We start from the raw sequence: 50,519 nt of genomic DNA, 5'->3' as shown, positions 1-50,519 counted from the left end.
AAAATCCAGTCGGCATATTGGCCGAGGGTGGTCCATGTTTTTTGACCGTTGACGATATAATGATCGCCGTCGCGCTCGGCTTTGGTTTTGAGAGAAGCAAGGTCGGACCCAGCACCCGGTTCAGAGTACCCCTGACACCACCAATCTGTGCCGTCTAAAATGCGCGGCAGGTAATGGGATTTTTGCGCGTCGCTGCCAAATTTTAGTAAAACGGGCGCCAGCATATTAACGCCGAATGGCACGGTGCGGGGCGCGCCTGCAAGGGCAAATTCCTCTTCCACAATGTGCTTATCAATCGGGCTCCAACTCGTGCCGCCATATTCCTCAGGCCAACTTGGGGCGAGCCATCCACGCTCATTAAGAACGGCGTGCCATTCTTCATAATCTTCTTTCGTGAGACGCTGCCCCGCTTTGACTTTGTCACTTAACCGCTTGGTGAGTTTCTCTTTTAGAAAACCCTTCACCTCTTCACGGAACGCATCTTCTTTAGCGGAGAATTTTAGATCCATTTTTTATCCTGTGGGTAGTTCGAGCGCAGAGGTTAGAACGGCGGTTATCAAAAGGATGCCTGAAAATAATAAAACTTCAAGTCGAACGGAACGTGTGAAATGATTGAGTGCTTCTGGCTCGTTTTCTTTTAGTGCAGGAATGAACCTGTATTTGTTTAAAGCCGCGAGCCCAAGCAGCAGGATCACAAGCACTACCTTGCCGATTAAGAGCAATCCATATGCTGTGGTGAAAAGGGCGGTAACGCTGCCAACTAAAAATACCGACAAAACCAATCCAGCCACTAAAAGCGCGGGCACGACCAGCATGGCTTGTTTGCCAAAGCTTTCGGCTGTCGCAATTAGTTCATCTACTTTGTTATTTTGGGCTTGCCGATAGAGAGGCCAAAGCGCGCCGAGCCAAAAGCTGACTGCGAAAAGGTGAAGGGCAATCAAGCCTGCTGACACAGGTATATTGCCGTTTGTCGTGTGCCCAATGAGCGTGAATGAGATCACGATGAAAAGAGCGCCGATGCCCGCAACCCACCCGTAGATCACATTTATTGGCATTGGAATGAAAGAGGTGAGTAAAATCGTCAAAAGGCCAAGCAGTAGCACCTTGCTTGAAAGACCTAACGGTCCTTCCAAGATGATATTGATCATGTCTCGATCAACCATGCCTGCAAAGCCTTCATCAGCCAAAAATCCTGCTTGGGCGGCGACATGAAGTGCCAAGAATGAGAGAGCTATGAGCGAGGAAGCGCCAGAAAATAAGCGCGTTGGGCCATGTATGGCTGGGCCGTTGGGTCTGACTGAAATGAGGAATAATACCGTGCCAGCCGCAACAAAGCTGGTGACGTAAAGACCTGCTTTAATGAGTATTATGGCAAGGGTCCAACCGTCTTCCATGCTGTTTAATTTGGTTCAACAATCGAAAATTCGAGGCTGCCTTTTAACGCATGGCCATCTTTGCTGAGCGCACGCCATTCGACAACATAATCACCTGCCGTATTAGGTGCCGGCGAAAAGCGGATCATCTTGGTCGGTTCTTTGGTTGAAAGCGTGAGTTTCACCGGATCGTCTTCGTTGCGGGAGAGGCTTGCTTTAACAACGCGGGTTGGTTTGGAAAATGAGACTTCCAGATGTTTGGGAGCGACACGCAAACGCGCGCCATTTTCAGGGCTGCTGTTCGTCACAACAGAATGACTGAACGACAATGTCGTGGCGGTGAAAAGAAGGCAGATTGAAAGTAAAATAGATTTCATGGTTGGGTTCACTCAGTCATTTCTGGCATATATTGCGGGGCTTCTTCGCGTTCAAACATTCCGTAATCGCGCGATGTGTGGGTGAGGTTGGCATATTGAACGGCATCATTTTCTGTAAGGCTTGCCATCAATGTTTCGCCGTCCTTGAGTGTCGGGCAATCTTGAATATGAAGATAAACGCCTTCATTGTAAACGCTTTTAAAGCTCTCGCCTTCGCCGTCATAGGGCGCATCTTGGCTTATAATAATGGCATGGTAGCGCGGCGGTTTATCACCTTCTTCGCGATAACTGCCGTGGTTCTCAAAGCGTGAGATCGAGCCTTGTTCATCAAGGTTGATGATCGCCGTTCCTATGCGAATGCGGTAGTCAGAAAAATGCTTAGTGCGTCCGGCCATTTGGGTTTGGTGATGCGTGCCATTTGAGCGCCAGCTTGCAATGGCTGCTTCATCGCGCCAACGCGAGTGGGATAGGATAAGACCTTCTCTGCTCAAAGATTGGAACCGATCTAAGAACATTAATCCAGGCTCTGCCAACACCAATGGTTTTAGTTTGGTTGCGTGCGCGAAATAATGATCTTCGTGGCCGGCTCTTGGTTGCATTTCAAAGAGAAGAGTTTGCATGGCTCGCCTTGTAATTTGGGCTCACAGTAGTCGTCAGCCAGACAGGAGTTCTTGTCCTAATAGAATAAGCCCAGAAACGAGCATGAGTGCAATAAGCAGTCGTCTAAATTGATTGTCATTTAACCGTTTAAATACAGCAATACCGATGAGCGAGCCGATTAAAGCGGTCGGAACGACAAACACAAGGTTGGATAAAACGGGCGCTGTGTAAGCGCCTTTGAAGAAGAGCAGAACTGCTGCGACATTTAAAACAACCATGTTGAAAGGTTGGAGTAATGAGCGCTGTTCGGTTTTCGTCCAAGTGCGAAGCGCGCACCACATGGTTGGTATTGCACCAGACAACCCACCAAGCGCCCCCAAAATGCCACCGCTAAATCCGATCAGCGCGTCGAGGATGTAAGTCGGCTTTGAAATGAGAGGGAGATTTTTTCGAAAGGAAAAGAACCCGCCGTATGTAACGAGCAAAACTGCCACGATTAGTTTTAAAGCACGGACATCAATCACATCCAATAAATAGAGCCCGATAGGCATGGCAATGAGTGCTGGCAGCACGAACCGCAGGACGCGACGCCATTCAATGGTTTTCCAAACCAACACCATGCCTTGAATTCCTGAGATGATGGAAATCACCAGCACCATAGCAACGGCCTCCAAGGGAGGAATTGCTTGAAGCCAGAACCCGAGAGTGAGAAGCGCGGTGCCTGTACCTGCAAGACCATTTACAAACCCACCAGCAATTGCACCGGCTAGAAGGAACATCAAAACATCGTTTGTCATTCAGTCATTCCAGCCGTTGGTTGAGGTGAAATAAGGAGTGTTCATCGTGCACGATGTTTAATCTCAATTTGAAGGGGATGCCAAGCAGGAATTGCGGAGGGTCTTCGCAATGTCACCGTGCAAGGTTCTGTGTTAGGGTCGGTTATGCGGTGTTGGTATGTCATAGGTTTGTTTGTCGTTATCTGGTTGAGCGTTTCAACCTTTCAAACAAGCCCGCTTGCGGATGAAACTCTCAAATTGAGTGAATGCTCTTTTGAAAATGCGACACCAGTAACAATCACAAAAATTGATGATCACGGCGTTTTATTCTTGGATGATGCACGTCGCTTAAAACTTGCTGATTTGTTTTTCCCACTTAACAAAGAAACTGGAACACTTTCGTCCCAAACGCTTGCGAAAATGAGACGAATGATTGCGGGACATGAAATCCGCATTTTGGCCAGCGGGCCAGCGGACCGCTATGGCCGAGAGCCGGTGTTTTTATATGCCAAAGATGCGAGCGAGGAGCCTAATCTCGCCCAAGAAGCACTCATCCGTTCACGATCTGCTGCTTATATGCCTAATCCTCAATTGAGAAAAACTTTTGTGTCGAATTGTGAATTTGATCAAATAAAGGTCGATTTGATTGCAATAGCACCAAAAGAACCTACATTCGGGTCAGTAAGACAGGCTGGAATTGTTCCGGTCTTGTCAGCAAATAGTCAGCGATTGTGGGGCTTGGAGGGTGAATTCGTGATTATTCAAGGCACTGTCACTGAAGTCCGTCGCACGAAACGTGGCATTTCAATCAACTTTGGTGATAATTGGAAAAAAGATTTTACTGCCTATCTTTCTCCTTTAGTAAGTAAAACATTCGAGAATAGTGTGAATTTCAATTCCAATTTAGTGGGTCAGCAGGTACAGTTGAGAGGATTTTTAGACTTGTATTATGGCCCGAGTATGCGGATTGACCATCTGACGCAGATGGAGATGCTCAGCGAGTGACGAAGCATTTCTCCCTTGATAGACCACGCGATAAGCGTCGCCGTGGGCTTTTGGCCCGCGGGGTTTTCACGTGCGGGATAGCGCTGTTTCTCGCCTCCTGTTCAGACCTCGGCCTTTTGAGGGGTGGTCCTGATGTAACCAATGGGCCATCATCGACCATTAACGGCACGGCGATTGATACAAGCAAAGCAGCGCCTCCTGTGCCTAAAAGACGCACCAACAGCGCGCTTGTTAAGGCCTCTCAAAAAGAAAATAAACGAATTATCGCAGCCTATGGCGGTGTCTATACGAATCGTCAGGTCGAAAACCAATTGGCGCAGATTGTCTCAAGACTGGTTGCAAAATCAGAGGACCCATCGCAGCGGTTTCAAATTACGATATTGAATTCACCCACAGTCAACGCTTTCGCGCTGCCCGGTGGGTTTTTGTATATCACGCGCGGGCTGATTGCGTTGGCAAATGATGGCTCTGAAGTGGCCGCCGTTTTGGCTCATGAAATGGCGCATGTCACAAGCCAGCACGGACAACAAAGGCTGCAACAAGCGCGTAAAAGCGAAATTGTTGCAAAAGCGGTTCAAGGGGTGATTAGCGATACCTCAACCATTGAATCAATTCGCCAACAGCGACAATTAGCCTTTGCAGCATTTACTCAGCAGCAAGAATTAGATGCCGATCAAGTGGGCGTGAAAAATTCGGCACTTGCAGGATATGATCCCTTTGCGGCTTCCAGATTTTTGGAAACCATGGCGAACTATCAAAGCTACCGGACCACGGCGACGGTTGCGAAATCGAATGATGGTCCGAATTTTCTATCCTCTCACCCATCAACGCCAAGTCGCATTCAAAAGGCGCGGGCTACTGCCAGACAATTTGGTGCGCCTGGATTTGGGTCGAGCGATAAACAAGCCTATCTTCGATCAATTGATAGCATGATTTTTGGCGACGATCCGGCAGAGGGTTTTGTTCGTGACCGGTCATTCTTCCATCCGCAGTTGCTTTTCACCTTCTCTGTCCCAAGTGGCTATGTGATTGAAAATACGAGAGAAGCAGTTCTTGCAACCGCTGGTAACGGCGATGCGGTGCGCTTTGATGGTGTTGACCTTCCGGTAGGGGTGACGCTGCCACAATATTTGACGTCGGGTTGGTTGAACGGTCTTGATCCTAACTCGATCAGGTCGTTCACGGTCAATGGATCAGAGGCTGCCTCTGCAGTAGCTGCGGTCAATAATTGGAGTTTTAAGATCACGGTTATACGGTCGGCCACGTCGACGTATCGGATGATTTTCGCGACGCAATCACCATCGACCTTGTTTGATCGGGCGGTGAGTTCCACGGTTTCGAGTTTTAGAACGTTGTCACGAGGCGAAGCGCGAAGCCTTTCGCCATTACGCATTCGCATTGTGAAAGTAAAAAGTTCAGATAGCGTCAGCAGTCTTGCAGGTTCAATGCGCGGATTGGTGGCAAATCCGCCTGAAGCTTTCATGGTTTTGAACGGCTTGAGGCGTGGACAGAAAGTAGAAGCAGGATCACTGGTGAAAGTGATCTATGATGGAAACTCAGGCTAGGCGTCGTGCTGCGTCCTTACAGATCGCGTTAAACTGACTGTCAAAATGAAAAAACCCAGCTTGGACAACCAAACTGGGTTTTAATGATCTTGTATTCGAAGAGGTATTAAGCAGCAGCTTCTTCTTGCTTGCCGTCTGCATCATTTGCAGTTTCCGCTTCAGCAGCCTTAGCAACGCGGCGTGGGCTTTTTGCAAGGTTCACTTCGATCTTCTGAACGCTTTCGGTCACAGACAGCTTTTCAACGGCTGCGATTTCGCGAGCCATACGATCGAGGGCTTGCTCATAAAGTTGACGCTCTGAATAAGATTGCTCAGGTTGGTCTTCAGCGCGGAAGAGGTCACGAACAACTTCTGAAACAGACACGAGGTCACCAGAGTTAATCTTGGCTTCATATTCCTGCGCACGGCGGCTCCACATCGTGCGTTTAACACGAGCACGGCCTTGAAGTGTTTTAAGAGCCTTCGCAATGATTTCGTCGCTTGAGATTTTACGCATGCCAACTGAATCAGCTTTTGCTGTTGGAACTCGAAGGACCATTTTGTCTTGTTCAAATTCGATGACAAATAGTTCGAGTGTTAGGCCTGCAATTTCTTGTTCTTCGATGCCGACAATTTTACCAACGCCATGTGATGGATAAACAATGAACTCACCTGTTTTGAAACCTTGACGTTGTGTTGTTTTTTTAGTCGTAGCCATTAAAGAATATACTCCTGTTTGCCTAAGGTTTCCCAAGGGCTTCTGCTAATTACGAGCAAAGTGAAAGCTATCCATGCGCCCCATTCATAATTGGGAAGGAGCGTTAAAATTTTAACGAATTGGTGGGATTTATTTCCGCTGTTAAACTTTCAAGACAGGGTGCAACTTTGCTGTTATCCCCGTATGTACCATAAAAATCGTTAAAAATCAAAGATTATGTGCACCGCACACCGGATGTGAGGTGGTATGGTTAAGATTGCTCAAAAATTAACAAGTTATTTACACAAGTTAACCGCGAGAAAAATTACCCATTCAACTTAAGCGCGAATATGAGCTGTATTGTTTACGTTGGAAAGCTAGTTAATCACCAGTTCCAGGCGCTTCTGAAAAGTACTCTTTATACTTCTCTTCTTTGCCATCAAATTCTTCCGCTTCTGGAAGCTGGTCTTTTTTGACCGTAATATTCGGCCATTTCTCGGCGTAATCAGTATTGATTTTCAACCAATCTTCGAGGCCAGGCTCAGTATCCGGTTTAATGGCTTCAGCAGGGCACTCAGGTTCACAAACACCGCAATCAATGCATTCGTCTGGATGGATGACGAGCATATTCTCGCCTTCATAGAAGCAGTCCACAGGGCAAACTTCTACGCAGTCGGTGTATTTGCACTTAATACAATTGTCCGTCACGATGTATGTCACGGTGTTCTCCTGATACCTATTGCTGTTTCAATCATACCCGCCATTTTATGGGGGATTGAAAGCTGTCCCGCCGCGTTTATCGGGTTTTGGTTTGAAACTCAAGGGTGAGATATTCTGCGCATATGAAGAAAAGCAATATATTTTTCTAACATTGTTGCCAACAGGGCAGAACTCTAGCGAAATTCGCCTTTAAAGGCCTCAATTTGGCGTCGTTCCCGCTTATCAGGCCGTCTTTCCGGTGAGGGCGTTTTGTTTGATATTTTAGCTTGCTCAGATTTATCTGGAACGGGCGTTAGGTCTTCATACAGCAAAGCCGCCTCTGGGGCCGGTCCGCGACGAGAACCCAATGCTTCCACTCTCAAAACTTTAATTTGGCTATGCAAAGCGATGGTGAGCACGTCATCTACTTTTAGTCCATGACTTGCAGACGTGACTTTGTTGCGGTTCACGCGGATATGGCCTGCTTGAACGGCTTTTGAAGCTAAAGATCGTGTTTTTAACACCCGCGCATACCATAACCATTTATCAATCCTGATTTTTGGGCTGGCGGGTGTGCTCATAGGCGCTTACTTTTTCAATCCGGCTTTTAAGGCTGCCAATTTTGCAAAAGGAGAATCTGGATCGATCTTCTTTTCTTTTGGCTTGCCCGCATGATCAGGCTTGGATGATTTCGGCGGTCGTTTGCCTTTTCCGCCACCTTTGGCGTCATGTGTACCTTTATTAGAGCGAGGCTTACCCTTGCCGCCTTTATTGGCGTTTTCACGCGGACGGGTGGCATTGCCACGATTAGCTGGTTGTGGCCGCCAAATTTCTAGAATTTTCGGACCCGTTTCTTCCGCATTCTCGCCATCTGCCTCAGCTGCTACTTCGTTACTTGCTTGGGTTGCTTTAATCTCAGGGACTTCTGAAATTTCTGCAGGCAGTTCGCTTGGCGCTTCTTCGCTAACGGCTTCGGTCGCTGGTGCTTCTTCAGCAGGCAATTCGCGACGTTCGACACGGTAGCCGAGTGATTTTAAGACAGTCGCAAAATTATCGCCGGAACAACCAAGCAATGAAGTCATGGCAACCGTGACCGTAAAGCCAAACTCATTAAGAGCACCTTCTGGCGCTGTTGGCTCATTTTCTGTTGGTTTCCAAGAAATAAGCGGACGAATGATATCCGCCAGTCTTTCAAGAATATCAACGCGAACAGCGCGGCCACCCGATACTTTAAAACCTGCAACACGGTAAAGGTCGGCAGGAATTTCTGGATTGCTTTCAAACGATGTGCGACCAGCAGCAGACATAGATGGTACTTCGCTAATGCCGGGATTGTCTGTTTGATCTTCTTTCAAACCCCATAGCATTGCCACCAAGGAGGCGGGCGCTGGTTTCAGCAAAACAGGGATGAAGATGTGATACGCACCGAAGCGAACACCCAATTTTCTTAAAGAACCACGGGCTGTTTGATCGAGGTTTTGAATATCATTAGCAATTTCTCGCCGGTCAATCACACCAAAATTTTCAGCCAATTGAAACGCGATGCCGCGCGCTAGACCTTCTAGGCCCTCAGCTTTTCTAAGATCAGCAAGGGGCTGCAATACGGTCGCGACTTGATTATCAAGCCATAGACGGAGACGGTTCGTAACTTTTTCTTGCGCTGGGCCGGTTAGTTGGTCATCAGCAAGCACAATGAAGTTAGGTGCAAGGAAGTCATCGCTCGCGGTAACACGGGCAATAACGGCGCCAAGCCAGCGAATAGTGAAGTCTGAAGAGAGAACGAAGGCTTCATTGGGCGCTTTTGCAATCCGCTCCGCGCGTTTTTCTATTTCGCCCGCCAATGCTTTTTGAGCGGCAGCACGCACGGTTTTGGCTTCAGAGCCAGAACTGGCAGATGGGTCTGGCGAAAATCTTAGGCCTTCAAGTTTGCCAATGTTTTCCCCTTCAACGATTGCATCACCATCAGGGGTTATTTCAGCTTCGAGCATTGTGCTTTCTCTCAATTTCTTCATCAAAACGCTGGTGCGTCTATCTACAAAACGTTGTGTCAACTTATCATGTAACGCATCAGAAAGGCGATCTTCTACCTGACGTGTTTCATCGCGCCAATGAGTAGAGTTTTGCAGCCAATCATGTCTATTTGCAAGATAAGTCCACGTACGTATATGTGCGATACGGTTAGATAATGTGTCGATGTCCCCGTCAAGTCGATCAGCATGTGCAATTTGACTTGCAAACCAATCTTCTTTGATTGTTCCATGTTTTTGTAACTGTCCAAAGACTGTTAGCACTAAATCGGCGTGTTCGGCAGGGGCAATTTTGCGATAATCTGGCAAACAGCACACATCCCACAATCTCTCCACATCATCAGCGTTGGCTATTAGGTCGCGCGTTTCGTTGTCGCGCATGGCTGCTTCAAGGGTTGTGATGTCATCGCCAACTGGCGCTTTTACAAGGCGCGGGGAGGTGGGGGCGGCATCAAAACTATCGCGTAGAGCGCGCATTGAAGAAAAATCAAGCTTGCTGGTGCGCCATTGAAATACTTTCAACGGTTCAAAGACGTGGCTTTCTAGCTGTTCTGCAAGGGCTTCATCTAAAGGCTCAACGCGTGATGTGACACCAAAGGTGCCGTTTTGCGTGTGTCGTCCGGCACGGCCAACGATTTGGCCAAGTTCTGCAGGAGTAAGATTTCGAAATTGAAAGCCGTCAAACTTTTGCATGGCAGCAAGGGCCACGTGGTTGACGTCAAGGTTTAGGCCCATGCCGATAGCGTCTGTTGCAACCAGATAATCGACGTCGCCATTTTGAAAAAGCTCAACTTGTGCATTGCGGGTGCGCGGGCTGAGACTGCCAAGAACCACCGCAGCACCGCCACTTTGGCGTCTAATAAGCTCGGCGATTGCATAAACATCTTGGCTGGAAAAGGCGACAATGGCTGAGCGTCTGGGCAGACGCGAAATTTTCTTTGCGCCGACATACGAGAGTTCAGACATGCGTGGGCGGGTGATAACATTGAGACCTGGAATGAGTTCTTCAAGCACAGGCCGTGCCGTTGATGCCCCAAGCAGCAGGGTCTCGTTGGATCCGCGCATATTTAAGATGCGGTTGGTGAAGATATGGCCGCGTTCGAGAGTTTGGGCCAATTGCACTTCATCAATCGCCACAAAGTTCACTGTCAAATCAAGCGGCATTGCCTCGACGGTGCAAATCCAAAAGCGAGGCATGTCAGGCACAATTTTCTCTTCGCCCGTGACTAGCGCCACATTGTGCTCGCCAACTTTAGCGACGACCTTGGTATAGACCTCACGCGCAAGCAGACGCAGCGGCAGACCCATAATGCCAGTTTCGTGAGAGACCATGCGCTCGATTGCGTGATGGGTTTTGCCCGTATTGGTCGGTCCAAGCACAGCCGTCACACCGCGCGCAGAAGCAACACGGACAGTTTCGCCGTGTCCAGTGGTGATTGTTAGGCGGGGCTGATTGATATCGTACATAAGTAAAATGACGGAGGAACGCGGGTAGTTTCAAATTGATACATACCGCCTGTTAAGCGCAAGCTAAAACTTTGGGCAGACGTGATTTTATTCGGTTAAAAATGGCCAATTGTTAAGGAACGGAACGAGGCAGGAACAAACCGTGCCCGAATCAGTGATTCAAGGAAGTTCACATCTTGTTCTTCTCAATATGTTGTGAATCATTTCTCCATGTAAGCTATATATTGAATCTAAGTGACTCAAATATATAGGTTTTTTAAAGTGGAGCGTTAACCAATTTATTCAAGGTGTTTCACAGCGAAGCAATTCTCTTTTTAAAGTCTTAATCGACGCTCTTGTGGTCATTGGTTTCTTTTAACGAACAGTCCAACCAGAGAACAAACCCTGTCCGAATCAGGAGATTTCCCGTGTATATGATTTGTTCACCACCAGATGCTGTGGTTTTGCGTCGACTGATTACTAATTTTGAAAATTCGTAAGCTTAAAGGCGTCTTAAACGGTTAATTCAGTGTTCAACTCCGTTACTCAATGATTTCAATGCGCCTTCGGGGACACGCATGAATTTCTTTATGAAACGTTGATGGCGGGTTATGGCTTTCTCGGTGTTTGTTAACACTTCAGGCCAAGCCATGAACAAACCCTGTCCGAATCAGGAGAACCAATAGGTTTCTGTTCTGTTCCTACAAGACCTAGGGGGTAAGAGGGTTTTCATTGTCTATTGAGTTTAAAAATAATCGAGTAAACAGCTGTTTTAATTAACTAATTTTTTGAAAACTGTCTTGGTTTGATACACATGCATCCACGATGCCCAACAATGAACGTGAATTCGTGGAAATTCGCACAGTTGATGGTGAAGATAACTCAATCTCAAGTGCTCATCTGCGGGTGGACACAGTTTAACGCTGAGCAAATCGGATGTTCTGCTGAATGAATGGTTATCTTTTGAGACGGCGAAACGACGGGCAAGGCCTGGCGGCAGCGGTTTGGGCTGGTCGTTGGTCTATTTTATTGTGATGAGGCTGTATCTGTGCCGGCAACTTGGAAAATATTAGCCGACAAAGCGAGGGTGCCGATTTTTGTGCCGATACTCAAATGAACGGGTACCAAAGTTGGTATGCCTTTAATCGGGGCCAGCCATAATTCCATATTTTGGTTGTTTGCTAAATATACGGTGGCTTTTCTTGTCGGACGATGGCCTGCAATTGGCACGTAGCGGGCTTTGCAAACCACAACAGGACCGTTGTAGCCGTCACGCCCTCCCAAATTCGCATTTTTTGTCGTGCTGAAAGACAATCGGATATCGAACCTTTGCCATCCATCAAAAACAGGAATTGTTCTATTGCAGGCTTTGGCAGGCTCAATTTTTCCATCACGGTCTAGCGGTACCATAAAGGCTGAAAGTGGGTCCAAAATACTGCGATGGTGTTTTTTCAAAACGGGGATACGGTCCGCGCGCTTTAAAAGTGGTGGGGCGGCAACTAGACGTTTGATGTTGCCTTTAGACATGGACATGCGCACTTTGGTGATGAGCTTGTCATCGACTGTGTCCATGCTGAAATTGCTTGGGAATGCTCGGTTTTTTCCGACAACGCCTTCTGCACGCAGTGTTCCACGTCCATCAGACACCAAACGGCTGACCCCAGCTGTGCGCCCATTTGCTGAGATTTTGAAGTTCTTACCGTTAAAAACGGTGTTGACGCGCGCATTGCCAATGGGGATGCCTGCAATCGAAATGCCATACTTAGTGAAGACGCGCACTGTGTCTGCTGCAAAACTTTGTCCGACAGACGCGACTAAAAGAGGCGTTACCGCTAAAAGTGGCGCTGATTTTTTTAAGTAGTGCTTGATCGAGACTAACGACAAAGACCCGGGAACCTTCTGTAAAATCATATTAACCTTGTCCCGCACTAATTACGGAATAAGGTTAATATATGACAACCAACAACGCATTTATAGACAAAATTCATGGTATGGGGTGGGTTGGTTGGTGTTGAAAGTGGTAATTGCAGAAAAATCGATCATGATGAGCGATGAATCTGCTGTTCTTGCTTGACGAATTGCCAGCTAGCTCGTATGAACGGCGAAATTTCCGACATTGTCACGCGTCGATGCCGACTTTCAGTAATGATTGCTGCACCGTGCCCTATGTCAAACCAAGAAATCAAGCGAGGCAATTGCCCGCTTATATGAAGTAAAAAAGGATAGAGATATGGCTCGCCGCTGCGAACTTACTGGCAAGGCTGTAATGTCTGGCAACAACGTCAGCCACGCACAAAACAAAACGCGCCGTCGTTTTTTGCCTAACCTTTGTAATGTAACTTTGATGAGCGAAGCGCTTGATCAAAAGTTTTCATTGAAAGTTTCTGCAAGTGCTCTGCGTACGGTTGAACACCGTGGCGGTTTGGACCTCTTCCTTGCGAAAGCAAAAGAAGCTGAGCTTTCTGACCGTGCTAAATTGATCAAGCGTCAACTTGAGCGCAAATTGGCAGAAGCTGCTGCTTAAGCACTGCTTTTAAACCAAAAAGAATTTTGAACCCGGTTGATTTTAATCAGCCGGGTTTTTCACTTTCATACACATGCGCGTGAGGCGGGGCTTGCGGCTCTTAATCTTAGTGTGTGGGTGTTGTATTGCTTTTCAAAAGCATTGAGGCTTTCAGCCCTTTTGGAGAGACGAATGTTCCAACGATTGAAATCTGTTTTGTTCTCACGCGCTGGAGCCTTGGTGACAGCATCGTTGATTGCTGCTTCGGCAACTGCATTCTTGGTTGATCGCACGGCTGCTCAATCAAGCGATGACGCTGCTCCAGCTGAACTGGTTGTTGAAAAATCCATTGAAGACCTCTCCATGCTGGCTTTGATAGGCTCGAGCGACGAACGCCTTGACGCGTTGGATAAATTGGTTGCTCGCGGCAACAAAGATATTGTTCCAACGCTTGTTATGATGCTTCGTATTGGCGGAAACTATAAGCCGATGGCAGCAGCCTTATCTAAATTGATAGGGACAGAGATTGTTACTTGGCGTGATGCGATGTTGTGGCAGGAAACACACCCAGAAATTGTGCCTCATGAAAGCTATCGCACGATAAAGCTGCGGTTCTTTTACAATATCGATCCAAAGTTCGAACAGTTCTTTGACCCTAAATATTCTTCTCGTGAGAAGATGAAAATTCGCCTTGAGGAAATTACGTGGGGCGGCGTGCGGGTTGATGGCATTCCATCGCTCGACAATCCAAAACTCGTGGATGTAAAAGACGCAGGCTATATGCTCAATACCGATCTCGTCTTTGGTGTTGAAATCAACGGCGATGTGCGCGCTTATCCGCTGCGTGTTATGGGTTGGCACGAAATGTTCAACGACGTTATTGGCGGCGTTCCTGTCGCCCTTGCTTACTGCACTTTGTGTGGGGCAGGCATTTTGTTTGAAACCCAATTAGAAGGCCGCGAAAAGCCGTTGGTGTTTGGCTCGTCAGGCTTTCTCTACCGCTCAAACAAACTGATGTTTGATCGCGAAACCAATTCACTTTGGAATCAATTTACGGGTGAGCCTGTTGCAGGTAAATTGGTTGATGAGAATATTAAGTTGAAAATCCGCCCTGTGACCATCACATCGTGGGAAGCATGGCGCAAGCAGCATCCAGATACCAAAGTGTTGTCACTGGATACGGGCCACTTGCGTGATTACGGTTCTGGCGTTGTTTACAACGAATATTTCTCAAGCCCAGATTTGATGTTCCCGACGCGTGTGCGCGATGAGAGCGATGTAAAGCGCAAAGAATTTGTGTTTGGCATTCGCGATTTTGGCGCAGCGAAAGCATGGCCAGTAAAGGCATTCAGCGACAAAAAAATTATCAATGACACAATGGCAGGCAATAATATTGTGCTTATTGGCGACGCTGATACCCGCACGGTTCGGGCCTATCAACGTGGTGATCAAACCTTCAATGCAGGTAGTGTTGACGGTGTTATCAAGTCAGAGGCCGGCGACTGGAAGATCTCGGAAGATTTTCTGATTGGACCAAACGGCGAAGAGCTCGCCCGTGTTGCAGGTCATGTGGCTTATTGGTTCGCGTGGGATGGCTATCTTGGTGTAGAGAGCGAACTCTATAAGGGCTAGAAGCAGCTCTTTCTAACCAGGAAATGACTTTGCGGGCATTTTCTCGTTTAGCTCACCATCTTAACTGGTATTGCTGAGCGCTGTGCCGTTTTGATGAAGCTTACCACCTCTGACATCGGCATTGGTTGTGCAAACAAGAAACCTTGAATAAGTGAAACGCCTAGGTTTTTGGTTGTTTCCAATTGTTCATCGGTCTCAACACCCTCTGCAATGAGTTTGAATTCCATTGACTGGCTCAAGTCCGTCAGTGCTTTAACAATGGCGCGATCTTTCGGGTTGTTCTCAATATCGATAATAAAGGAACGATCGATCTTGACGGTGTCAAAGGGCACATTCTTCAATAGGCTGATAGATGAGTGGCCTGTACCAAAATCATCCAATGCAATCCGGCACCCTGCGTCTTTGAGTAGCGTTAGTTTTTTTAAATAATCATCGCTATTTTTGCCGAAAATACAGTTTTCGCTGACTTCCAAAGATAGATTGGGCCCATAAAGCCCATTGTCTGCAATGGCTTTCGCTGTTTCAAGAACAAAACCTTTGCGCTCGAGGTCACCATCATTGATGTTAACGCCGACATATCCGAAGGGGACTTTCTCGGCTTTCCAAAAGCCCATATGCCCTGTTACAAGCCGGATCATTTCCTTGCCAAGCAATGCGGAGATTTCGGGATCTTCAAGAGCTGTGAAAAAAGCCGCTGGTGATAAAACACCCTTTACTGGATGCATCCAACGCGCCAACGCTTCAAGCCCAACAAGTTGCCCTGTTTCCGCGTTTATAATGGGCTGGTAATACGGCATGATTTGTTGCGACAAAATAGCATTCTTGAAAGACCGCTTTAATGCAGCGCGCGCACGGTGAGCTGATGCAAAATCTGGCGTAAAGGTTTTATGGATGTTGACGCCTATTTCCTGCGTTTGTTTTAAGGTCAAAGAGGCATTGCGCAGCAAATTATCAAACGTGTCTGCATGCTCTGGATATTGAGCTGAACCACTGTTCAAATCGACTAAAACCTTGCGGTTTTCGATGTCCATTTGAAAGCCACGTTTCAATTTTGGTGTTATGAATTCTTGCCTCTTATTAAAAAGATATTGTGGCATTAAGATTGCGAAGGTCGCGCCGCTGATGCGACCAATGATGCTTCTTTTTCCGCATTGGGCTTCAAGAATTGCAGCCATTTCCTGTAAAACAGTATCACCAAAATTATGGCTTGATATGTCATTGATCTCGGCAAGGTTCCTCAATTCAACCAGAGTTAAAACCCAAGGAGAACTATCTTTCCCTGTGATTTTCAGTTGCGCTTCCGCAGCTTCATGCAGCGCGTTGCGATTTAATACCTTCGTCAAGGGATCATAAGTTTCAAAGAACGAAGCTTTCTTTTCCAGTGCAAGGCTTTGTTCTCTTGCTAGCCAATAGTTGCGTGCGGGTACGGCGAAGAAGCCGCCCAACAGCGCCATTATCAATGTAAAGCCGCCATAGTGATAAAGTGTGTAGCTTGCGGCACTCGCCTCAATGTTCACGAGTGTCCGGAGGATATACATGACTTCGCCATTGATTTTGACAGAGTAAAAAACCTCAGCGTAAACAGTTGGCGCTTCGATGCCGTCGCCCGTTTGAACGTATGTTCTTGTTTGGTGATCACTGGCTATTCGTGCGGATTTCATCCAATCGATTGACACCTGTTGCAGTGACTTTCCTTTGGTCTGCCATGCTTTGTGCAACTTTTTCTTGCTGGTCAAAATATGTTTCATAACCGAGTGAGAAAAGTGTGGCGGAAGAGATGATGCTTTTTCCTTGAATGTGTCGGTCTTAAAATTTTTGTCTGGCTTTGCATGGGTCCGACGGACAAGAATTTTCTGTGATTTTTTGTTGTGCTTTGTGAAATAAGAGCCAAGGCTGATGCTGCAATAGCAATCAGAATTGACGACATCTATCTGGAAAACGTCGCTGGTTTTGACGATGTCTGTTGCAAGCCGCGCAAGGTTTTCTGTGCGAAGCGCGCCCTGAAGATTTTTAAAGCTCTCATAATATTGGCGGTCGCCGAGATCAGGAATATGATGGGCTATGTGCTTGGACCAATTAATACCGGTTTTCTCGGCATTATTGGATAAAGCGCGATTGATAGAAAAATTAAGCGCACTGATGCTTGCCGTGAAAAAAATCACAACCGCTAAGCAGATCAGTCCAATAGTGCGTTTATGTTTGTTTTTCATAACCATGACCACCCAAAATGAAGCCTAATTCCACGGTAATGAAGGTCCGTCACAATCGAGTTAATTGGGTTTGGGATTCGAATTACATCGCAAATGAATAGTGAATAAATTTTGCTAGATTTTAGGAGGTAGTTATTAGGAGGGTAGTAAAATTTCGATGATTTTTTTCATAAATAAATTGACAAAAAATATAAAACACCCGTTTGCAAAACGGGAGAAAATAATGATTTCAAGGACGAAATTGAAGCGTCAGATGATAGCTTTATTCCCCCTTAGTATTTGTTTTAATTGATATTTTTATATTTTTTAATGCCAGATAAGGGAAAGCGAATTTACTTAAGCTAATCTTAATCCTCCGCGCCCATTAATCCATCTTGGGAGATATTTTTATTGCTGGAGTATGGCAAATTGGTAACAAAATTTTTGGACAAATTCAAAGTAAGTGTAAGAATATTCTTTCTTTCAATAATAGCGGTCTTTGGCACCGTTATTTTGTCGATCACCTATTTGGTGGGTGAAAGTCAAACCCATACAGCTGTCGAAGATGAGCTTAGTTATGCTCACTTAGAAGAATTGGTTTTGATGGTCAAAATTGATACCTTGCAAATGAGGCGTAGTGAGAAGGATTTTCTAATTAGAAAAGACCCTAAATACGTTTCAAAGTATCAAGCTGCGGCTGAAAATGCAGAAAAACACCTCTCCCAAATTTCCAAGCTAAGTGTTGCAGCTTCTTATGACGAAATTATTAGCACACTTATGTCAGGCGTGGGCGCACACAAGCAACAGTTTTCAAAAACAGTAAATTTGATTGAGACTCTCGGTTTGGATGAGAAGTCTGGTCTGCAAGGTGAATTGCGGGAAGCTGTTCACGGTGTTGAGGAAAAGCTTAAGGCAACAAACCTTGATCCACTTATGGTGAAGATGCTGATGATGCGCCGCCATGAAAAAGATTTCATTTTGCGTGGGTTGGAGAAGTATATTACTCGCCAGACCGAACGCCATGATGAGTTTAAATCTATTCTCGCTACAACGAATCTTTCTACAGCGAATAAAAGTGAAATCTCCACTTTGATGAACGCATATCACAAGCAATTTGGAGAATATGCTGAGATTGCAAAGACGTTGAAGCCTGAAACGAAGAAACTCAGTAAAGTTTTCGCTGACATGGCCCCGTCTTTTGATTCACTGGAACAAGCGAGCCTGGCTGGAGTTGCGAAAGCGAAATTGACACTAAAACAATCCGCATCGCAAACTAAGACAACGATACTCTCTACCGCCGCAATGATTTTGGTCCTCACCATCGGATTGGCATACTTGATTGGTAGAAGCATTGTCGGTCCAATTAAAAAGATTACCGATGCAATGCGTCAGCTTGCTGGCGGAGACACCTCTATTGCAGTGCCACAGGTTGATTCGAAAAATGAAATTGGCGAAATGTCGCGTGCTTTGTTGTTCTTCAAAGAGAATATAATTGAGAATGAGAAACGCGCTGCAGAACGTGCTACTGATCAAGCTCAACAGCTTGACCGTGCGCGGAAGATCGAGGTTATCAATAATAACTTCGATACAGGCATCAGATCCGTTCTTGATACCGTTTCAAATTCGACGTCTATCTTGAAAGAGACGGCTCAACGCATGTCTTCGATATCGGATGAAACCAACAGCCAAGCGCAGATCGTTGCCTCTACATCTGAAAGTGCAACGGTGAACATCGGCTTGGTCGCCGAGGCGACAAAGGGTCTCTCTCTATCAATTTCAGAGATCGGCGAACAGGTCACTCATTCGACAACAATTTCAAATGATGCTGCTGCGAAAGCAAACGCAACGCAAAAGACAGTGCAAGGGCTTGTGAATGCAGCAGGCCGCATTGGTGAAGCCGTAACCTTGATCAATGACATTGCTGAACAAACAAACCTTTTGGCTCTTAATGCGACAATTGAAGCGGCGCGTGCAGGCGAGGCGGGCAGAGGCTTTGCTGTCGTTGCAAGTGAGGTGAAAAGTCTCTCTGGGCAAACCGCTGTGGCTGTTGAAGAGATTAGTAAACAGATCAGTGCAGTTCAAAATGAAACTCAAAATGCTGTTTCTGCAATTGATGATATTGTCGGCATTATTGACGGCATGGAGCATGTGGCAACAAACATTTCTGCCGCCGTCCTAGAACAAGATGTGACGACGTCTGAAATTGCAAACAACATCAATGATGTTTCACAAGGCACAGCTGAGGTCTCAACCACGATCACGCGTGTAAGCCAGATCGCTGGAGATGCTGGCAATGAAGCAAGATCTGTTCTGGATGCTTCGGACCAGCTCACTCAAAAATCTCAAGAGTTACGCAGCATGGTTGAAAGCTTCCTGAGCGAGGTGAAAGCAGCTTAAGGTTGGTATGATCTCTAAACCGAGGTTCTTTAAAATGGTTCGTCGTTTGGGTTGCTGCATTTCTTTCTAAGAGGGTGGCGTTTTGCAAGATGAGGCTATTCGTTGTATTTAGATTTAAGTGAATATGAGATGGTCTAAGGGGTTGAGTAGTGAAATTAAGTTATGTCGCAATAGCATTGGTTTTTACTCTTCCCACATCTGCACAAGCCCAATCGACGCACGAAGCCTCGCTTTGTACGGCTGCAAAAACCAACCAAGTTGTTGAGATAGTCTACGACAAAGATGCCAGCAAAGGATGCCTTCCGCGTCTTGTCGATGTGCATCAAGTCGCCATCGGTCATAACGGCAAATTATATATGCATGGTTGGCAAAGTCGTGGCTGCACAAAGGGTCGCGACTACGCTTCCAAACGGATTTTCAGGTTTGATAAAATCAAGTCAGTTAAGGTTATTGACGGCGCATTTAATGAAAAATCGCAATCAATTAAAGCTGAAGGGTGGAAAGGGTGCATCGGCACCAATTGTTTTATCAAAGAGAATATTTGCCAGTAGTACTGACTGGCCCGTGCCACCTTTAAACGACTAGGTGAGCGTAAAGTTGGCGGCCATCAAGCCTCTTGCGTATTCCAACCGCTCATAAAAAAACCACGAAACATCAAAATCTAAGATGTTCCGTGGTCCTAAAGTTCGCAAGCAACAGGTTTTACCCCTCAGATTGCTTCAATCTTTGGCGCAAAGTGCGCAGGCGCAAAGCGTTCAACTTAATAAATCCAGCCGCGTCATTGTGGTCATAGTCCACGGCGCCATCTTCAAAGGTCACGAGGTCTTCTGAGTAGAGCGTGTATGGTGATGAACGGGCGAGTAGGATGACGTTGCCTTTATAAAGTTTCAGCGTCACGGTGCCTGTTACCATTTCTTGGCTTTTGTCGATCAATGATTGCAGCATTTCGCGCTCAGGCGAGAACCAGAAGCCGTTATAGATAAGCTCTGCATAACGCGGCATGATCTCGTCTTTAAGGTGGGCAGCACCACGGTCAAGCGTGATCGATTCAATGCCACGGTGTGCGGTGAGCAAGATCGTGCCACCCGGTGTTTCATACATGCCGCGAGACTTCATGCCGACGAAGCGGTTTTCAACAAGGTCGAGGCGACCAATGCCATTCTCATAGCCATATTTGTTGAGCGCTGTCAGCATTTCTGCTGGCGTCATATTCTCACCGTTGATGGAAACAGCGTCGCCTTTTTCAAAACCAACTTCGATGATCGTCGGCTTGTCTGGCGCTTCTTCTGGCGAGATTGTGCGGGAGAAAACGTATGGTGGGCATTCAATCGCTGGGTCTTCTAGCACTTTACCTTCTGATGAGGTGTGTAGGAGGTTCGCATCCACGGAGAAGGGTGCTTCGCCGCGTTTGTCTTTGGCGATTGGAATTTGGTTTTTCTCGGCAAATTCAATGAGCTTCGTGCGGCTTGTTAAATCCCATTCACGCCAAGGGGCGATCACTTTGATGTCTGGGTTGAGAGCATAATAGCCAAGTTCGAAACGTACTTGGTCGTTACCTTTGCCCGTTGCGCCGTGGCAAACAGCGTCAGCACCGGTTTCAGCAGCGATCTCGATTTGACGTTTAGAGATAAGTGGGCGGGCAATCGATGTGCCGAGTAAGTAGACACCTTCATAAAGCGCATTAGCGCGGAACATAGGGAAAACGAAATCGCGGACAAACTCTTCGCGAAGGTCTTCAACGTAAATTTCTTTAATGCCCATCATTTCGGCTTTTTTGCGGGCTGGTTCCAGCTCTTCGCCTTGGCCAAGATCAGCGGTGAAGGTTACCACTTCACATTCATATTCTTGCTGCAACCATTTTAGAATAATGGAGGTATCTAGGCCGCCAGAATAGGCTAGGACGACTTTGTTGATTTTGGATTTATCAAATTCAGACATGGGAGAGGTCTCTTACGTTCACGATGGTCAGGATTTGGGCCGCACTTTATCCATCACAGATGAATAGGCAAGATAAAAGCGGATATTATAAAACAGCTATGCCGTTTCATTGTTGCGTTTGTTGGGTGTTGGGTACAACACTATGAGCCAAACACAAACCCAGTAGCTTAATGATGGCTGCTTATTTTCTCTCAAGGTTATCGATGGACTTCTTGCCGACCCTTCCTGTTTTTCTTGCTTTCCTCGCGGCCGTTTTCGTTTTGTCGATCACGCCAGGACCAGACATGATTTTCTTCCTCGGCAAAGCAATCAGTCAATCGCGTGCTGCTGGTTTCGCCGCCATGTTTGGTGCGACGGCTGGCATCTTCGTTCATACCATTATGGTGGCGGTTGGATTGTCTGCCCTATTGGCCGCATCACAAACCGCTTTTACCGTGTTGAAGGTGATAGGCGCTTTATATCTCGCGTGGCTCGCCTTTGAAGCTTTGCGCGGTGGTTCTGCGTTTTCGCTTGATGGCCAAAAGGGGAAAACACGATCGCTCAAGGCCGTCTTCATGAAGGCGGTTGGGATTAACTTGCTCAATCCAAAAATCATCGTCTTCTTCGTAACGTTCCTGCCGCAATTTGTGTCATCGAATGATGCGAACGCGCTTGGTAAGCTCTTGTTCCTCGGCACGACGTTTGCGGTGTTTGCGATGTTCATTGTGGCGCCGATGATTTTCTACGCCGATAAAATAGCGACACTCCTGAAGCGCTCCCCGAAGGTCGCTCGCTCCATAGACTATATTTTCGCCGGTGTTTTAGGTGGTTTCGCAATAAAGCTGTTGCTCACCCAAGCGCGTTAGAGCGTTACTTTGCTGCGCCAATTTCCGGCAGAGCGACCTGCAATTAGCCAATAGATGAAACCGGCAACAAAGCCAGCAGCTAAGGTGATGATGATATCTTGCTGAGGGGGTTGGGATGCCAGATTACTCGCAACCAGCAAGAGATAAAGCGCAATCGCGCCGCCGCCGAGCACGTGCACGGTGAGGGATCGCCATGAAAGGCCTTCGGTAATCAGACCGTAGACGGCAGCAGGTGTGGCGGCTGCGGATAAGATGCTGACATAGGCGTAAATGCCAATCGTGCTGTACGCAAACAAATTGATGATGTCTTGTTCGGGCGTTTGGCTTGTAAAATCGACATAGTTGATTTGCCAGCCCCAAATGGCGGCTGCGATGGTTGCCAGACCTGCACAAACGGCAAAGATATAAGCCAGCACCAATACGAATAATCGGGTGAGGACGCGGAAGAATAAAACCATGTTTTGCTAGCTCTTGTTTTTGTCCATCACGGTGCGATCCGTGCGAAATCGCGGCAACCCGTAAATGTGTTCTGGGGGGGCTTCGGTCGGCCCGCCTGATTTTACAGGACGTTCTGCAAATTTGCCCAAGGTCGCGATCCGGTCATACATAACGATGGCGCCAGCCGTTGCCACATTAATGCAAAAGCTGGTCGGAATTTTGATGACGAAATCACAAAGCGCTGTCATCTCCGGAGAGAGTGACGCACGTTCTGGGCCTAGAACATAAGCAGCCCGCGGTGGGTGGCGAAAGCTTGGTAGTTCAATCGCATCATCTGTCAGCTCTATGCCGATGAGCTTGCAGTCTTTCGGCAGTTGCATCGCCTCGACATTTTCAAACGGATAATAGGGAATGTTCTCGCTGGTGCGTGATGTGTCGCCACCAAATCGCATGACTTTGGTTTCCGCGTTGACGGTAAAAAAGAAGCTTGCCCCGAAAGCGTGAGCTGTCCGTATCAAATTGCCGAAATTTCCTGTTTTGGAAAGGCCTTCAACCCCAACTGCAAAATAACCGCGCATATATCCATTCCCCTTGTTCAATGTGTTGATACTGGGCGCGTTGGGAATTGTCCAATTTGATCGACGGTTCTTTTGATGAGGTGTTCAGCTAATTTAGCCTGAATGTGATTTTGGGGGGACGAGGAGCGGCAGGCAGGGCGATCACTTTCGTCATGCAAGCTCCAGAAGTCGCTCTATTTTGATGGCGGTCAAATGTCTGTTTGCGGCGCTAAATTTTCGTAGAAGAGATTGTTGTTTCTTGCATAAACCCTCCAAAAACACTCATGCAAAATCGCTCCATAGAAAATTAGCTGTAAAATAGTTCATAATAATCACCAAAGAAAGTAAAAATAATCAAATAAAATTAGATTTCTATGATTTTAAAAGAAAAAAGATGAATTTAATTATTATGGAAAGACACTGTTAACCAACGCATGTGATCAATATGGCTTAATTATGTATATTGGATAAGACCATGTTTTCAATTCGAAATATAATGCTTGCTAGTAATGTTATGATTGCACTTATAATCTTTGGATTACTAAGTGTTGCAATGAATAGTAGTTGGAGTAAGTTTCAAAATTTGGAAACTGCGTCTGAATCTGTCCAAATTGGCACGGCTTTGTCCAAAGCCACGATCGAGTTGTCTTTGGAGCGTTCTTTGACCCAAGTGGCACTCAATCTTGATGGCCCGCTTTCTCCCGAGATTGGAAAAATGCTGGTCACACAACGAGAATTATCTGCCCGCTTATTTGATCAAGCCAAAACACTTTTGAGATCAGCCACGCACATTCCTAAACGCCAAGAATATCTTGATCAATTGGTCGCGTTGAAAGGGAAAGTCGCAACATTGCGTGAAGAAACAGCACCGTTATTCAATGTCTCTCTTGCTGAAAGAGCTCCAAGTCGGGTCAAGCAAATTCCGACTGAAATTAAGAAAACTGTTTCTGAGTTTAATGGCCTTTCCGATCAGATCCGTCGACACATGGCAGGGATTGATTCAGACATCATTGCAACAGACCTTGTGATCCAACGTGCTTGGGCTATCCGAGAGTATGGCGGACGCGAGCGCACGTTGTTTGCGATAGCAACCGCCCGCAAAGATCCGCTCCTACGCGAAGATATTGCCTACATGTATAAAAATCACGGCATGGCACTCCAAGCTTGGGAGGCGCTTTGGGCTACACGCGATAGCGATCAATTGGGTGATGATGTGAAGGCTGGCATTCAAACCTTGAAGCAAAAATACTTCACCGAGTATAATGAACTTCGTTTGCAGCTGTTCGCCAACAGCCAAGAGGCAACATATAAAACCGACTTCAACACGCTGTTCACTCAATCTGAAGAAGCTCTTCAAACCGCAATTTCACTATTAAATACGGCAGCCAGCGTGAATGAGAAAAACGTTGCTGATCGTCTATCATCAGCAAGACAGCTCCTAATCATCGAACTGATGATCACTATTGGTGTTGCCCTCATCATCAGCTTTAGTATTTGGTACACAACGCGCCAAGTTAGTAGTTCACTTGTTCAAATGATCGAGATCATGTCGAAGATTGTCGATGGTGATGTGAAAATCAAAGTTGCCAATGTGGAGCGCAAAGATGAGATTGGCGATATGGCCAAAGCGCTACAAGTGTTCCAAACAAACATGGCAGAAACAAAACGGCTGCGAGAAGAGCAGGTTGGCGAGCACATGGTCAAAGAAAAGCGTCAAGCAACCGTCGACCAAGAAATTGATGCTTTTGAAAAATCAGCCACAACTACAATTGAAAACGTCAGTGTGGCCGTTGAACAAATGAATTCCTTAGCAGGCTCATTGGCCCGCACATCAACGGAAACCCTGACAAAAACGAGCAACGTTTCTGCCGCGTCAGTTAAATCTTCTCAAAACGTACAAACGGTTGCGAGTGCTGCGGAAGAACTTTCCATATCTATTCAAGAGATTGCACGGCGTGTGGACGAATCTGCTGAAATGTCTAAAGGCGCGGTCAAAACCGCGGACACGACAACATCACGCGTTCAATCTCTTACAGAAGCGGCATCAAGAATTGGCGATGTTGTGAAACTTATCTCTGATATTGCAGAGCAAACCAACCTGCTCGCGCTCAATGCAACAATTGAAGCAGCGCGCGCTGGTGAAGCAGGTCGTGGCTTTGCGGTGGTGGCATCTGAGGTTAAAAACCTTGCTGAGCAGACAGCAAGCGCAACCGATGAAATTGGCGGTCAGATCAATGAGATGCAGTCAGCGACAAATGATACTGTATCGGCGATTGACGAGATTTCAAAGATCATTAAATCGATGGATTCAATTTCTGAATCGATCTCACACTCTGTTAAAGAGCAAGGCAGTGCAACCGATGAAATTGCGCTCAACGTGCAAGAAGTTTCTGCTGGTGCCCAAGATGTGAATGTAAACATCAACAGTGTCAGTCATGCAGCAGAAGAGACAGACGGTGCTTCTTCGCAAGTATTGGACGCTTCCTTTGCGCTGAGCCAACAAGCTGAAGAACTTCGCTTCGATATTCGCCGGTTCTTAACAGCCATCCGCGCGGCTTAAACGCTGACCATGAGGCAAATTAAAAATCGTCCAACGCTTCTTTCGCTTGGTCACGGTGGTCATCTGTAATGTATTGGCGCAGGCGCAACATGGTCGCCGCCAATACTGTCATGTCGTCTGAGAAACCAAGGCCGATGATGAAATCGGGCACGATATCAATTGGCAGCACAAAATAAGCCAGCGCTGCTAGAAGAGTTGCCCGCGCATGAAAGGGTGTTTCTTTATCAAGCGCACAATAATAAGCCGCGACAAGTTCCTGAGAAAACGGAATATACTTGAGTGCCTTTTTGAAAGTGGTCCAAAAATCCTTGCGAACTTTCGCCTCATCATTTGCAGCTTTAGCACTATCCACTGGCGTGCTCTCATCTGCAGGCACAATTTCACCGTCCAATGGTTTTGTCATAAAACACGCCCTTTCTTCAAATATCCTTCCCTTAATATAGGGAATAAACGATGATATTGCGACTTTAACAGTCGTCTTTGATGAAATCAGAAATAACCAAACAATCATTATGGCTTTCATATCATGCCATGTTATTTGATCATCATGCTGTTTGACACTCTTCACCAAAACACCCTGCGAGACATTTTGACATGGCGTCGGGATGTTCGTCATTTTAAAACAGATCCCGTCGCAGAAGGTCTGTTGGAGCGGCTGCGCGAAGCGATGGAACTTGCGCCGTCCGTTGGCAATGCGAGGCCTTGGCGCATCGTGCGGGTGAAATCCTCAGCGCTACGTCAAAGCATTCGAGACAATTTCGAACAAGCTAATGAAAAAGCCAGCCTTCTCTACGAGGATGAGCAAAAAGCTGATTATAGCAAGCTGAAGTTGGCAGGCCTTGATAAGGCGCCAGAACAGTTTGCAGTCTTCACAGAAATAGACCCAAGTGAGGGCCACGGCCTTGGGCGCCAAACAGTGCCTGAAACTTTACGGCAATCCACTGCGATGGCCGTTCACACATTATGGCTTGCAGCACGCGCTGAAAACCTAGGGCTTGGTATGGTCTCTATTCTTGACCCTGCAGGCATCAAAGATATTCTGGGAGTTCCAGAAAATTGGGAGTTTTCAGCTTACTTGTGTCTTGGATGGCCAGAAAACAACAAAGATACTCCCTTGCTCCACCGCGAAAAATGGCAGCAAAATACAGCAACAAATTGGATCGAAAAATAGCTTAGCGTTCGATCGAAGACATGTCAGCCGCAATCATATCCATGATGATGGCGAGATTGACATCAAGCTGGGTTATGCCGCCTGCATCATGGGTCGAAAGCGTTACTTTGACGCTGTTATAAACATTCGCCCATTCAGGGTGGTGTTCCATTTTTTCAGCCACCATCGCAACACGGGTCATCCAACCGAAAGCTTCATTGAAGTCTTTGAATTTGTAAGCGCGCGTAATAGCCTCACGACCGTCGACTTCTTGCCAATCAGTCAAAGGCGCAAGCGCTGCTGCGCGTTCTTCGTCTGTCAATCTTACAGCCATGTTTATTACCCTTTATAAAGTTCTCATCATTCATGTAAGCACGATTAGCGGCGATTGCATGGTTACTTTGTTAGAAGTGCCTTGATCGGCGGTTTTACTTGCCCTTCCAAATAGGGTCCCGCTTTTCTGCAAAAGCTTTTGCCCCTTCTAGATTGTCTTCAGACCCATAAAGCACATCCACGGTTGCGAGCTGGCGCTTCGTAATGCGGTTCATGCTATCTTGGAATTTGCTGTCTTCGCTATCGCGAACAATCTCTTTAATCGCCGCATAAACAAGCGGTGGACCAGAGGCTAAAAGCCGCGCCATTTCCCAAGTTTTCTCCATCAAATTACCTGATGGATGAATTTGATTGATCATGCCCCAGCGATGGGCCTCTTCCGCTTCGATCCAACGACCGGTCAAAAGCATTTCCATGGCGATGTGATAAGGGATGCGCTTTGGTAGCTTGACCGATGCAGCGTCTGCCACTGTGCCTGACTGTATTTCTGGTAGGGCAAAACTTGCATGATCGGCGGCCAAAATAATATCGGCAGAAAGCGCTAGTTCCAAACCTCCACCGCAGCAAATACCATTAACCGCTGCGATCACTGGCTTGTTCAAATCGCGCAGCTCTTGCAAGCCACCGAACCCGCCGACGCCGTAATCGCCATCCACTTCGTCGCCATCTGCTGCCGCTTTTAAATCCCATCCAGGACAAAAGAACTTCTCGCCAGCACCCGTAACAATCGCAACGCGCAATTCAGGATCATCGCGAAATTCAGCAAACGCTTCTCCCATAATGCGGCTTGTTGCCAGATCAATTGCATTGGCCTTTGGCCGATCAAGCGTTAGCTCAAAGACACCATCTTCTTTGCGAATTTTAACGGGACTATCACTCATGGGGTTTCCTTTAAACACCAAACAAACCGACATGTATTCTTAGCACTGCAATTTGCCTAAGTCTTGATTTTTTGAAGCCGCGCAAAGCGTTCATCTTCATCAAGCTTTGCCTCATCCAGATGTAGCTCGGAGAGTTTCTCCACCATAGCTGCATAGGCGACATCAAATTGTCGGCGCCCTTTTTTCCATTCCAAAAAGCCCATTCCGGGTAAGGGTGTTAGATCAATCACAACATCACCTGTTGTATCAGTCTGCTCCATTAAGCGGCGTGCGCTGACAATCATGGATCGCGTTAAAATCGATGCAATACGCGGAAAACGGGGTCGCTTCTTACGGCTTAGTCGCAATGTTTGCATCAGCAATGGCCCACGCCCTGGAAGGTCTTCATAGGCTGTTTTGACACGCCAATCTTTGGACTGCTTGAAATTGAACACGACATTTGGACCCACTTTCAAATGGCGCATTACGTCAATTGGCACGTTGTCCAGCAGCCCCCCATCAATCAGCACTTCTCCATCATCGGTTACCAAAGGCGGAAACAGGCCTGGGAGCGATGACGATGCTCGAACAGCCTTCCATAAAGGACCAGAACTCATAACGCTGACATCATTGGTGGTGAGGCTGGTTGCGACCGAGAAGAAGTTTAGCGGCGCATCTTCAATATCAATCTCTCCAAGGTGCTGTTTGAGTTGTTCATCAAGAGCTACTGAATCGATAAAACTAAAAATTGGAACCGTCATCCGGTTCATGATCTTACTCTTTAAAAAAATCTGCTCACATTTTTCAACCGCAACGCTTGCTTCCATACCAAGGGCAAGAACGGAGGCCATAGCAGACCCAATGCTGGTGCCGCCCACCATATCGAACACAAAACCCTTTTCTTGCATCGCCTTAATCGCGCCAAGATGCGCCGTACCAAAGGCTCCTCCGCCACTCATCACAAGGCCAATCGCCTTGCCGCGCACAAACCGAGACAAACGTTCAAAGTCTTCAAGGCGATCAAGAGCCACATGATGATGCAAAGCAACTGGACGTTCGGCCAACAACATCTTCGTGTTTTTTATCGGCTCAGCATGTTGATCACGAAGGACAACAAGTTGAGTGTTGGCTTGCAAAGCATCTGTAAAAATTGTGCGCTCTAAACCTGTGACAACGGGCACATCATCGATTGATGCAGCCATTTTTCCGACAAGAAAGACGTTGTCGCCATTGGCAATTGCAGCTTTGTACCAAGGCAAATTCTCAGTTGGATTTTCAACAACAATGACTGCATTTTCGCTGTCTTCCTGCACCCTTTGCAGCCATAGGTCCAACTCAGCTTCATCATCACGAACTGCCTCAGCCGCATCAACAAGGGTTACAACTTGCCAACCGGCCTTATCACCAATCGTCGCCTGCAGTTGCTCAACGAAAGTGCTTGGCAGTGCTTGGTTGCCAATTGGCATGAAGACAACGGATTTTGGTATTTGTGGCCGTAGAGTCGGCGCTTTCTTTGTGGCCTTCACAAGCCTTGCTGAAATCGCGGCCAAAAGATCACTAGCAATTTGCGGTGTCTGCTGAATAACCTTGTCATAAGCCGCGCGATCAAACACCAAAACTTGGCTGTTGCGTCCTGCAACAACAGTCGCCGTGCGCGGTTCTCCGGTAAAAAATGCAAGCTCACCAATCGGCTCGCTCTCATTAATTTCCGCGATCAATCGATCATCAGCCATCACCAAAAAACGGCCACGCATCACAACATAAAGGCTGTCAGACTTGTCTCCTTGTTCAATCAAAACAGCACCACGAGATAAGCTTTCAATCCGTGATAATTTAGAAACCGTCTTTAAGGCGGCATCGTTCAGTTCTGCAAAAAGCGACACTGAGCGCAAAAGTGCAACCAAAGCATCATCCGAATGCGCCTCAAGTTTCGTCTTCGCCAATTGCAATACCTCCCGCCTAAATTGCCACATTCAACCACCCAAACCCAATGCAATCAACAATTTAAATGGCCAAAAATGACTGCCGTGACGGAAGCTATGAAGAATAAATCAGCAAATCAATGATCTGCGATTGCGAAGCTGCCATTGATCCTGTAAATCACACGCATGGCTTAAAGCACCCGTAGCTCAGCTGGATAGAGCGCTGCCCTCCGAAGGCAGAGGCCACAGGTTCGAATCCTGTCGGGTGCACCATGAACTTCCAGTGTATAACAATACGTTAGGGGAAATTGGCCTCCAAGATAAATGAATGAAATCCGCTGCTGTCACACTCACGTCACAGTAAAGGTTTCGCCATGGCTACAATTCGTAAAAGAGGAAACAAGTTTCAGGTTCAAATCAGGAGACACGGTTATCCCGACATCACAAAGACGTTCACACAATACAAAGATACAAGAGAATGGGCAAGATACATTGAAATTGCACAGGATAGAAGGGAACTATCTAACGATCACCGTGATTTAGAAGTTATCATTCTCAATTCATTTCTGGAACTCGACATTTGTTCGAAGACACTGGCCCAGCTAAACACTTCTGACTTTGCATCCTACCGAGACAAACGACTGAACGAAGTCAAACCCGCTATACTCAAAAGGCAACTAACACCAATAAAGAGCATGTTTAATATTGCTAGGGATGAATGGAATATTCCCCTCAAGGAGAACCCACTGGACAAGCTCAAGCTTAAAGCACCAGACAACAAGAGAGAGCAAAGGCTACAGGCTGGAGAATATTGACCTGAGACCCATAATCTCCTCCACTTTTTGCTAGAGTCTGTCCCAACGAATTGGAGACAGAATATGAAGAAGTCACGTTTTACAGAAGAACAGATCATTGGAATGATCAAGGAACAGGAAGCGGGAACACCAACGGTGGAGGTGTGCCGGAAGTACGGTGTCAGCAGTGCATTATTTTACAAATACAAATCGAAGTTTGGCGGCATGGATGTGTCGGATGCTCGCAAACTAAAAGCGCTTGAGGAAGAGAACACGAAGCTAAAGAAGCTGCTTGCCGAACAGATGCTGGATAATGCGGTTTTGAAGGACATCAACTCAAAAAAGTGGTGACGCCTGACGCGAAGCGTAAAGCTGTGGCACGCGCCTGCAAAGGGCATGGCGTTATTAGTCAACGTCGGGTGTGTACCATTCTCAAAATTGATCGGTCGAGTATGCGCTACCAATCCATGCGTCCGGATGATGCTGACCTGCGAGAAGCTATGAAGAAGGTGGCGGCAGAACGCCGCCGCTTTGGTTATAGGCGCATTCACGTCATGCTTGAGCGTCAAGGTATTGTTATGAACCAGAAGAAACTCCGACGTTTGTATCGCGAGGAGAAGCTTCAAGTTCGCAAACGTGGCGGCAGGAAACGGGCACTGGGGACACGTAGACCAATGCTGTTACCATCCAGAGCTAATGAACGATGGTCTCTCGACTTTGTGTCTGACAGCTTCACAGACGGTCGTAGGTTTCGAGTGTTGCAATCGTCAATGACTTCAGTTGTGAATGCTTGGCGCTCGTCTCCGACACATCACTTTTTGGTTCGCGTGTAACGCGTGAACTCACACACCTTATTCAACAGCGCGGAAAACCACGAACAATCGTCAGCGATAACGGCGCCGAGCTCACCAGTATGGCTGTTCTTAAATGGTGCCAAGAAACCAATGTCGAATGGCATTACATTCAGCCAAGAAAACCGATGCACAATGCCTTCATTGAAAACTTCAATGGTAGCTTCAGAGATGAATGCTTGAACGAAACATTGTTTTCCTCACTCCGTGAAGCTCGAACTCAAATCAATGACTGGAAGGAGGATTATAACCAGAACAGACCACACTCATCCCTAGGAAATCTCACGCCTATTGAATATGCGAGGAAAATGACCTTGCAAAAACAGGCCGCATAAGGTCAAAATAAACCGATGGACTCTACTCAAAAATAGATGGAAGTTGGGTCTCAGGTCAATGTCAACCTGCCGTAACTTAGTGACAATTTCTTCCAGTTTATGGTGCTTTCTAGCCATTCTATAGCCCTCCTAATACTAACTTCTCAGATGGATCAATTCATTGGGGGAGGATCAGGTCCATCGTGCGGTAATGTGCCCTCAAATAGACCAGGCACAAAATTGATCCGCTTGCCATCTACATCGCTTGGAGGTGGGATAAGGCCGAACACATCATACCCGTAAAAGTCCCGTTCTCCCATAATGCTCGCAAGCACAATGCCTGATCCGCCCAGCGCTATGCCCATTTCCAGAACATTGCCCTCAACACCGTTTGCGTTGGCCTTCTTCATGACTGAGATGAGGCTCTTCAGTTTTTCTGGAGACAGATAAGTCAGGCGATCACGACGAACTTTTCGCGCAATTGTCGGTAACAGAAAGTTTCTTAAGGCCCTCATGTTTCAACGACCACGAAATTTAGACAGATTGATCGACGTTGGCAGCAAATCTTCTACAGCATTAATAAGATTGGATCTCCACATCTCAATGGCATCGTAGGGAACCGAAACGCGCGTTTCGCGTGGTTGATTGATCATGGTATCAATACTATCGAGGTCTTCAATCCCGATTACAGGCAGGTTGACGCTATCGCCGATATCTGCGGCTCGATTGTCGACTTTAACAATCAAAGGGCGACAGCCGTGCATCATTGCCAATATGCCGCCATGCAGCCGTGCACCTATGTAATCGAGTGAAGGTTGCGATGTGAGGAGGTTCTCATAGGCTTCAAGTGAATGCGGCAGGACTTCAAAGCCTGATTGGTCGAGGGATAAAAAATATTCCATATCAACCTGCCCTTGGGGCCAATAATAGCACTTTTTGTAAGAGCTACGAACTTTCTCCAAAAGCTGAATATCAAAGGCGACGCGTTCATGCGGTGCCTTACGAGTGCCGGTCAAGCAGACAACGGCCGCTTCAGCCTTATGTTTTGGTAATTGTTCTGCATGATCTTTCGGCAAATCCCACATGGTGACGCAGGTGGTATGCGCTGCGGATAGGTTTCCCTTTGATAAGATGTCTGCAGTTTTCTTGTCTCGGCTACTGACGGGCACTGCTGACCACAGAGACTTTTTCAAAAAAGATGTCGCCGATGAAGACAGATCTTCCGCATTAGAGCCAACAGCCATAAGTGCAAGTCGTTTTGGATGATAATATCCAACTGGAATCGGAAATCGTTTTGGTAGACGCCAATGACCGCGTTTGGGCATTTCCTGATGAATCAGATTAGTGCCACAAGCGATGGAAAACAATGAATGGCGCAGGCGCTTTCGCCCTGCGGGACCAAAATGATCATGCGTTGGCAAGGACCATAAATGCGCCTGTGGGAACAAACGTCGCAGCTCGCCATAGGCGGCTTTCATGATAATTTGGTCGCCCAAATTTTGTGATCCGATTGCGGTATCAAACACGGTAAGTTCAAATGGGCTTTCGGAAGCGCGCGCAGCAGCCTCAAACCGGACGAGGGAATTTATCTGTTTCATTCCATTCCTCTGTCATTTGTTTGTTCAGCTTTGTGAGCAATAACGACATAGTTTTTAGGGCTGCCGCGATCTTCAATCTTTGCAATGAGATCGAGCCTTGAGAAAAATCCAGCACCCAAGCGGGCCAATATTTTCGCTATCAATAATAAAGGAATAGCTGCTAATCCAAAGATATTCTTTGATAGGCGTGGATGAAAAATGGGGATGTTTCTACCAGCTTTTCTGAGTTGGTAGGCAAAAGTTCCGAAATAGCCCTCAAGCCACATGATATTGTCGACCTTGAAACCAGCCTTGCCAAACATAATTGGATAGGCAAATTGCGTGTATCGATAAAAATCATAGGGTTGTTCATGTTCCTCAAACAACAAAGGGGCTGAGCAAATCATCTGACCACCAGGTTTTAGGGTGCGACAAAGCTCTGCCAGCACGGGCTGTGGATCAGGTACATGTTCAAGAACTTGGTTGAAAATGATGCGATCAAATCGTCCGTCGTCTACGGGAATATCGGCAAGGTCACACTCATAGGTGACATCTATATATCTTTTATCAACGGTCTTGAGGTCAGCAGTTTCATAAGTTGCGTGATTGAATAAATGGCGATACGGCGCGTCGCCCGCTCCAGCATCCAGCACGATCATGTCTGCTGTTGTGTCAGAAGCAAATGCCGCCATAAATTCATTCAAATAGTGGCGTGAGGAATTGATATATAAGCTCATACTGCAGGCTTTTCAGATAATGCGCTACTTAAGCGTTGCCAAAAATATTTTGGCCCAAAGCGTGTTGAGATTGAATGTATACCCTTTTCTGCTTTGTCTCTTAAAACGTTCGGATTGGCAATAGCTTCCTGCACGGTTGCAACCAGCGCCGCATGGTCGCCAAGAGGTGTGAGGGTGCCATAATCCCCATCATTAAGGGCAGCGCAATGACCAGCAATGTCACTTGCGATGACGGGAACACCCCGATCGAGAGCCTCCAAGATCATGTATGGCAATCCTTCCCATGATGAAGGCGAAATAAGGATATCATCACGGCTAATATGCTGCCATGGGTCACCGCGCCAACCGAGAAACTCTACGTCGTCACCTGCAGCCTCGCGCGCTTCACCCATTAAATCGCCATCACCAATCATCAAGAGCGGGGGTGGATTATTGAGGCAGGCATGAGCTTTGATAACAGCGAGAGGGTTTTTAACTGGCGTAAAGCGGGCACAAAAGACAATCCTCATTTTATCGCTGGCCGGAGCCTTTTTTCTGGATGTTATGAATGGGTTGCCGAGTTCAACTGCTTTGGCGCGGTGGCCTTCTAGAATAGTTTCAACATGCGCTTGTTGCTTCTTGTTCAGTGTGATTGCCAGATCAGCGTCTTTTTTGCGTGTGGCCTTATCTGAGTGACAGGGAGCAACGAACTTTGCTTGCGGGAAATGACGCCGCAGTGCTTGAAGAGCGAGGTCGCTGTGCACTACGAACAAAAGTGTACGCTTGCCTGCAAGTGTTTTTAGTTTTGAAATGATTGGCATTGCTACAAACGGTATGTATTTTAAAGGGCCTGTTAGTGTATCGGGCAGAGGCATAACAGTAACGCCAGCAGAGCTAAGCATTTCCGTGCCGGGACCGCGATAAAGGCACACAGATGGGATGCCCAATTCATCAAACATATGAGCGTAGGCGAGGGCTGCTGTTTCAATGCCGCCAAAGGATTTCGTTGCGACTACTTGAACAGCGAAAACCGAATGGGTGTTCATAAACTAAGGTATCCTGATTGTTTTGCCTGATTGTTTTGATTGAACATAATTTGCATTAATAACGGATTTTGGAAAGCGTTGCGTTTTAAGCGGGATGGAACGAAGGGATTACATAGGGCTATAGGGCCGAGAAGATTGAACAGAACCGTTGCAAGCTACCCACGGACCGTAAACCTTGCATCATACGTTCTCGCTTTCTTAATGGAATATGAGAATTTTCGGTGTGATTGCTCAACCCCTTATGAGAGAGATGCTTGATACTAGGTATGGTCTGACGCTTTGCTGCTCTACAGGATCTGAACTTATCCGTCAGGATACGCCTTGTTGGCAAGCTCCGTTTCTGCAGCAAACGTCGTAACAAGCGTTTCGCAGCCTTCGTATAATGGCGAGTTTGTAAGATTTCATCAAGAACATACCCGTCCTGATCAACGGCACGCAACAGCGAGTGATACCAAAACTTTTGATCAAAAGTTAATGTGATAACGCTAGTTGCGGATTAAGTTGAAAGCTATTTGTTGAAAAATGCTTCTTTGAGGTGCTGGGTGCAATGCAAATTGCTATTAGGTGCACCTGAAGTGCAATCCAACCTTAAGAGAGTTGCTAAAAATTTGGTGGAGCCTAGGGGAAACGCCTTGTTGAGTATATAGATTAATAAAAACAATGACTTACGTATATTTGTAGGTGTCTGCTGTGTCAATATTCTGTAACAGTTTTGTTGTTTTTCTCAGGTGCCACGAAGCCTGAAGGACCTCCATTGCATCTGGATACCATTCCTAGCTGGAGCAAAGCACTCCATTTATCTAATTGATTTAATGCCTAAGGCTGGGCTCAGTTAGTCACCGCTATCTTTTGACCATTCCATCTGATCTTTGCTTTTTCACCACCATGACTGATGAGCGATAGAAGTGGTGGTTCATCATTTGAGATTGTTTCAACAGATCCTAAGAACTCTATTTCAAATTTAAGTTCGGCCTGTTGCCGTATAAATATCTTTGTTGTGCATACCTGAGCACCGCAATAAAGGCTGCGTTTGAGATTGCCCCCTGTGCATGAAATAGCGTGATGAGATAAGATTAGATCCTCTTTTCCATCATTGTTTAAATCTTTGAAAGTCAGTCCGCTGGGTGCAATCTTGCCTCGGCTTGTTTCGCATCCTTCAGTAATTTCGCGGCTTATGACCTTGTTTAGATTGGTAGCATCAGAGGTAGGTTCTTTTTTTAAATCCGTTTGAGGTTGGTTATCTGAATCTGAAATTACTGCCGGATTTGACTGTAATTGAGTGCAATGGCCGATAAGTTGGCTCACCGCTGCAGACGCGCCATTCAGTGAAAAATGCAAGGGGCTGAACAAATCGCTTGTGATGTGCACAGAGGGGTTGGAAAAAAGAGCCGAGAGAAACTGCCAGCTGCCTGATACATCGACTTCATACGCGAACTCGATAATGCCTTCAAAGGCTTCACCCGTGACCGAAGCTTTTGACGTGAATTTTTTGTCTCCAATATTATAGAATACATCAGTTTCAATTCGCGGAGATGCGGGATCATTTGTCGATACGAATGAGTATACTTGTGGTGATCGAATATTGCATCTATATCCAAAACAATGGTTTGGGTTGCTGGTACTGCAAACGGAAGCAGAGGCCGAAGGAAACTGCGCACTTGACGGCCTAAAGACCCACTTGTTCTGGTTACTATTTGTCGTTTTAGGTGCAATTGTTTGTGTTGTGGTCAACTGACCCAGTCCACAAAGTCTTTCAGCTCGCTGTATGTGTTGCGACGATCCACGCAGTGAAAACCGATGACTTTTAACAGGCGTGACAAGTGTCATTTGCGACCCGTTTTTTAAAAGACCCAAAAGATTGGCATCGGTTGACTTGAAGATTGCACCAAGCTCACTGTTCTTTTTGATAGGGCGAAATGTGAGTGGATACGCTGGGTTGCCATCGACTAGAATTTTCGTCTCAATGGGCTGATTGAATTGCCCCCCAGTGAAAAATATCACAAACTCGGGTTTTTGCCCTGCTTTGCATCTTAAGCCGAAGCAGATCAAGTTCAGTTGAGAATTATTACAAACGGCTGCTCCCTTGCCGGATTGAGTGTTTGTTATCGGCTCCCAGCTACCGTTTGCATGAGCAATACTGGCATAAACGAATGTGACTAGAAATGTCAGGAAGGTGGCAATAATCTTAGATAATAACTTAACGCAATGCAGCATAGAAACAGGGCCTATATTGGATATCAAAAACACCTCTCTATGATTAGAGCTGTGTGAATATATGATCGTCAAGATAATGGAATAAAATAGGCACACAATGGGCATTGTCACATAAATTGGCCTTAGTCACGACGATGTGAGCCAGTTCAGGTTTTGACGTTAAGTTGTTGACCTTATGCAGCCCATCTTTGCAAGTTAGTAACAAACACCGATTAGCTGATGCACAAAGTTAGTTGTTAGCTAAAGCCCGATAGACGGATGCCTTGGAGAGGCCTGTGTCTTGCATAATCTGGGGGACGGTCATGCCACCTTCACGCATGGAGGCGATGGAGTGTATAGCTTCGTCTGTGAGCTGTTTCTTACGTCCAAACTTTGTCCCCTTGGCTCTTGCCTTAGCGATCCCTTCCATCTGCCGCTCTTTGCGGATGTCGTTCTCAAACTCAGCTATGAGTGCAAGGATACCGATCAAGAGCTTGCCTGAACGGGTGGAGGTGTCTGCATCAGGGTCATCTAGGGCTTTGAAAGACACGCCTTTGTCGCTGAGTTGCTTCAAGATTGAATGGAAGTCTGCTGCTGAACGAGCAACACGGTCTATCTTGGTGACGATGAGGGTGTCTCCATCGCGGACATAGTCGAGACAGGCCCTTAGTTCAGGGCGGACCGCGTCAACACCTGAGCGCTTCTCTGAGTAGAGCTTCTCCACGCCAGCACTCTCTAGGCGTCCTTCCTGTGTCTCCAATGATTGTCCTGTGGTTGATACTCTTGCATATCCGATGATGGCCATGTCTCGTTACTCCTAGAGCTTTATGAGAATATAGTTCTGAGACATAAAAAGAGACGGGCTGTTTGTCAATCTCAAAAAGTATAGTTTGTGAGACTTAAGGTGTCAGTTAATCCAGCCATTCGCCACTGGTCACGCCTGTCGTACCCCTCTTGGCGCGGAGCGCTTCATAAACCCGCACAGAGAGTCATAGGGCGGCGTTCTTGGTGGTGGAGTCCAATACTGCGTGAAAGGCGAGGTGGCTCTGTGTGACTCTTATATCGCCTTGTGTCATCTACGGTGCGTCGCAGAGTCGCAGTTAGTCCACTATCGAGTCACTTTATTACCTTCATGTAATTGTATAGCTTGCTGGGGTTTGTCCAAAAGCTGCCCTTCGTTTCCCTGAATAGATAACCGCACCAAACTTCGGCAATGCGGACGAAGCCGTAATACAAAAATGCGCCCGAATGGCTACTCTTTGATAATGATGATTTACCGCTTAATACGTACGACATCAGCAAACAAACACATTAATAGACATAGTTGCTGATCATTTGAACTGGTTTAGGAAGAAAAATGGACAAAATTGTACGCCCCGAAAACCTCGCTACGCTTTTAATGCGCTACTTTCATAGCAGTGAGCCATTGGCGACAGATCAACCCTCCATCTTGAAACTAGCTGATTTTGTAAATTCTGACCCTAGCTGGAATGAAAGCTTAGATGTTGGTTATCTTTTTCACGTCGTGAACCAACTCGTAAACCAAGGTCTTTTGGTTGACCTGGGAGGTGTTGCTCTAGATCGGCTATACATGGGGCGCGGTTTTTCAGAAACCAATGCTGAATATGGAACCTATGAAAATCGGGTCGGCGGGCCGATTGAAATTTTCCGACGGCATTCAGGATCGGTTTCTCCTGTCCTAGTAAAAGACTCGAACAATGACGATGGCCTCGGAACTGGATTTTTTTTGGGCAACGCGAACACGTTTGTAACGGCTCGCCATGTCGTGGAGGGTATGCAGAGTGTTAAAGTGCTCGACGCAAAAGGAAAGCCTCGTAATATTATAAGGATATCATATCACGCCAATCCTAACATTGACCTTGCGGTTTTCTTACTAGAAGCAGAAGCGGCACTAACAGCTCCACTAACAGCTCCACTAACAGCCCCACCATTCCGTAAAAGTTCGCATGTTCTTGGCGAGAGCATTTTGAGTATTGGTTTTCCACCTGTTCCTGGTTTTGATCGATTGACAGTGCTTGAACACGGCGAAATCGGATCTGAAATAAAAGTCATGAACGGAGAGGTTGTAAGTAACGGTTCAAACTACCTCGAGGCCACAGAGTATTTTTTGGTCAATGCTCGAGTAAAGGGCGGGAGCAGTGGAGCACCAGTATTGAACCGCGATGGGTTTGTTGTGGGAGTGGTCGCAAGTACAGCAATTTCATCTGCTTCGTCAGACACGCTAGATGGGTTTGGCTATGGCATTATAACACCTGCAAGTCATCTGGACGACTTGTTGAAGGAAGAAATGAGGCACGATGTTGAATTTGTGGAATTGAGCGACAACGGTGAAATCAAAACAGCATTAGAGCGCCCTCTTTGACACGCCAAAGCTGACATTCGTCGATAGCGCAACATCGGTCAATTTGGGCTCGAAGCGGACGTGAGGTAATAAGCTACTCAATATATTTCAATGTCAGCTATAACAATGGCCTACTGTGTCGCGTTACCTACATTTGTCGGTGGCATCATTCTATTAGCTCACAGTCGAACGTGTGTTTCGCTCTAAGCATGAGCGATGGTTGTTTTGCTGTGTGATTACCATGCCTTCCATCCCCCCCCTGCCATCTCATTGACTGCATCGATGTTCGATCTGACATAGGGCCCTCAAATTAGCGTTAAGTGTCGTCACTTGGCTTCCAAGTAAGACCCAAAGAAGGGACATGGGTTGCCTCACGGCTTAGGGCGGGGCAAGGGGGTAAGACACACTCCTCTATATATAAATCCCTGCCTTGGATTTTTGTGGCAGACATTCCGACGCCCTTAGGTTCTCATATAGCTACCGATGAGGTTCATCGTGAGGTTTGATTGGAGAGGGGGTGGGTGTGTGGAGGATGTTCATCAGGTTAACCCTCAGAGGCACACTAAGGTTATCTATAGTGTCCTGAAGGTGTCCAATGAGCGTTGCTGGAGTGTGAGGTGGTGCACCATAGACATAAGCCTCCTAAGGGGGATGTGTGTACGGTGTCTGGTCTTAAGGGAGCTAAGGGTTGACCTAAGTTCATCATGTCTGACTCAAAGATACCCGAAGTAGGTCTTATGTTCATCATGTCTAGAGCAGGGTGTAACCAATGGACCACTAAAGGTTACCTATAGTGTACCTTAAGGTATCTATAGTTCATCTATATAATATAGTACATCAATAGGGAGGTCCCCGGGATAGGACAACCTATTAATTTCTTAGGTAACCACTGAAGGTTTCTAAGACTGTACGCTGGGGTGCTGAAGCTCCTAAAACAGCTCAGACACGGCGCAATACCGCACTAGCGCCACCTTAAAACCATACACCCACAATGAGTTATAAACCTCTGTCTCAGCTAAGGTGAGCCATAGTCATGCTGACTTGAGGATGACTGTGATGGAGGTGTGTGATTAAGGGGAACTAGGCTTGACCTTAGTCCATCATGCCTGTCCCATAAGGCTAACATGAGGTGCACCTTAAGGTTACCTATAGGTGTCTATAGTCCACCTATATAATATAGTACTACTATAATATACCCACGGGGGTATTGGGATAGGACAACCTATTAATTCAGGTGGTCGTAAGCGATGGCTTTTCGTCGCCTTAAGGGATGCTTCGACACAGTGCTTGAACCCCATTGAGGGTTTATCAAACATACTCGATGCACATACATACACCACCACTGCTGTGTATACACCACCATGTTGTCTGCCTCTAAGATTGAATGGGCTCACAAACCCCCATAGCGACTCATAGAGCGGAATTCTTGGTAATTGAGTCCCGCACTGCATGACAACAAAGGCGCCTCTGTGTGACTCTTATTTCGCTTTGTGTTGGCTGTTGTTTTGTTATGCTTCTTGAATTGAGCCTTGCCTAGATATTGGTGTGAATTTGTCATGTGAAGACCATTATCAGTTACCATCTTCACCGAAGCACTTAATTAAGCCGAAATCCACCGATGGGTAAGTCACGCACTCTATGGTCTTCTGCAAAGTGGACGACGGATATACCTCGGTCTTGTCTCCAGTGCCGTATCGGCCTCTCATGCCACTCGCTGAGTGCCCTTGAAGTGCATCGAGTACATCGCCACGTCCGCCATTTGCTAGACGAGCGCCTGTAAAGAGCGATAATATAGGGAGCCAATAGTAAGCCGTCCTAGACATATTGACCGTTCCAGTTTGATGGCGCTGCTGAATGGATTTACATCCGACAAACAGAGGGCTGGAGAAAATGGTGGACAATTGTTCGGCTGAGAACGGGTTGCGTTCATCTGCCCCTTTTGTTTTCGTCGTCACCTTTAGTCCTTGAAAGAGATTAGGGGTGACATCGTCATAATGAGCTTCGACCCACTTCCAAAAATAGTTCAGTCGTCCAGTAGCCTTGTTGAGGGTCGTTAGCGATATGGTTGACAGCCCTGCTGCTTTGCCAAGCGCGGGGGCTTCCAAAATAGAAGCGTTTCGCGTTGCTTGGTGTTTGCGCCAATTGGAAGGCAGAATCATGGCGTGGCTTTTGAAGTTTCGAGCATCAGCCTTCTCATAGTTAGTGAAAGGCTTATCCCCACAAATGGTAATGAAGGCCTCAATCCAATGTCGATAGTCATTCTCTGCTTTTAATTTCCACTCGCCGGAAGCCTTCTTTTCCATAAGCCAACTATCAAATATTGATGACAGAAGGGGCGCAGAGAGGGGTTTTGTGTTTGCTTTGTTCGGATCTTCGGGGGGTGGGACGATTTGACCTTCGTTGCGCTTAGCGATGGCCTCAGAGGCCTCTATGGATGCTTCTTGTAAGGTTCTGATTAGGCGTGGCCAGCTCGTGGAGCTTCCTTTGAGCCGGAGGCCAATGCTTTCCCAAGTTAGAACCTCCTCTGCTTCTCCTTGAAAGAAGCCAGTACTATCTTCCCCTTGTGCCATATCTCCGCGATGGTGTTCCGATAGTTCGGCGTTAAGCGCCTGATATTCATTGAACGTCTTTCTTCGAAAGAGCTTTGGAGAGCTTTGCGTATCGCCATCTTGGACAGGCTGTTCAAATCTATCGTCACGGGTGTCGTCATCTTCATCGAGTAGATGGTGGTAATATACTGCTTTGATGGCGTCGAGCTGATCACGGGTAAGCTTGTCGATCTTGGGGCCTGAACTAGATGCAATGTGACGCCTATGGGCTTCAAATTTCGCATCAACCTCAACAGCTGCAATACGCACCTTCTGAAGGGCTTCTGGGTGATCTTTTGTTTTGAGGGAGAATGTTTCTTCACGTTTGCCATAGGTCTCCGCAATGTCCACGGGAACGGCAGCGCGATGATAATACACCGCACCACGGCGGTATAATCGAGTATGTCCTGACACCTTTTCAAGAACCTTCACTGTAACACCTCAGCGTAACATTTCCGAATTTAAGCTCTTGTAATCTATCATCTTTTTGATTTCAAAGGGTAAATAGAATGGTTGGTGGAGCCTAGGTCCACCAAATTATAGTTCTTTGGCATTCATCTACATTCAAAAATAATAGCAATATCAATATCCTATATAGTTTTACGTTCTTTTTCGTTCATTTGTGTATGCACTTAATCGGCATTTCGTGTAAGATCAAATGTAAGAGTGGAACTTGAGCAATGGCAAAAGTCACTAACAAGCTCACAGTGAAATCAGTAGAAGCGGCAAAGTCCCGCGGGCGCTTATCTGATGGGGGAGGGCTTTATCTCAATGTTACATACAACGGTCGAAAGGCATGGGTGTTTCGATGGAAACCCAAGGGCGGGAAGGTCCGAGAAATGGGGCTTGGGCCTTATCCGGCGATCTCTCTAGCTAAGGCGCGGGATGAAGCTGCGGGCTTTCGAAGAATGATCGCCGAGGGCATCGATCCAAAAGCAGACCGAGATAAAGAGATCGAGCCTACCTTCAAGGAATGCGTTGAGCGGTTCCTAAGTGATATGGAAAGTCAGTGGTCAAACGAGAAGCACAAATACCAGTGGCGTCAAACTCTCGGATATTCTTATTGTGCAAAGATCGAAAATAAGCGCGTTTCAGAGATCGCGATGGATGACGTACTTATGGTTCTCAAGCCTGTATGGGTTGAGAAGCCTGAAACAGCGTCTCGTTTGCGTGGTCGCATTGAGCGGGTTTTGAACTTTGCGAAGGTTAAAGGTTGGCGTGATGGCGAAAATCCAGCTGGGTGGCGAGGTAACTTGCAAAATGTCTTGCCCAAGCCAAAAAAACTTACTCAAGGCCATTTACCCGCAATGCCATATGGAGATGTTCCTGCGTTTATTTTGCGGCTACATGAACATGAGGCAATGGCGGCGAAGGCGTTAGAATTTGCTATTCTTACATGCTCCCGATCCGGCGAGGTTTTAGGTGCAAGATGGAGTGAAATTAACCTGAATGATCAGATGTGGATTATTCCTGCGAATAGAATGAAGGCGCGAAAAGAGCATGTGGTTCCGTTAACGAATTCTGCGATTGGGATCCTAATGCAACTTTGTGATGTCGGCTCATCTGAATTTGTATTCTTTGGGCAGAAAGACGGCAAACCACTGTCAAATATGGCGTTGTCTATGCTCTTGCGCCGGATGAAAATAGAAAATGCTACGCCGCACGGGTTTCGCTCTTCGTTTCGCGATTGGGCTGGAGACGAAACAAACTTTTCACGAGAAGTTGCCGAGGGTTGCTTGGCTCACATAATTGGTAATTCTGTTGAACAAGCCTATAGGCGCTCCACTGCAATGAAAAAACGACGGGCGTTACTTGAAGCGTGGGCGGCTTATTGTGCAGGTATGGAAAACAGCAACGTGGTGTCGTTTCATGGATAGCAACGAAAAACTTAATACAGAAGAAGATAAACAATTTTTACGACAGTTGCGTCGAGCAGCAGCTTTGCTTGATGCGCATCCTGAGTTTTCTGAGGTAGTTGAATTTCTAGATAATTGCGCGCATGGGTTCAAAGATAGGAGACTGAATTTAATAGAATCCTATCGCAAATCAAGAGGAAATTTACACCGTTACAATAATAATATTTATGAATTTGAACGCAGAGTAGCAGCACAAACTGCTGTTCGGATATTGATTCTTCATCAAATTTGTAATGTTGAGGAGGCTGCAAAAAGAGTGGCGAACTGGACTGGGTTTAAAAAAAGACAACTTGCAGAACTTTTTATGGAAACTCACCAATTGGCTAAAGAAAATTATGGTGGTGAAATCGGGCCAGAAATGAAGCGGGAAATCAATTTTATGGCTAAACTTGGCATACCTATGTATTCGGCTTTGCAATGGCAACTCAGTAATGCTGGAGCGCCTGAGGCTGCTCTAGAAGAGGCTAAAGTATGGGTTCTGGAGCGTATGGAAATGAAAAAACGGTAGGTGGGGTAGGTACAGGAGAAAGCTATTCTGGTCTGGTTAGGGCATTAGAAAACCATATAGGAATCTACTAATGACTATAAGACTAACCTTTTCGATCAAGGAAGCCTGCGTTCAACTGAATTGTGGTAAAACCAAGCTCTATGAATTGATCAATTCCGGCAAATTGAAAGCTTTAAAACAAGGCCACCGGACAATCATAAAGCACGAGCATATTCAGGAGTTTTTGAACTCCCTTCCTGACTTCCATTCGGAGGCTGCGTAAGATGTCTCCAAAACAGAAAAAGCCGGCCGCGGTGGTACGCGAAACCGGCTTCAAAATGTCTTATTCTTGCTACGGATCAGACACTGGATTTTTAGCAGAAAATTCAATGAAAAACAAGTTTTTTGGAGGGTTCTGTTATGAATAAGCTCAAAAATTTCTTATGTTTTCAAGACTATAAATTTCAGTGGTGGAACTTGCTAGTATGCATGCCATCGGAACAACTTAAGGGTAATTCTAAGATAGTAGGTATACATATTACCCTTAAATATGTGAATGGCAAAACGAACCAATGTTGGCCTTCAATCGGTACGATAGCAACCAACCTTGGGTTTTCTAAACGTACGATTATGCGTGCATTTGCTGAGTTGCAAAATTGTGGTCTTTTCACTGTTCTAAAGCAAGCTGGCCCTTACAAGACTAACATTTATGAAGTTAGTTATGAGAGCCTTCAAGTAGCGAAAAAACTGAAAGTTGAACAGAGAAAGGGTGACAAACTAGTCACCAGTGACGCTGCCTTACCAATCGATGGGGTGACAACTGAGACCGAAAGGGGTGCCAATATAGTCAATGATGATGGACAGGGTTGTCACCCAAACCTACTTAATCAACCTAATTCAAAAAAACTATCGCAAAAGTTTGGAATTGAAATTCTGACAAATGCTGGGGTTGTGACAATACCTAAAAATAGTGATCAAGGAAAAGCTTGGATTGTCTATTTTGAAGGTCTTGGCATTGAGCCACCCGATTGGATGGTTCTGGGAGTTGATAAATTCAGAGTGCCTAGGCGCTACCCAGAAAATTTATCACCTGAGATAGAACAGTATTTTCGTAACTTGGTTGATAAGTGAATGCACAAGAAAGACGTTAGAAAATGCCAAAACCGAATAAACCAAAGGGCCTAACGTCTAAAAAAGGAGGCGCGAAGGTGGGTCGTAGAAAACTCACCATCGCGGCTGCTGAACAAGCACTACGAGAGGCTCATGGCATGATCACCCATGCAGCGCGGTTTGCGGGTTGCCACTATGAGACCATGCGTAAGTTTGTGGATGAGCATCCATCGCTTTTGAAGCTCCTTGAAGAAATTGAGCTTGAAAAACTCGATGATGCTGAGATTGCAGTGGTTAAGCTGCTTGAGGAGAATGATCCAGCAACGGTGCGATGGTTCTTAGGGTGCAAGGGACGTGATCGAGGCTATGGCAATCAAACGGCAGTAACGGGCGCTGGTGGTGGTCCAGTCCAGCATCAAGTTAGCGAATTGCCAAAAGTGCAATCGATGACAAATGAGCAACTCGAAGCCTATGTTGCATATCAAAAGGCAATGCTGAGTGATGACAAAACAGCATGACCTATACGCGGTTAGTCGCGATGGTTTGATCGCAGCTGAATTGGAGCTTGAGAAGCGGGCCCTTGTTGATGATCATTTGTCCTTCATTCGGCTGATGTTCTCGGCTGTTGAGGGAACACCGTTTATCGTCTCTCCACACCATCGCTTGATGTGTCAGCAGATAGACCGCGTTTTCAAAGGTGAATGCAAACGCTTGATCATCAACATACCGCCCGGTCTTGGAAAGACGGAGATTGCCGTTATCAACTTTGTTGCACGCGGTTATGCGGTTAATCAAAAGGCGCGGTTTATCCATGCCTCGTACTCAGACAAGCTTGTCAACGACAACTCAGTCAGAATTAAAAACCTGATCAACCATGAAGAATTTCAAAAGCGATGGCCTGTCACTTTCAAAGCAGACAGTTCTGCGAAAGGGCTATGGAGGACAACAGCGGGTGGCCATTTCCTCGCTTCTCCTTCCGGTGGTTCCATTACAGGCTTTCGTGCCGGTTATCTGAACGCTCGCAACTTGGGTGACGATTTGTCATCGCTGGAAGACTATGAGCGGGAGAACATGTCAGACGATGCGACCTTTACCGGCGCTATGATCATCGATGATCCGCTAAAGCCTGATGATGCCCAATCAGAAACAACACGTAGTAATATCAATCAGCGATGGCCTACAACCTTCTCATCAAGGCTTGCTCATGAAGACGTGCCAGTTATTGTTATCATGCAGCGCCTTCACGTTGATGATTTCACTCATTACCTTCTCGAAAGCTCTGGAGAGGAATGGGAGGTTCTTAGCCTTCCAGCGGTCATAGAAGGGGAGGTAGAGCCGCCCCATCCCAATGCTATCATGATCCCGCATAATCTGGCAGATGGCCCTCTATGGCTTGCCAAGCTTCCAATGGACAAGATCGAAAAGCTCAAACTCGAAGAAACCACCTTCCACGCTCAATACATGCAGTCTCCTATCGTTCTAGGGGGTAACATGTTCAAGCGGGAGTATTTTGGCACATTCGACCCAGACCATCGCCCAAACCTCAAGAGGCGGCTTATATGCGCTGATACAGCTTCTAAGACGAAAGAGCGCAATGATTACTCTGTCTTTGCGTGCTTTGGCGTGGATGCAGAAAACAGGCTCTATGTGCTCGATCTCGTTCGAGGTAAATGGGAAGCTCCAGAACTCGCAACCATCGCTGTTCAGTTCTATGAGAAGCACAAAGCGATGGATTGGAACACAAACGGCATGTTGGAAAGCATCAACATTGAAGATGCATCATCTGGCACAGCACTTATTCAGCACCTGCAACGCCAAAGGTTGCCAATCAAAGGTATTCCAGTCGAAATCGATAAAGTCACCAAGGCGTATGGCTGCATACCGACCATCGCGGTCAGTCCGGTTCTGTTGCCTGATAGAGCCCCTTGGCTAACGGATTTCCAAAACGAGCTCTTCGCCTTCCCAGAAGGCAAGCACGATGATCAGTGTGATGTGCTCATGATGGGCGTGATGGAGATGCTGTTCAAAACGCACAATATTTATGATGTGTTGGTTTAGGAGAGTTAAATCTACGATTAATTTGCCATTAAATCTTCGTAATGAGTAACCTTTTCGATCGCACCGATAACGTCTGCAAATTTTTGCGATTTAGCCTTCGCTCGGCGACAGTTCTCATATGTTCGCTTGTCCACGAATGTTCTTTCAACATACGGTGATAAGGCCAACAAATAAACGTCGACTAGATCGCTACCTCTTTCCCTCTTTGGTTTTTGTCGAAATTTTACAACACTTTGTTGAATAATCTGGGAAGGTAATTTTTCTTCGTCCACCAAGTGTTTTACAGACGCGAAATTCACGCCAAGATTTTGGCAAATGACTTTTAACTTTGCGTTGAATACTACCATGTTTCCAATTTCACCCAATGTTAAATTGGGATCAAGGTCGGCTAATTTTAAACCCATCAACTTCAATATTTCTTGCGTTGGATTTTCTGAAAAATCCGCGGAAAGGACATTTTCTCTTATTTTTGAGAAGAAGCACTCACTCACATCTTTGGTTTGAGGAAGCCGTTCGTCTCCGTTCGTCGCTAAGTCAAGTGCCAGCATATTTTCCAAATGGGTTAGAATTTTTTCACTATTTTCGATCGTATGAACCTTGCCACTCGCCCATGATGAAAGTGTCGTATCTTCAATTCCTAAATAGCTTGAACGAGCAATTGAAGCGGTCTCTTGCGCCTTCCTGCTGTTGGTAACAGCCGAATCCCAAAAATAAGGCCAGTAATCTAAGCACCATTTAGTTGCACTTGTTCCCGAGCCAAATGCGAAAATCTCTTCTTTTGCCATTTTAACAATCTCAAGAGCGTTGGCATTCGGGTTCGAAAGGGCCGCCTGTACTTCTCTCGATTGCAGGTCGACAATACTGCCTGGAATGTCTTGCGACTTGGCGCTTTTTAACCAAGCTATAACTTCCATTTGGGAGAGAAAGTTAATTCTTTGTCGGGCTTTGGGTCCATTCTCGTGGGCCGCTATTTCCTGTAAATGATGAAGAGTTACGACTGGAACTTGGCCTGTTTCAATGAGCCATTCCTTAAACCGTTTTATTTGTTTTCTTTTGTTTGGGGAAGCAGATAAACCATTGTCGATTATACGAACCCACTGAGAGGTATCCAAAGCGAGGTACTTAGGTTGAATAATCATAGATGTAATTTCCCCGCTTAACTCTGGAATCGCATTTCGATTCATTCGTGATTTTTACACCATTTGTTATGAAATGAATGCCTGCATTTTCAAATGCCGAGACTGCCGATGAAAGCTGTGTGATCGTAATCAGTTATCCTGCAATGAAATACAGCAATGACGTACTTGCCAGCGTGAGGGCCGCCATACTTATCATACCCGCTACGAACGGTATCGCACAACGCTTTAGCTCTGCCAGTTCTTCCATTTCATTATTGCTTTCTCTCATTGGGCCTTGGAACTTATAGTGCCGAGCTAATTTTTACTCAAATCATACAAAGTCGGCCTACTGTCTGGATTAAGCGTTGGAGGCAATATTACTGCCACTGTCAACGATAATGACAATTCCAATAATTCCGTCACCAATACGGCGAACGTCAATGTTTCGATGACAGTGAATGAAGCAAGTGCACCAGCTGCCCTTGGGCAAACAGTGGCAAAGGCGGCAACAGATGCTTCGTTTCAATCGACAGGAACCACGGCTGGCAAGGTGGACGATTTATGCTACGTAGCGAATGACAGTTTTGAGCCCTTAGTTACATCGTTTGACTAGAGAGAGTTTGGGGCTCTCGGCCCATTGCAGACGTTCGTGGGGTGTCGAGGAACTTCTAAAGGATTCACGAAAGCAGTCATTCGATAGCTTAAAATTAAATGACTTCTTTAACCCCATTAGATTGCTTGGTCATCCAATTCTTTGCGCCTTGCTCGCCATACGTGACGAAATGTTCACTTGCTATATTCTGAATCTTAGGGATATGCGGAAATGCTTGCGCAACACGAGTTAAACGCCGTTTCCATCTTTCTAAATCCTCAAACCTACCCGCTGTGCCGTAGTAGTAGATTGCGTTGGAAGCGGCCTTTGCTTCTTCAATACGGATGTTGGCATCACCAGCAAAAGCGGGACCTTCAACAAGATGAATGAGCCGCGCGCCCATCTGTTACCTATCAACGCTCAATGGACAGATTGAATTGATTGCATAGTTTAGCGCGATCGAGACGGAATTCTTATTCGAGGCTTTTTCTTAAAAAAGACCTGACCATTCTATATTCATCTCTCTTTTAATCGCAATATCAGGCGCGCTGTACAAGTTCGTTTCTTCCTTGTTGTAAGGTGCTGAAACCAAGCATAAAAAGTTCCACATTGGAGATTCCGCGAATTTTACTTGTAGAAGCTACGAGAGCCTTGCAAAATAAAATGTATAGGTCTTATTATTAGCGGGGCGTTAATCGTTTTAGGATTGCTAGGTGACTATTTTTTCACAATTTTTTGTTCAAAATAAAATTACAAAAACACTTTCTTTGTTGCTTCTTTTAGGAATGGTTGTTGTGTCGTTCCCCATTCACTCAGCTGTTTTAGTTAATGCTGAAGCTGAGGTGACTACGGCCTTAATTTCAGCATCGGCAACCCAGGAAGCCGAAGGCCGACTTGCTGATCAGCGTATTCGAGAGCAGCGCGCTGAG

45 protein-coding genes, 1 tRNA gene and 2 pseudogenes are annotated in these 50,519 nt (G+C 46.4%); 20 read left to right on the top strand and 28 right to left on the bottom strand.

From position 1 onward, the window contains the following. From ABJO30_03965 to ABJO30_03945, 5 genes are all read right to left on the bottom strand, one after another. Window positions 1–509: acyl-CoA dehydrogenase family protein (locus tag ABJO30_03965; protein ID MEP3231962.1), on the bottom strand; the 509-nt coding region annotated here is incomplete at its 3' end. A 3-nt stretch (window positions 510–512) separates the two neighbouring features. Then, window positions 513–1,394, bottom strand: coding sequence for a CopD family protein (locus tag ABJO30_03960; GenBank protein MEP3231961.1), 882 nt, complete (start codon window positions 1,392–1,394; stop codon window positions 513–515). Window positions 1,395–1,399: 5 nt separating this feature from the next. Continuing rightward, the gene (locus ABJO30_03955) at window positions 1,400–1,750 is read right to left on the bottom strand and encodes a copper resistance protein CopC (protein ID MEP3231960.1); all 351 of its coding nucleotides are present in this window, start codon (window positions 1,748–1,750) and stop codon (window positions 1,400–1,402) included. A gap of 8 nt (window positions 1,751–1,758) precedes the next feature. Beyond that, the gene (locus ABJO30_03950; protein ID MEP3231959.1) at window positions 1,759–2,370 is read right to left on the bottom strand and encodes an antibiotic biosynthesis monooxygenase family protein; all 612 of its coding nucleotides are present in this window, start codon (window positions 2,368–2,370) and stop codon (window positions 1,759–1,761) included. Between the two features lie 33 nt (window positions 2,371–2,403). After that, a complete protein-coding gene (locus ABJO30_03945; protein MEP3231958.1) occupies window positions 2,404–3,147 on the bottom strand; it encodes a sulfite exporter TauE/SafE family protein in 744 nt (247 codons plus the stop codon). A gap of 237 nt (window positions 3,148–3,384) precedes the next feature. On the opposite strand from ABJO30_03945, the gene ABJO30_03940 reads away from it, so the two are divergent. Continuing rightward, window positions 3,385–4,131 (top strand): hypothetical protein, encoded by a 747-nt coding sequence (locus tag ABJO30_03940; protein MEP3231957.1) that lies wholly within the window; start codon window positions 3,385–3,387, stop codon window positions 4,129–4,131. Beyond that, the gene (locus ABJO30_03935) at window positions 4,128–5,696 is read left to right on the top strand and encodes a M48 family metalloprotease (GenBank protein MEP3231956.1); all 1,569 of its coding nucleotides are present in this window, start codon (window positions 4,128–4,130) and stop codon (window positions 5,694–5,696) included. Before ABJO30_03940 ends, ABJO30_03935 begins: the two co-directional genes overlap by 4 nt. Before the next feature lie 106 nt (window positions 5,697–5,802). Here the strand turns inward: ABJO30_03935 and ABJO30_03930 are convergent, their stop codons facing one another. The 5 genes from ABJO30_03930 to ABJO30_03910 all read right to left on the bottom strand — a co-directional run bounded on the left by ABJO30_03930 (window position 5,803) and on the right by ABJO30_03910 (window position 12,455). Then, window positions 5,803–6,393: a CarD family transcriptional regulator gene (locus ABJO30_03930; protein MEP3231955.1), complete on the bottom strand. Its 591-nt coding sequence runs from the start codon at window positions 6,391–6,393 to the stop codon at window positions 5,803–5,805. Between the two features lie 360 nt (window positions 6,394–6,753). After that, on the bottom strand, window positions 6,754–7,092 hold the full coding sequence (fdxA, locus tag ABJO30_03925; GenBank protein MEP3231954.1) for a ferredoxin FdxA: 339 nt from the start codon (window positions 7,090–7,092) through the stop codon (window positions 6,754–6,756). Window positions 7,093–7,265: 173 nt separating this feature from the next. Next, on the bottom strand, window positions 7,266–7,652 hold the full coding sequence (locus tag ABJO30_03920) for an RNA-binding S4 domain-containing protein (protein MEP3231953.1): 387 nt from the start codon (window positions 7,650–7,652) through the stop codon (window positions 7,266–7,268). A 6-nt stretch (window positions 7,653–7,658) separates the two neighbouring features. After that, window positions 7,659–10,565 (bottom strand): helicase-related protein, encoded by a 2,907-nt coding sequence (locus ABJO30_03915; protein MEP3231952.1) that lies wholly within the window; start codon window positions 10,563–10,565, stop codon window positions 7,659–7,661. Window positions 10,566–11,570: 1,005 nt separating this feature from the next. After that, on the bottom strand, window positions 11,571–12,455 hold the full coding sequence (locus ABJO30_03910; GenBank protein MEP3231951.1) for a DUF3108 domain-containing protein: 885 nt from the start codon (window positions 12,453–12,455) through the stop codon (window positions 11,571–11,573). Window positions 12,456–12,774: 319 nt separating this feature from the next. On the opposite strand from ABJO30_03910, the gene rpmB reads away from it, so the two are divergent. Both rpmB and ABJO30_03900 read left to right on the top strand, forming a co-directional pair. Continuing rightward, window positions 12,775–13,068: a 50S ribosomal protein L28 gene (gene rpmB, locus ABJO30_03905; protein MEP3231950.1), complete on the top strand. Its 294-nt coding sequence runs from the start codon at window positions 12,775–12,777 to the stop codon at window positions 13,066–13,068. A gap of 171 nt (window positions 13,069–13,239) precedes the next feature. Continuing rightward, the gene (locus ABJO30_03900) at window positions 13,240–14,679 is read left to right on the top strand and encodes a DUF3179 domain-containing protein (protein ID MEP3231949.1); all 1,440 of its coding nucleotides are present in this window, start codon (window positions 13,240–13,242) and stop codon (window positions 14,677–14,679) included. 47 nt (window positions 14,680–14,726) lie between these two features. On the opposite strand, the gene ABJO30_03895 is transcribed toward ABJO30_03900, so the two are convergent. Continuing rightward, complete coding sequence (locus tag ABJO30_03895; GenBank protein MEP3231948.1) at window positions 14,727–16,889, bottom strand: bifunctional diguanylate cyclase/phosphodiesterase; 2,163 nt, start codon at window positions 16,887–16,889, stop codon at window positions 14,727–14,729. Between the two features lie 408 nt (window positions 16,890–17,297). On the opposite strand from ABJO30_03895, the gene ABJO30_03890 reads away from it, so the two are divergent. Together ABJO30_03890 and ABJO30_03885 are read left to right on the top strand one after the other, a co-directional pair. After that, window positions 17,298–19,265: a methyl-accepting chemotaxis protein gene (locus tag ABJO30_03890; GenBank protein MEP3231947.1), complete on the top strand. Its 1,968-nt coding sequence runs from the start codon at window positions 17,298–17,300 to the stop codon at window positions 19,263–19,265. A 149-nt stretch (window positions 19,266–19,414) separates the two neighbouring features. Further along, window positions 19,415–19,816, top strand: a complete 402-nt coding sequence (locus ABJO30_03885; GenBank protein MEP3231946.1) for a WYL domain-containing protein — start codon at window positions 19,415–19,417, stop codon at window positions 19,814–19,816. Between the two features lie 151 nt (window positions 19,817–19,967). Here ABJO30_03885 and ABJO30_03880 read toward each other — a convergent pair whose 3' ends face one another. Continuing rightward, window positions 19,968–21,203 carry an argininosuccinate synthase gene (locus tag ABJO30_03880; GenBank protein MEP3231945.1) on the bottom strand — a complete coding sequence of 412 codons (1,236 nt, stop codon included), beginning with the start codon at window positions 21,201–21,203 and terminating at the stop codon, window positions 19,968–19,970. Window positions 21,204–21,406: 203 nt separating this feature from the next. Between ABJO30_03880 and ABJO30_03875 the strand changes: the two genes are divergently transcribed. Beyond that, window positions 21,407–22,048: a LysE family translocator gene (locus ABJO30_03875; protein MEP3231944.1), complete on the top strand. Its 642-nt coding sequence runs from the start codon at window positions 21,407–21,409 to the stop codon at window positions 22,046–22,048. On the opposite strand, the gene ABJO30_03870 is transcribed toward ABJO30_03875, so the two are convergent. Then, entirely contained in the window at window positions 22,045–22,506 is a 462-nt protein-coding gene (locus tag ABJO30_03870) for a hypothetical protein (protein ID MEP3231943.1), read from the bottom strand. The genes ABJO30_03875 and ABJO30_03870 overlap by 4 nt on opposite strands. A 6-nt stretch (window positions 22,507–22,512) precedes the next feature. After that, window positions 22,513–23,064 carry an RNA methyltransferase gene (locus ABJO30_03865; GenBank protein MEP3231942.1) on the bottom strand — a complete coding sequence of 184 codons (552 nt, stop codon included), beginning with the start codon at window positions 23,062–23,064 and terminating at the stop codon, window positions 22,513–22,515. Between the two features lie 532 nt (window positions 23,065–23,596). Between ABJO30_03865 and ABJO30_03860 the strand changes: the two genes are divergently transcribed. Further along, window positions 23,597–25,603, top strand: coding sequence for a methyl-accepting chemotaxis protein (locus tag ABJO30_03860; GenBank protein MEP3231941.1), 2,007 nt, complete (start codon window positions 23,597–23,599; stop codon window positions 25,601–25,603). 19 nt (window positions 25,604–25,622) lie between these two features. On the opposite strand, the gene ABJO30_03855 is transcribed toward ABJO30_03860, so the two are convergent. Further along, on the bottom strand, window positions 25,623–26,006 hold the full coding sequence (locus ABJO30_03855; protein ID MEP3231940.1) for a YkvA family protein: 384 nt from the start codon (window positions 26,004–26,006) through the stop codon (window positions 25,623–25,625). Between the two features lie 123 nt (window positions 26,007–26,129). Between ABJO30_03855 and bluB the strand changes: the two genes are divergently transcribed. Then, entirely contained in the window at window positions 26,130–26,774 is a 645-nt protein-coding gene (gene bluB, locus ABJO30_03850; protein MEP3231939.1) for a 5,6-dimethylbenzimidazole synthase, read from the top strand. 1 nt (window position 26,775) lies between these two features. Here the strand turns inward: bluB and ABJO30_03845 are convergent, their stop codons facing one another. From ABJO30_03845 to ABJO30_03835, 3 genes are all read right to left on the bottom strand, one after another. Beyond that, the gene (locus ABJO30_03845; protein MEP3231938.1) at window positions 26,776–27,087 is read right to left on the bottom strand and encodes a 4a-hydroxytetrahydrobiopterin dehydratase; all 312 of its coding nucleotides are present in this window, start codon (window positions 27,085–27,087) and stop codon (window positions 26,776–26,778) included. Between the two features lie 94 nt (window positions 27,088–27,181). Beyond that, window positions 27,182–27,967, bottom strand: a complete 786-nt coding sequence (locus ABJO30_03840) for a carnitinyl-CoA dehydratase (protein ID MEP3231937.1) — start codon at window positions 27,965–27,967, stop codon at window positions 27,182–27,184. Window positions 27,968–28,023: 56 nt separating this feature from the next. Next, window positions 28,024–29,889, bottom strand: coding sequence for a patatin-like phospholipase family protein (locus ABJO30_03835; protein ID MEP3231936.1), 1,866 nt, complete (start codon window positions 29,887–29,889; stop codon window positions 28,024–28,026). Between the two features lie 175 nt (window positions 29,890–30,064). Here ABJO30_03835 and ABJO30_03830 point away from each other — a divergent pair. The 3 genes and pseudogenes from ABJO30_03830 to ABJO30_03820 all read left to right on the top strand — a co-directional run bounded on the left by ABJO30_03830 (window position 30,065) and on the right by ABJO30_03820 (window position 31,848). After that, window positions 30,065–30,141: transfer RNA gene (locus ABJO30_03830), tRNA-Arg, on the top strand. A gap of 101 nt (window positions 30,142–30,242) precedes the next feature. Then, a complete protein-coding gene (locus ABJO30_03825; protein MEP3231935.1) occupies window positions 30,243–30,683 on the top strand; it encodes a hypothetical protein in 441 nt (146 codons plus the stop codon). A 63-nt stretch (window positions 30,684–30,746) separates the two neighbouring features. Then, a pseudogene (locus ABJO30_03820) lies at window positions 30,747–31,848 on the top strand (IS3 family transposase). A gap of 152 nt (window positions 31,849–32,000) precedes the next feature. On the opposite strand, the gene ABJO30_03815 reads toward ABJO30_03820, so the two are convergent. The 7 genes and pseudogenes from ABJO30_03815 to ABJO30_03785 form a co-directional block, all read right to left on the bottom strand. Further along, a complete protein-coding gene (locus tag ABJO30_03815) occupies window positions 32,001–32,342 on the bottom strand; it encodes a TylF/MycF/NovP-related O-methyltransferase (protein ID MEP3231934.1) in 342 nt (113 codons plus the stop codon). Between the two features lie 3 nt (window positions 32,343–32,345). Then, window positions 32,346–33,425 (bottom strand): polysaccharide pyruvyl transferase family protein, encoded by a 1,080-nt coding sequence (locus tag ABJO30_03810; GenBank protein ID MEP3231933.1) that lies wholly within the window; start codon window positions 33,423–33,425, stop codon window positions 32,346–32,348. Continuing rightward, the gene (locus ABJO30_03805; GenBank protein ID MEP3231932.1) at window positions 33,422–34,141 is read right to left on the bottom strand and encodes a class I SAM-dependent methyltransferase; all 720 of its coding nucleotides are present in this window, start codon (window positions 34,139–34,141) and stop codon (window positions 33,422–33,424) included. Before ABJO30_03805 ends, ABJO30_03810 begins: the two co-directional genes overlap by 4 nt. After that, complete coding sequence (locus ABJO30_03800) at window positions 34,138–35,166, bottom strand: glycosyltransferase (protein MEP3231931.1); 1,029 nt, start codon at window positions 35,164–35,166, stop codon at window positions 34,138–34,140. The genes ABJO30_03805 and ABJO30_03800 overlap by 4 nt, the downstream gene beginning before the upstream one ends. A 121-nt stretch (window positions 35,167–35,287) precedes the next feature. Then, window positions 35,288–35,608, bottom strand: a pseudogene (locus ABJO30_03795) (DDE-type integrase/transposase/recombinase). Window positions 35,609–35,994: 386 nt separating this feature from the next. Beyond that, entirely contained in the window at window positions 35,995–37,380 is a 1,386-nt protein-coding gene (locus ABJO30_03790) for a hypothetical protein (protein ID MEP3231930.1), read from the bottom strand. Window positions 37,381–37,609: 229 nt separating this feature from the next. Continuing rightward, window positions 37,610–38,164 (bottom strand): recombinase family protein, encoded by a 555-nt coding sequence (locus tag ABJO30_03785; protein MEP3231929.1) that lies wholly within the window; start codon window positions 38,162–38,164, stop codon window positions 37,610–37,612. A gap of 552 nt (window positions 38,165–38,716) precedes the next feature. On the opposite strand from ABJO30_03785, the gene ABJO30_03780 reads away from it, so the two are divergent. After that, the gene (locus ABJO30_03780; GenBank protein ID MEP3231928.1) at window positions 38,717–39,742 is read left to right on the top strand and encodes a serine protease; all 1,026 of its coding nucleotides are present in this window, start codon (window positions 38,717–38,719) and stop codon (window positions 39,740–39,742) included. Between the two features lie 1,550 nt (window positions 39,743–41,292). On the opposite strand, the gene ABJO30_03775 is transcribed toward ABJO30_03780, so the two are convergent. Beyond that, window positions 41,293–42,741 carry a DUF6538 domain-containing protein gene (locus ABJO30_03775; GenBank protein MEP3231927.1) on the bottom strand — a complete coding sequence of 483 codons (1,449 nt, stop codon included), beginning with the start codon at window positions 42,739–42,741 and terminating at the stop codon, window positions 41,293–41,295. Window positions 42,742–42,989: 248 nt separating this feature from the next. Between ABJO30_03775 and ABJO30_03770 the strand changes: the two genes are divergently transcribed. The 5 genes from ABJO30_03770 (at window position 42,990) to terL (ending at window position 47,880) form a co-directional block, all read left to right on the top strand. After that, window positions 42,990–44,186, top strand: coding sequence for an integrase arm-type DNA-binding domain-containing protein (locus tag ABJO30_03770; GenBank protein MEP3231926.1), 1,197 nt, complete (start codon window positions 42,990–42,992; stop codon window positions 44,184–44,186). Further along, window positions 44,179–44,733 carry a hypothetical protein gene (locus tag ABJO30_03765; GenBank protein MEP3231925.1) on the top strand — a complete coding sequence of 185 codons (555 nt, stop codon included), beginning with the start codon at window positions 44,179–44,181 and terminating at the stop codon, window positions 44,731–44,733. The genes ABJO30_03770 and ABJO30_03765 overlap by 8 nt, the downstream gene beginning before the upstream one ends. 399 nt (window positions 44,734–45,132) lie before the next feature. Further along, window positions 45,133–45,843: a helix-turn-helix domain-containing protein gene (locus ABJO30_03760; GenBank protein ID MEP3231924.1), complete on the top strand. Its 711-nt coding sequence runs from the start codon at window positions 45,133–45,135 to the stop codon at window positions 45,841–45,843. A 23-nt stretch (window positions 45,844–45,866) separates the two neighbouring features. Beyond that, entirely contained in the window at window positions 45,867–46,340 is a 474-nt protein-coding gene (locus tag ABJO30_03755) for a hypothetical protein (GenBank protein ID MEP3231923.1), read from the top strand. Further along, complete coding sequence (gene terL / locus ABJO30_03750; GenBank protein ID MEP3231922.1) at window positions 46,324–47,880, top strand: phage terminase large subunit; 1,557 nt, start codon at window positions 46,324–46,326, stop codon at window positions 47,878–47,880. The genes ABJO30_03755 and terL overlap by 17 nt, the downstream gene beginning before the upstream one ends. A gap of 17 nt (window positions 47,881–47,897) precedes the next feature. Here the strand turns inward: terL and ABJO30_03745 are convergent, their stop codons facing one another. Next, window positions 47,898–49,019, bottom strand: coding sequence for a hypothetical protein (locus ABJO30_03745; protein ID MEP3231921.1), 1,122 nt, complete (start codon window positions 49,017–49,019; stop codon window positions 47,898–47,900). 427 nt (window positions 49,020–49,446) lie between these two features. Between ABJO30_03745 and ABJO30_03740 the strand changes: the two genes are divergently transcribed. Beyond that, the gene (locus ABJO30_03740) at window positions 49,447–49,611 is read left to right on the top strand and encodes a hypothetical protein (protein MEP3231920.1); all 165 of its coding nucleotides are present in this window, start codon (window positions 49,447–49,449) and stop codon (window positions 49,609–49,611) included. 94 nt (window positions 49,612–49,705) lie between these two features. Here ABJO30_03740 and ABJO30_03735 read toward each other — a convergent pair whose 3' ends face one another. After that, window positions 49,706–49,993, bottom strand: coding sequence for a hypothetical protein (locus ABJO30_03735; GenBank protein MEP3231919.1), 288 nt, complete (start codon window positions 49,991–49,993; stop codon window positions 49,706–49,708). Window positions 49,994–50,303: 310 nt separating this feature from the next. On the opposite strand from ABJO30_03735, the gene ABJO30_03730 reads away from it, so the two are divergent. Continuing rightward, a partial coding sequence (locus ABJO30_03730; GenBank protein ID MEP3231918.1) for a hypothetical protein occupies window positions 50,304–50,519 on the top strand: 216 nt, incomplete at its 3' end.

This window comes from Hyphomicrobiales bacterium, from assembly GCA_039973685.1.
GTDB lineage: Bacteria > Pseudomonadota > Alphaproteobacteria > Rhizobiales > JACESI01 > JACESI01.
This window is presented reverse-complemented; position numbering and strand designations above follow the sequence as displayed.

Excerpts from the sequence above, each read along its gene's own strand:
- ABJO30_03895 (MEP3231948.1), bottom strand. The coding sequence starts at position 16,889 with ATGAAAAACAAACATAAACGCACTATTGGACTGATCTGCTTAGCGGTT.
- ABJO30_03810 (MEP3231933.1), bottom strand. The coding sequence starts at position 33,425 with ATGAAACAGATAAATTCCCTCGTCCGGTTTGAGGCTGCTGCGCGCGCT.
- ABJO30_03815 (MEP3231934.1), bottom strand. The coding sequence starts at position 32,342 with ATGAGGGCCTTAAGAAACTTTCTGTTACCGACAATTGCGCGAAAAGTT.
- ABJO30_03765 (MEP3231925.1), top strand. The coding sequence starts at position 44,179 with ATGGATAGCAACGAAAAACTTAATACAGAAGAAGATAAACAATTTTTA.
- ABJO30_03900 (MEP3231949.1), top strand. The coding sequence starts at position 13,240 with ATGTTCCAACGATTGAAATCTGTTTTGTTCTCACGCGCTGGAGCCTTG.
- ABJO30_03760 (MEP3231924.1), top strand. The coding sequence starts at position 45,133 with ATGAATAAGCTCAAAAATTTCTTATGTTTTCAAGACTATAAATTTCAG.
- terL (MEP3231922.1), top strand. The coding sequence starts at position 46,324 with ATGACAAAACAGCATGACCTATACGCGGTTAGTCGCGATGGTTTGATC.
- ABJO30_03875 (MEP3231944.1), top strand. The coding sequence starts at position 21,407 with ATGGACTTCTTGCCGACCCTTCCTGTTTTTCTTGCTTTCCTCGCGGCC.
- ABJO30_03840 (MEP3231937.1), bottom strand. The coding sequence starts at position 27,967 with ATGAGTGATAGTCCCGTTAAAATTCGCAAAGAAGATGGTGTCTTTGAG.
- ABJO30_03870 (MEP3231943.1), bottom strand. The coding sequence starts at position 22,506 with ATGGTTTTATTCTTCCGCGTCCTCACCCGATTATTCGTATTGGTGCTG.
- ABJO30_03770 (MEP3231926.1), top strand. The coding sequence starts at position 42,990 with ATGGCAAAAGTCACTAACAAGCTCACAGTGAAATCAGTAGAAGCGGCA.
- ABJO30_03915 (MEP3231952.1), bottom strand. The coding sequence starts at position 10,565 with ATGTACGATATCAATCAGCCCCGCCTAACAATCACCACTGGACACGGC.
- ABJO30_03735 (MEP3231919.1), bottom strand. The coding sequence starts at position 49,993 with ATGGGCGCGCGGCTCATTCATCTTGTTGAAGGTCCCGCTTTTGCTGGT.
- ABJO30_03880 (MEP3231945.1), bottom strand. The coding sequence starts at position 21,203 with ATGTCTGAATTTGATAAATCCAAAATCAACAAAGTCGTCCTAGCCTAT.
- ABJO30_03910 (MEP3231951.1), bottom strand. The coding sequence starts at position 12,455 with ATGATTTTACAGAAGGTTCCCGGGTCTTTGTCGTTAGTCTCGATCAAG.
- ABJO30_03790 (MEP3231930.1), bottom strand. The coding sequence starts at position 37,380 with ATGCTGCATTGCGTTAAGTTATTATCTAAGATTATTGCCACCTTCCTG.
- ABJO30_03805 (MEP3231932.1), bottom strand. The coding sequence starts at position 34,141 with ATGAGCTTATATATCAATTCCTCACGCCACTATTTGAATGAATTTATG.
- ABJO30_03930 (MEP3231955.1), bottom strand. The coding sequence starts at position 6,393 with ATGGCTACGACTAAAAAAACAACACAACGTCAAGGTTTCAAAACAGGT.
- ABJO30_03845 (MEP3231938.1), bottom strand. The coding sequence starts at position 27,087 with ATGGCTGTAAGATTGACAGACGAAGAACGCGCAGCAGCGCTTGCGCCT.
- ABJO30_03960 (MEP3231961.1), bottom strand. The coding sequence starts at position 1,394 with ATGGAAGACGGTTGGACCCTTGCCATAATACTCATTAAAGCAGGTCTT.
- ABJO30_03785 (MEP3231929.1), bottom strand. The coding sequence starts at position 38,164 with ATGGCCATCATCGGATATGCAAGAGTATCAACCACAGGACAATCATTG.
- rpmB (MEP3231950.1), top strand. The coding sequence starts at position 12,775 with ATGGCTCGCCGCTGCGAACTTACTGGCAAGGCTGTAATGTCTGGCAAC.
- ABJO30_03950 (MEP3231959.1), bottom strand. The coding sequence starts at position 2,370 with ATGCAAACTCTTCTCTTTGAAATGCAACCAAGAGCCGGCCACGAAGAT.
- ABJO30_03745 (MEP3231921.1), bottom strand. The coding sequence starts at position 49,019 with ATGATTATTCAACCTAAGTACCTCGCTTTGGATACCTCTCAGTGGGTT.
- ABJO30_03800 (MEP3231931.1), bottom strand. The coding sequence starts at position 35,166 with ATGAACACCCATTCGGTTTTCGCTGTTCAAGTAGTCGCAACGAAATCC.
- ABJO30_03755 (MEP3231923.1), top strand. The coding sequence starts at position 45,867 with ATGCCAAAACCGAATAAACCAAAGGGCCTAACGTCTAAAAAAGGAGGC.
- ABJO30_03780 (MEP3231928.1), top strand. The coding sequence starts at position 38,717 with ATGGACAAAATTGTACGCCCCGAAAACCTCGCTACGCTTTTAATGCGC.
- ABJO30_03865 (MEP3231942.1), bottom strand. The coding sequence starts at position 23,064 with ATGCGCGGTTATTTTGCAGTTGGGGTTGAAGGCCTTTCCAAAACAGGA.
- ABJO30_03860 (MEP3231941.1), top strand. The coding sequence starts at position 23,597 with ATGAATAGTAGTTGGAGTAAGTTTCAAAATTTGGAAACTGCGTCTGAA.
- ABJO30_03920 (MEP3231953.1), bottom strand. The coding sequence starts at position 7,652 with ATGAGCACACCCGCCAGCCCAAAAATCAGGATTGATAAATGGTTATGG.
- ABJO30_03855 (MEP3231940.1), bottom strand. The coding sequence starts at position 26,006 with ATGACAAAACCATTGGACGGTGAAATTGTGCCTGCAGATGAGAGCACG.
- ABJO30_03955 (MEP3231960.1), bottom strand. The coding sequence starts at position 1,750 with ATGAAATCTATTTTACTTTCAATCTGCCTTCTTTTCACCGCCACGACA.
- ABJO30_03825 (MEP3231935.1), top strand. The coding sequence starts at position 30,243 with ATGGCTACAATTCGTAAAAGAGGAAACAAGTTTCAGGTTCAAATCAGG.
- ABJO30_03740 (MEP3231920.1), top strand. The coding sequence starts at position 49,447 with ATGACAGTGAATGAAGCAAGTGCACCAGCTGCCCTTGGGCAAACAGTG.
- bluB (MEP3231939.1), top strand. The coding sequence starts at position 26,130 with ATGCCATGTTATTTGATCATCATGCTGTTTGACACTCTTCACCAAAAC.
- ABJO30_03945 (MEP3231958.1), bottom strand. The coding sequence starts at position 3,147 with ATGACAAACGATGTTTTGATGTTCCTTCTAGCCGGTGCAATTGCTGGT.